This window comes from Rhodococcus sp. NPDC059968, assembly GCF_042738615.1.
Classification (GTDB): domain Bacteria; phylum Actinomycetota; class Actinomycetes; order Mycobacteriales; family Mycobacteriaceae; genus Rhodococcus_F.
This window is the reverse complement of record NZ_JBHWUE010000056.1, coordinates 1-57,671: the sequence shown is the minus strand read 5'-3', so window position 1 is coordinate 57,671 and position 57,671 is coordinate 1. Positions and strand designations below refer to the sequence as shown.

Sequence of the window (57,671 nt, the reverse complement as noted above, 5' to 3'; positions counted from 1 at the left end):
TAGCGGCTGGTCGCCGACCGACGCGAGATACCCCCGCCAGCTTCGGTCCCGATGCAGCGCCGGACGAATCGGCGTGGCGTGACTCGCTGAAGAGGTGGAGCCGGTGAAGGGTTGGGCCAGTGCTGGCACGGGTCAGAGCCTCGGTATCGCAACACCGTCGGGCGGGCTGAATCGCAGTGCTGTCCCGTCGAGCGTCGTACGTGTACTGGTAGTGATCGGCGCGAACGCCTCGCTCGTCATCAGTGGTGCTGATCGATGACTAGGTGCCACCCAGATGCTGGATCAGTTCGCGCGAGGTCCAGGCGAGTCGGTCGAAGTTCTGCGGCTGGGCCTTTACCCTGGCATCATGCCCGACGACCTGCTGATCGCGCGGAATCCGGAAGCGGATTCGACGCTTCCCTATCTGGTCCGGGTCCCGCTGGGACCGGGCGGCATCGTGGTCAAGGCCAAGCGGCCCTGGCCCCGCGAATCCAAGGTGTACTGCCACCGGGCCGAGGGGTGGCCGGCCGACGCCGAGATCCTCGAGCGGCTCGAGGTGCGTTCGTGCACCGGGCGAGGCCCCGCGATCGACCTGGTGCTCACTCGCGCCCGAGAGAACCGCTCCCAGCTGGTGGTGACCCGAGCGCGGGGGCGGGAGGTGATCTTCCGGCAGTCGCCGCGCACCGCTAAACAGGCGAGGCCCGCGGTGACGGTGCCGACGGCGCGGGCCCACGGCCGCGTGCTCGACATCGTCGTCGACACCGCCGAAAAGTATCCGTACAACTTCGCGAAGCAGCAAGCGAGCACGGTGCGGCGACGGCTGCCGGTGGGGGACTACGCGGTTGAGGTCGGTGACGAGATCGTGGCAGCGGTGGAACGCAAGACGCTCGAGGATCTTGCGGCGAGCCTGCTTTCCGGGCGGATGACATACGCGGCGGCGGAGTTGACTGCGTTGCCTCGGGCCGCCGTGGTGGTCGAGGACCGGTACGGCCGGCTGTTCAAGCTCGAACACGTCAGCGGCGCCAAGGTCGCGGAGGGTTTGGCCGAATTGCAGGCTCGGTTCCCGGCGCTGCCGGTGACCTTCTGCGAGAGCCGGCAATTGGCACAGGAGTGGACCTAACGCTGGCTGGGCGCATGTCTGCACGAGTGGGAATCGGCTCGGGCGACTGCTGATCTCGAAACCACGTTCGCGACCGCCGGTCCTGTCCTGACTGCGGAATTGGCCCTGCCGCGTCCCGGGGTCGTCCGCGCCTGGGCCCGGGCTCAGGGCATCGCGGTGTCGGAGAAGGGGCGGATCCCGGCGGTGGTGATGCGAGCGTTCGCGGCAGCTCACGCAGGATCCCCGTAATCGTCCACCGACGTACACGGGGGTGCAGCGGATAGCTCCCGTGCCCCTCGTTCTGGGGCAGTGCTCCGACACGGCCGAAGGATGCGGTCGCCGGCTTCAGCCCCCGTTGCGGCTCGAGCGCATCCCATCTGCTGATGTCGCAGTGGCTTCCCGCGGATGTTCGCCGCGGACAGCTCATCGAGTTGGCGCCGGCGATCGCTGCGCAGGTCTTCGTGAACTCCTTGGTGCCGGCAACGATTCTGCCGGGGCGATCGCGGCCCAGCAGTACCGCACCATGGGCACCGAAGCCATCGCATTCCTCGACCTGTGCACACACCGGGCCGGGATCATCTGGGGTACGCCCGTCGACAAGATCGCACGCTTCGCTCTGGCTGCGCTCGACGGACTGGTGTTGCGCTGGCTGGCCAGCCTCGGGGCCGCGGTCACCGTGACGTCCCCGGGCTGAGGGCGTGGATCACCGAACGGCCCAGTGCAGTGTTGGTGCGGGTGTAACCGCGGGAGGCAGAGCACGTCTTCAATTGAGGCGCTCAGGTCGACAGTCGATCCGCGGCTGCGTCCATATCAGGTCGTTGTGCTCGAGGTCGACGGCGGGAGCCCCGTGCCGAGGTGGCGGGTCAGATCGAAGGCGAGCACCCGGTCGAGGTGGACAAAGGTTTCGAATTTGGCGCCCGGGGCGATCGCGGCGTCGGACTCGACGTGGTGCATCAGGTCGAGAACCGCCGGCATGTCGAGGTTTCGGTCGAATGCACGATACGCGGCTTCGACGATGTCTGCGGGCATCGGAACGGAGGTGTGCGTGCTCCAGTCGGCGACGAGCTGCCGCCATCGATGCAACAGCCGCGCGGCGCCGGCGATCCGCTCTATTGTCAAGGGCGCTTGCTGCCGGTACGGCGTCGAGAGCAGCACACAACGCAGCGTCAACTGATCATGACCGGCGTGGATCAGATCGTCGAGCGGCTCGGACCCGGCCGCGGCACCGACTGTCAGAGCAGACTCTGCAGTTGCGTCTTCGGCCGCGGTGACCATGAGCCCGACCGAGGTGCCGACTCCGGCCGCCGCGGCATCGACGGAATCGAAGACTCCCGCCGGTGGGCGGATCATCCACACGTCGAGATCGCCTGGCGCCAAGGGTGAACCGGGTCGGGAGGCGAGAAAGGTGAGTGCGACCTGCGAGCGGTGCACATCCTCGAGTACCCGTCGGGTCAGGTCGGCCACCAGGAGTGTGCGGATCGCCCCGGCCGTCAAGGAACGGTCCGAGACGGGAACGCGTACACACAGGTGGACGACGCTGCCCGGTATACCGAGTGTGGCAGTGGGTGTGGCGTTGGCGTCCGAGAGGATCAGCATCTTCTCAGTCTGGTCTAGGCCGGCTCACCCGCGACAGCCCCGCTCGCATTTGGGGCGGGCCGCTGTTTGTGACCGTGGATCACAGGCTGCCCTGAGGTTCAGCGCTGGCCACCGGCATCCGCTCTGAACCGTGCGTGAAGAGGCGTATCGTCCAGTGTGAACTAGATCACACTGCGTCGTCTGGCGTCCGGCCCCACAACCCGGCCGAGGAGACCGATCAGCGGTTTGGCCGTCCGCCAGGGGTAGGGAGGTGGCCGATGATCCGCACGAGTTCACCCTTCGCCGCGGAGCGAGCACCCTGCGGGCGTGTGGTGGACGGTCGACGGCACCAGGAGAACGACGACGAAGGCCTGCGCATCGACGACCGGACCTACGCCTGCGGTTGCCGCATAATTCGCCACGAATTCCACGACGGCTCCGTCCGTATCAAGACCATCCGCCACGACGGCAAGGTCCTGAAGGACGAGCACAGCGGCAATCACGAGGCCTGAAAATGACCGCATTCCACGACGTCGTCATCGTCGGCGGCGGTGGCGCGGGCCTGCGTGCGGCCATCGCCATCGCGGAAGCCGACCCGAAGCTGAGCGTCGCGATCGTGTCGAAGGTCTATCCGATGCGCAGCCACACAGTCTCAGCAGAGGGTGGAGCCGCTGCCGTCATCGCCGATGACGACACCCTCGACGAACACGCCTACGACACCGTGTCCGGCAGCGACTGGTTGTCCGACCAGGATGCCGTCGAGGCATTCATCGAGGAAGCCCCGACCGAGCTGCTTCGCCTCGAACACTGGGGCTGTCCCTGGAGCAGACAGTCGAACGGGCACATTGCCGTGCGCGCTTTCGGCGGAATGCGAAAGAAGCGCACGTGGTTCGCCGCCGACAAGACCGGCTTTCATTTACTGCACACACTGTTCCAGACGGCACTGTCCTATTCGGACATCGTGCGTTACGACGAGTGGTTCGTCACGACAATTCTGGTCGACGAAGGCCGGGTGCGCGGCGTGGTGGCGATCGAGTTGGCCACCGGCCGGATCGAGACGATCTTGGCCGGCGCCGTCATCATGTGCACCGGAGGCTGCGGTCGGGTCTTCCCCTTCACTACCAACGCCAACATCAAGACCGGCGATGGCATGGCTCTGGCCTACCGGGCGGGCGCCGGCCTGAAAGACATGGAGTTCGTCCAGTACCACCCGACCGGCCTACCCTTCACCGGCATCCTGATCACCGAGGCCGCCCGTGCGGAAGGCGGATGGTTGCTGAACAAGGACGGCTACCGCTACCTGCAGGACTACGACCTCGGCACACCCACTCCCGAACCTCAGCTGCGGAGCATGGAGCTGGGGCCGCGCGACCGGCTCTCTCAGGCATTCGTGCACGAGCAGGAGAAAGGCCGGACCATCGATACCCCCAGCGGGCCGATCGTCCATCTAGACCTTCGCCACCTCGGCGCGAACGTCATCGACGCCAAACTGCCATTCGTGCGCGAACTGTGCGCCAGCTACCAGAACATCGACCCGGTCCACGAACTCATCCCGGTGCGCCCGGTCGTGCACTACATGATGGGTGGGATCCACACCGACATCCACGGCGCAACCGACTTGGCCGGCCTGTATGCCGCGGGCGAAGTCGCGTGCGTGAGCATCAACGGCGCCAACCGGCTGGGCTCGAACTCCCTACCGGAACTGCTGGTCTTCGGAGCCCGCGCAGGACAGGCCGCGGCGGACTACGTGGGGCAACTACGCACCAGGTCATCCAGCGCGGCGGTCGAAGCGCAGGGACGCGACGAGCAGCACCGGCTCGAAACCGAGCTTGCCCGGCACCAGGGCGAGGGCGGCTCGGGTCGTGAACGCATCGCCGACATTCGTACCGAGATGCAGGATGCGATGGAGGCCGGGGCCGGCATCTTTCGGGACGAGGAAACACTGAGCAAGGCGGTCGACACACTCAGGGCGCTGCGGGAGCGCTACGCCGGCGCGGCCATCGATGACCACAGCCGTACCTTCAATACCGAACTGGTCGCCACCCTCGAGCTGTCGTGCATGTTGGACGTCGCCGAGTGCATCGTGGGCAGCGCCCTGCGACGGGAGGAGTCTCGCGGCGCCCACCAGCGCACCGACTTCCCCGCGCGTGACGACGAGCGGTATCTGGCCCATTCACTGATTCATCGGGAGCCCGACGGGGAGTCCCGCTTCTCGTACCTCCCGGTCACGATCACCCGCTGGCCGCCGGGCGAGCGGGTATACGGGAGATGAGAGCCGTGGCGGACACAACCACTGCCGACACCATCACGATGGAGGTCTCGCGCTACCGCCCCGAGCAGGAGTCCGAGCCGGCATTGCAGAGCTACAAGGTTCCGCTGCGCAAGCAGTGGGCGATCCTCGACGGCCTCAACTACATCAAGGACCACCTCGACGGCACGCTGTCCTACCGCTGGTCGTGCCGGATGGGCATCTGCGGCAGCTGCGGCATGACCGTCAACGGCGAGCCCAAGCTGACCTGCTCGACATTCCTGACCGACTACGCGCCGGGGCCCGTCCGGGTCGAGCCGATGCGAAACTTCCCGGTGATCCGCGACCTGGTCGTCGATATCAGTGATTTCATGGAGAAGCTGCCCACGGTCAAGCCATGGCTGATCCGCTCGGACGACACCGAGCCCGCGGACGGCGAGTATTTGCAGACACCGGAGCAGATGGACGAATACAAGAAGTACAGCATGTGCATCAACTGCATGCTCTGCTACGCCGCCTGCCCGGTGTACGCCCTCGACCCCCTGTTCGTCGGCCCGGCGGCGATTGCGTTGGGGCAACGGTACAACCTGGACTCGCGGGACGAGGGCGCCGAGGACCGGCGTGATGTACTCGCCTCCGCGGAGGGCGCGTGGGCCTGCACCTACGTGGGCGAGTGCAGCGTCGCATGCCCCAAGGGCGTCGACCCCGCCGGCGCGATCCAACGCTACAAGCTGACCGCGGCGACGAAGTCGCTCAAGGAGTTCCTGTTGCCCCGAGGTGCGCGGTGACCGCCGGACCCGTCGGCGCTGGAGGCATGGACACCGCTCCCACCGGCGCCGGAGGCGCATACCCGGCTCGCCCGTACCGGCCACCGGTGTCGCGGTTGTGGTGGCTTCGGCGACGCTCGTACTTCCTGTTCATGATGCGCGAGCTGTCGAGTGTGTTCGTCGCGTGGTTTGTGGTGTTCCTGCTGATGCTGGTCGACGCGGTCAGCTCCGGTCCCGTGGCCTACCAGGAGTTCCTCGACTGGAGCGCCCGCCCGTGGGTGGTCGCGCTCGACGTGATCGCCTCGGCTTTCGTGCTGCTGCACGCCGTGACGTGGTTCAACCTGGCGCCCAAGGCGATGGTGGTCCGGCTGCGCGGGCGGCCAGTTCCGCCACGTGTGGTGCTCACAGCGCATTACGGCCTGTGGGCGACGTGTTCGGCGGTTGTGGCGTGGGTGATCTTGCGATGACGACAAAGAGGACACCGGCACGGAATCGGAGCACACCGAGATCGCTGGAACCTGCAGCGTGGCTGCTGTTCAGCGCTGGTGGCATGACCGCGGCCTTGCTGATTCCCGTACTGCTGGTTTTGTTCGGCGTCGCGATCCCGCTCGGCTGGTTGGCCGCGCCCGACCACTCCCACCTGCTGTCGGTGCTGCACCATCCGGTCACACTGCTGGTGCTCTTCGGGCTCTGTGTTCTGGCATTGTTCCACTGGGCGCATAGATTTCGCTTCGTCCTGTATCACGGCTTGCGTCTCGAGCGGGCCGGTGGGGTGATCGTGGTGCTGTGTTACGGCGGCGCGGTGGTGGGGTCCGTTGTGGCCGCGTATCTGCTCATCAGCGCATGGTGACGCCCGATGCAGTCATCGCGGGACCCGCACACGCCGCGCGGATACCGTTCGGGCAGTGAATGCGTGTGCCGCGACCTGAAAGGGCGTTGAATTGTCCTGCCGGCGTGGACATTGTGCCGGCGATGACCTGCGCGCAACCGTGGCCTCCGTGAGCGCCGGTACAGGGCGGGTGTGGGTCCAACACGCCGGAAAATCAGTTCGTAGCAGCGACTTCCGTCATCCACAGGGTCGGGTACCGGAATCGTCAGGGGGGCGCCGCTGGTCGCCGCCATGTGTCGCGGCTCTGCGGTGGGGATCATGCGTTTGAGCGCTTCGAGTGGGGCGGTGATCACGGTGGACATGTGCACGACGTTAACCCTGATCAGGGCATGAGTGCTGAGCATTCGAGGACCAAGTTGGTTCGCTCTTTTTGGGCGTCGAGGGAGTGGGCGTGATGCACCTCCGCAACGAACAACGCCGCAGTCAAATGCGCATCTGCCCCTCGGCCATGGACTCGACCGGAAAAAGAAGAGCCCGTTGGGTCGCGCAGTCCGGGTCGTCCAGTCCGCCGATCCGCTAGCGGCGCTACGACGCCGTAGCCCCTGGTCGGAAAGCCCTCGATATCCGGTGTTGCGAGGTTTTCCCGTAAGGACACCTGTTCGCCCGACCGGGGTCGGGCAGCTTTGGCGCGTGTGCGAACGTGAGGATGCTCGGTGTGATCGGTTAGCCGTCGGAGTCGAATACCCATCCGTGGATGGTCATGTGGGAGCAGCGCTTGTGGTCAGCCTTAGCCCGTACGGACACCTGCGCCGTTATCGCCGCCATCGCGAGGGTGCGTCATGGCGGGGGAGCCGTTGATCTCGACGAGGCGGAGAGCGTGTCTGCGATTTCACCGGGATCTGCCCCGTGATGATGTCGGTACGCGCAGGTGCGCCGTTGTACGTGCGCACCCGCTCACATACTCGGCGGGCAGTGTCGAGGACGTTGCCGCGGCGTCGGTGTTCGCGGTGTGTTCGCCCCTGCCTCCTGGTCGGCGTGTGTATGTCTTGCATCGTGCTCCGCGTCCCGGAGACGCGGCGCATCGCGTCCTCCCGGATCCATGAGCCGAACTCGCGAGGTTGGTGGATGCAGATCGGTGCTTGCGCGGTGGTCATATGCCGGTGCGTGCGCGCCGAGGAACGATCGCCGCCGAGCGGGGCCGGATGGTTGTCCTCTTGTCCGGATCGGCGCCGGCCGCGCAGACTGAAGGTGTTGCAGGCGGAGGCACCCGGTGCGTGCGTACCGATCGGGCACCCGATGACCCGCCCGGAACCCCGCCGGTCATCATCCAGTATCCAGGAGCTTCAAATGTCCAGTCCCAGCCCCGGCTATTCGATCACCGTCCGCGTCCATGCACCGGTCGGCGCCGGCACCACATCGACGTTGGCGGCCGCGATCGCATCGGTGAAGGGTGCCATGACGGCGCTCGATGTGGTCGAGAGCCATCCCGACCATATGGTCATCGACCTGACCTGCGACGCCTCGGACGTCGCGCACGCCGACCAGATCTCTACCGCGATCGCTGAGGTTCCGGGGGTGATCGTTGGCAAGGTCAGCGATCGCACCTTCCTGCTGCATCTGGGCGGCAAGCTCGAGGTGGTTCCCACGGTTCCGCTCAAACACCGCGACGACCTCTCCCGCGCCTACACCCCCGGCGTCGCCCGGGTGTGTACCGCGATCGCCGAACACCCCGAGGACGTGCGCCGCCTCACGATCAAACGCAACACCGTCGCCGTGGTCACCGACGGGTCCGCGGTGCTGGGCTTGGGCAACATCGGTGCGGCGGCGTCGATCCCGGTGATGGAGGGCAAGGCGGCACTGTTCAAACGGTTCGCCGGCGTCGACGCATGGCCCGTCTGCCTTGACACCCAGGACCCGGATGCCATCGTCGAGATCGTTCGTGCCCTGGCGCCGGTGTACGGCGGCATCAATCTCGAAGACATTTCCGCCCCAAGGTGTTTCGAGATCGAGGCCCGGCTGCGCGGTATCCTCGACATTCCGGTGTTCCACGACGACCAGCACGGCACCGCGATCGTGGTCTTGGCCGCTCTGACCAACGCGCTGCGTGTGGTCGGCAAGTCACTCGACCGGGCTCGGATCGTGGTCTCGGGTGTCGGCGCGGCGGGGCACGCCATCATCCGGTTGCTCGTCGCCCAGGGCGGCACGAACATCATCGGCTGCGGGCGGCGGGGGATCTTGTCCCCCGACGACACGGCCGACGAGTTTCGTACCTGGATCGCCGAGAATACCAATCCGGAGGCTCGGACGGGCTCGCTGCGGGACGCGCTGGTGGGGGCGGACGTGTTCATCGGTGTCTCGGCGCCGAACATTCTCACGGGCGATGACATCGCGGCGATGGCCGACGAGTCGATCGTGTTCGCGCTCGCCAATCCGGTCCCGGAGGTCGACCCGGTCGCCGCCGGAGAACATGCCACCGTGGTGGCCACCGGCCGGTCGGACTTTCCCAACCAGATCAACAACGTCCTCGCTTTCCCCGGGGTGTTTCGAGGTCTGCTCGACGCGCACGCGGTCGACATCACCGACGAGATGCTGATCGCCGCGGCCCGCGCGATCGCCGACAGGGTGTCGCCGTCCGAGCTCAATGCCACCTACATCGTGCCGAGCGTGTTCGACGCCGCCGTTGCACCGGCGGTTGCGGCGGCGGTCCGTGAGGTGGCCGAGCGGGGGCCACAGCCCGAGAAGTGAGCCACTCAATCTTCGTCGTGCGTGCGGCCGGGCGATCACCGCAGCGGGCGAGGTGTCCCGAGGCCCCTCCTCTGGACTTGCACCAGCCGTCGCTGGCCGTCGCCGTCGGGGTCGCCTGCTTGCGCTGCACGCCCGGGCGCCGGACTCCGACTGGCTGTCACTGAGGTTGCGTCGACGCGGGCAGCGTTGACCGCATCGGCTCAATCGACTTGTGGGCGAGCCGACCCCGGTCCCAGGGTGCCCGGAGGGTGCTGCCGCAGCAGCCCGGCGACGGTGCCGGCGGGGGCGGGTGGGGCGAGGTAGGAGCCCTGCGCCTGGTCGCAGCCGCGGGCACGGAGGGTGTCGAGTTGGGACTGGTTGTCCACGCCGTCGCCGATGACGGTGGCGCCGTAGGCGCGGGCGATGGTGAGGAGGGCGGTGACCACGGCCTCGGGCCGCGGGCCGGGGAGGGCGGCGATGTGCGCGCGGGCGATCTTGAAGCCGTCGAACATCGGGTACCGGGTCAGGTACCCGAGTGGGCCGTGTCCGGTGCCGAGGTGATCGAGCAGCAGCACCACCCCCATCTCGTGCAGCGCGGTCAGGGTGCGGACGGCGCGGACGGTGACCGCCGCGGACGCGGTTTCGCTGATCTCGAGGCCGAGTCGGCGCGCGGGCAGCCCGGTGTCGGCGAGGATGTCGGCGATCTGCTCGGCGAACCGGGGATCGCGCAGTTGCACGGTGCTGACATTGACGTGGACGTGGACGTCGATCCCAGTGGGCGCCTGCCAGGCGGCAGCCCGCCGGCAGGCGGTGCGCAGCGCCCAGGAGCCGAGGGCGCCGATCAGGCCGGTGCGTTCGGCGACGGCGACGAACTCGGTGGCGCTGATGTCCCCGAGGGCCGGGTGCGCCCACCGGGGCAGGGCCTCGGCGGCGACGACGGCGCCGCTCCTCAGGTCGAAGATCGGCTGGTAGAGCAGGGTGAGCTGGTCGCGGTCGAGTGCGGTGCGCAGGTCGGTGGACAACCGCAGCACCCGGTCGGCGTCGTAGCTGTCGCCGTCGCCCGGGTGGTAGAGCGCGTGGCTGCCGGACCCGGCGCTCTTGGCTCGGTACATCGCCAGGTCGGCCCGCCGGATCAGCTCGTCGGCGGTGGGGGTGGCGGTGTGGTCGGAGACGGCGATGCCGATGCTGGCGCGCAGCGGCATCGGGGGGCCCGCGGTCGGGTCCGGGGTGCGCAGCAAAGCGGTGATCCGGGCGGCCAGCGAGGTCGCCGCGTCCTCGGTTCCGATGTCCTCGCAGACGATGACGAATTCGTCGCCGCCGAGGCGGGCGACGGTGTCGGCCGGGCGGACCGCCCCGGCCAGCCGCCCCGCCAGCCGGATCAGGGCCGCGTCGCCGTGGGCGTGCCCGAGGCTGTCGTTGACGATCTTGAAGTCGTCGAGATCGACCAGCAGCAGCGCGAGGAGGGTGTGGTCCTGGTGGGCGGTGTCGAGGGCGGCGGTGATCCGCCGGTATGCAGCGGTGCGGTTCGGCAATCCGGTGAGCGGGTCGTGCAGGCTCTGCTGCCGCACCCGGGTTTCGGCGTCGATCCGGCCGATCGCGGCGGACAGCACGGCGGCGACCGCCCGCAGAAACGCGACATCGCGGTCGGTGTAGTCGCGGGGGCGGGCGCTGTGTACGGTGAGCACCCCCCAGAGGGTTCCGTCGCCGATCGGCACACTGATGCCGCTGCGCAGCCCGCGCCCGGCCATCGTGGTGGTGGCGAACCGGGTTTCCTGCTCCCGGTTCGGGCAGACGACCACCTCGCCGGTGGCCAGGGCGTACCCCGGCTGCGATGCCGCCCCGGCGGCGAAGGACCGCGGTTGGGGGGGTTGCCCGCGGTAGGCGAGGACTTCGAGCGCGTCGGTGTCGGTGATCCGGGAGATCGAGGCGCACTGCACCCCGATCAGGGTGGCGGCCGCCCCTACGGCGGCGGGCAGCAGGGTGTCGAGGTCGGCGTCGACGGCGAGCTGGCCGAGCTCGGCCAGGGCGTGTTGTTCGCGGGCCCGGTGCGCGGTCGACTCGAGTGCCTTCCGGAATCGGCGATCCTGTGTGCGGCGGCTGCGGCGGTCGCGCATAATCGCGGCGATCACAGCCGGGCGGGCCTCCCCGTGACGCACCGCGAATGCAGAGACGGATACCGGGATCGGCTCACCGGTGCCGAAGTGCCGCAGCTCGCTGATCCCCTGCCAGTGCCCCTGGTGGGTCAGGGCCGCCTCCACTGCGGGTGTCTGGGCCAGTCCGGCGTCGGTGAGGAATTCGGCGGTGGTCCGGGCCTGGGCGTCCGCGTCGTCGCGCAAGCCCACCAGCCGGATTCCCGCCGGGTTGAGATACAGGATGCGGCCGGTGACGAAATCGGATAGGAACACCAGGTCGGGGGCCTGGTTGAGCACCGACCGCCACAGGTCGGGGTCCGCCGCCTCGTACGTCACCGTGCACCCTCCCGCGCTCTGGTGCCTACCGGATCGTACTCCCGGCCCGATGGATACTCCCTCGACGACACCCCGGCATCGAGCGGGTCAGCGGGGCCTACAACCGATAATCACCGGGTACCGACAGCGCCGACGCGCGACCACGCCGAGCACCTCACCCCGTCCGGAGAGCGCCCGTTCCCCGGACGCTCGACGCCACCCGGGGACGAGGTCCGGGATCGGGGCCATACCGCTACCGTTGCGGACCTCGGTTTCACGCCGGTGGCGGCCGATACCGTCGTTCCCGGAACCGGGCCCGGTGCCGTTCCCACACCACCTCGGCGTCGGTTCGGGTGTGGCGGCGAGGGTCGGCGATCGTGTCCCGGACCGCCGGGGTTGCGGTAGTCGTCGACGCCCGCGTGGACGGCGATGTAATCATCGAGCGGGGATGCGGCAGCGTGGTCGCAGCCGGCCAGGAGCATCTGGTACCCGCGGCGCACCGGTGCTGCGTCGTCGAACACGACCGGCAGTCCCGGGATTGCCGGAGTGCGCGGTGTCAGCCCGTGGTGGCCCGGGACGGTGGCGGGTCGTCGGCGAACATGGCCGCGATCCGGGTCTTGATTCCTCGGTGCTGATCGACCCGGCGGGCGAGGTGGTGGCGTGTGTCGGTGTGGTGCGGGGTGCGTGGGTGACCACTGTGGCCGGTGTGCTCATGGGTGGATGTTCTTTCTTCGACGGATTGCCGGTGGAGCTGGGGCTAGATCATCACGCTCGCCGCGGCGACGGCGGCGAGGGTGGCCAGCGCGGTCAGGGCTGCGCCGGCGCGTCGTGTGGCAATGTCTGGGCGGGTTGTCCACGATGGGGCCGCAGTTGATCAAGGTCGCGGGGTTGGTGCGCACTGAATTGGGTCGGCGGTGGTTCATCCGGCCGCGGCGTTTCCCGGGTCCCAGGGGTGGGTCGTGCGGATGTCGGCATTGAAGTCCTCGATCCGGCGCCGCAGGTTCGATTCGGTGTGGCCGATGGCTTGGGCGGCGAAGGGTTCGAGGAGTCGGCCGAGAGCTTTTCCGGTCAGTCCGCTGGGGAGTTCGTAGCTGAAGTCCACGCTCAGTTGGGTCTCGCGGATGCCGGTCGCGGTGAAGCACCAGATCGATGTGTTCCTGAAGCCGTCGATCGAGTCGAGGGCGATCAGTCGGTTTCTTTCCCAGGCGGTGATCGTGAGGATTGAGTGGAGGGTTTTGAAGCCGACCTGCATGGCGGCGTCGAAGGTGGCGCCGAGGCCGTGGTCGAGGGTGCCCGTGGGATCGAATCGCGAGATGCCGAACACCCAGGTGGGGACGTTGCGGTAGTCGCCGATGAAGTCGAACGCGACGTCGATCGGCACGGTGGCGACCGCGCTGTGGTGAGTGTGCATCATTTGTTCGCCTTTCGGTGTTGTTGCACCGAAACCGGGATCGCGACACGACCCGCGGATCGACTGTTCGATCATTCGGCCATTTCCTGAAACGCCTCGTCCCGGCGCAGCACCATAGGGAGTGTGGCCAACCGGATCGGCACATCCAACGTCAGCGACAGTTCGCCACATAGTGTGGGCCCGCCCGCTTCCCCGTCGTTGGGGGCGCTCCGGGCGGCACCGTTCCCGTGTTCGCGCATCATCGGCCGACCCATGGTCCGAGCCGGCCCAACCCCGCTCCGCACCGTGAGGCAAACTTGTCAACATCAAACATACCCAAGGTATGTTATAGGCGCAATAAAGGACTCGCAGTTTTCTAATTCGTCAGAGTCACCCCGGTCGACGGGTGCAGCTCGCGGCGAACAAAATGGGAACCGGACCTGATGCTGCCGGCCGCCAACGTCCGCACAACCGGGTGTCGGGTGCGCTAATACCGACGCGTACTTCCGTCCTTCAGCAGCGCACTGTCGGCCCGGGCAGCGAGGATGGATCCGATCCACTTGCTGGGGAAGCGAATGCAGCGCTTTGTTCACCTCGGCATGAAAGTCGCGGTGCAGTGTGACCTGCCCCAAAGGTCGGCACGTCTTAGACCGGCGGGGCGGGAAGCAGCACCGGCGCCTCGCACTCGTCGAAGACCTCGAGCGGGCGGGCGGGGGTGCTGCCGTGGATCCGTCTCCCCGCCACCTGGCGGCACCATGATTCGCACGGCGTTGTGCTTCGGCCAGACCCACGCCTCATCGACGTCGGCACCACCCTGATCGGGCACCACTATCGCTCGGCGGCCCCACAGCTCCCGACCTTGGCGCGGCGTTCCGCGGCCGGTGCCGCTCTGATGACGCTTGCATGCGTCGTGAATCCGGCAGGAGAGACGCACTTTTCGGCGTGGCGCCGGTATGCGGGGAGGCGGACTGTGCTCTCGAGAGTGAGGTGCCCGCCTCCCCGATTCGATCAGTCGGCGATGACGGCGTCGGCCTCGATCTCGATGAGCAGGCCGGGGGCGATCAATGCGCTGACCTCGAGGATCGTGGTGGCGGGACGGATTTCACCGAAGACCTCGCCGTGCGCGATGCCGGCCTCTTCCCACCGGCTCATGTCGGTGAGGTACATGCGGGTGCGGATGACGTCGGTCGTGCTCGCGCCGGCCTCCGTGAGTGCCGCCTCGATTCGCCGCAGTGCCTCCCGGGTCTGTTCTCCGAGATTGTTTCCACCGACGGGGCCGTCGGGACCCGCCGCTGTGGTGCCCGACACGGACACGAGCTGACCGATGCGCACGGCCCGGGAATAGCCGATCTTGGCTTCCCACTCGGAACCGGACGAGACGTTGTTTCTGTTCGACATGAGCGACATTGTCGCAAGCCTCGATCGGGCGTTCACCAGCGCGGTAGTCCTCGACGGTCGCGTGTCCTCGCGGGTCGAAGTCTTGACACCGGTTAGAACAAATGTTCGCATGTACTCATGAGGTGGGATGGGCAAGCGGTCGACGCCGACGACGGTGCACTGCCGGGGCTGGAACGCGCCGGGCTCGTGCGCAGCGTGCAGACACCCGAGTTCGACGGCATCACCTTCCACGAGGTGCTCTGCAAGAGCGCGCTGAACAAGATGCCCGAGGAATCTCAACTGCCTTTCCGGTTCACCGTCAATGCTTTTCGCGGATGCTCGCACTCGTGTCGCTACTGTTTCGCACGGCCCACCCACGAATACCTCGACCTCGACGCGGGCCGCGATTTCGACAGTCAGATCGTCGTGAAGACCAATGTCGCGGCGGTGCTGCGCAGGGAGTTGGGGCGGAAGTCGTGGAAGCGTGAGCACGTGGCGCTCGGTACCAACACCGACCCGTATCAGCGGGCGGAGGGCCGGTACCGTCTCATGCCCGGAATCATCCGCGCGCTGGCCGAATCCGTCACCCCGTTCTCGATTCTGACCAAGGGGACGTTGCTGCGGCGCGACCTCCCACTGCTGACGCTCGCCGCCCAACAGGTGCCGGTGAGCATCGGAGTGTCGCTGGCGATCCACGATCCCGACCTGCAGAAGTCGATCGAGCCGGGCACACCCACGCCGAAGGCGCGCCTCGATCTGATCCGGGCGATCACCGACGCCGGCCTGCCCTGCAATGTGATGGTGGCCCCCGTCATCCCGTTCCTGACCGATTCGGTGCGGCATCTCGACGGCCTGCTCGAGGCGATCGCCGACGCCGGCGCCTCGGGTGTGACCGTCTTCCCGATGCACCTGCGCGGCAGCACCAAGGGCTGGTTCATGAACTGGCTGTCGACGGAGCATCCGGCGCTCGTCCGTCAGTACCGGCAGTTGTACGGGCGGGCGGCCTACGTTCCGCCCGAATACAAGTCGTGGCTGAAGCAGCGAGTCGACCCTCTCGTCGACCGGTACGGTCTGGGCGGCGGGGCGAACCATCGGGAGGCCGGGCACGCCGAGACCGTCGAGTCCGATCGCGGTGAACTGGTCGGAGTCGGTCGTCCCGGACCGGCGCTCACCCTGTTCTGACGTGAACGGTCCGCCTCGGCTCGTACCATTCGGCGCCGGCGGGTTCTCCCGCCATGTTCCAGCTCCATGAAATGGTCGGTGCGATGCGCACATAGAGGCCGGGGCCGACCATTCCGTCCCGTTCCACCGGCTGATCGGCCGTGCCGTAGATCCGGATGGATCGCGCGACGAACGGTTCGAACGACACCAGGTCGTCGACGACCAGCGATACCTTGTCGTTGCCGGCCCGGATGTTCCGGAACTTGCGGGTACCGGCGACGGACGGTCCGGAACCTCCCACCCAGAAGTCCGTTCCGTCGAACTCGAACGCGAGTGGAACCACGTCGGGTTGCCCATCTGCGCCCACGGTGGCGACGCGAGCGATCGGCTGTGACCGCAGGTAGGCGATCTCTTCGTCCGTGAACGACATGGAAATCTCCTCTTCGATGTCGAGCGAGAGCACTGCGTCGACTGTCCGTTCGCGTGCCGCTGCGGCACTCTTCGGTGCCCCGGCCGCGGCCGGGGCGGATACGGCGACGCTGACCCCCACCGACACGATCGGGCACGGTCTGAACCCCGGCGAGTCCGCGGCGTCCTGAGCGGCGGTTCGGCGGGTTCAGGAGAAGACGTTGTCCAGCCAGGACTTCCACGCGTCCTGCGACTTCTCCTGGTCGGCGCCGGCGGCGAACAGGTGGTGCGCCGCGTCGACCGTTCCGCCGAACGCGTTGCGGCCGTAAAACCGGTACAGCGCGTCGGCGGTCCGGATGCCGATGAAGTGCGGCGTCAGGTAGTCGACGACACCGTCGACGGTGCCGAAACCGGGGATGTCGACGGACACGGTGTCGCCGGCGGCGGAGGCGTCGGTCAGGCCGAGCGCGCCGCGGAGCGTGGCCATCGCGTCGGGACCGGCGGAGGCCTCCGGGCCGCCCGTCGTGATGTAGGTGGCCGCGCGGCCGGGGAAGTACTGGACGTACTGGCCGAGGCTGTGGAGGTAGAACGTGGTGTGCTTGTCGGCGCCGTCGTACTGCGCGTCCCAGTCGTCGGTGAAGATGCCGCTGTGGACGTAGCGCAGCGCCGCGGTGCCGCCGTCGCGGGCCTCGATGAGGTATTCGAGGGCGTTGAACCAGCCGTCGGGACCTTCCTGGCGCACGGCGAACTTCTGCGGCGGCTCCCACGCGACGACGGCGGGGTCGTCCGGTCCCTCGCTGCCGACGCCGGGATCGAGTTCGGAGGGGAACATCCACCCGCCGGTGCCGCTGGTGACGGCGGCGAACACGTCTTCCGGGGTGGCGTTCAGGACGACCTCGCGGCGAATCTCGAAGTTCTTGGACATGCTAGCTCTCCTCGTGACGGTTGTCGGGTGACTTCGCTTGCTCGGACGGTGTTTTCAGGCTGGGGTGCAGTGCGACGACGAGGCGGTGCCTGCGCCCGTTCGGGGCGTTCTCGTCGTGGTATCGGGCCACCAGGTTCTTCACGGACTCGCCGAGTTCGTCGGCGAACGCGGACCGGTCGGCCGCTGACGCGAACCGGATCTCGCTGTCGATCGCGTAGGTGGCCAGCGGCTGACGCGCTGTGGTGGCGCCGGCGATCAGTTCGCCGACCTCACGCACCAGTCGCGCGGCGAGTGCCACCAGCCAGCGGGCCGACAGTTGGTCCGGTGACCGGTCGGGATCGGGTGCGAGGGAGGCGAACGCGGCGGGGGAGATGACGTACGACGCCGCGGTGGCCTGGAAGACCCGCTCGGTGACGTTGCCCTTCCTGCGTTCCTCGACGAGCTCGACGAGGCCATGCTCCTCGAGTGCCCGCAGGTGGTAGTTGGCCTTCTGTCGCGTCAATCCGACCGTCGCGGCGATCGAACTCGCCGAGCCGGGTTCGGCCAGCGCCGCCAGCAACCGCGCCCGGATGGGGTCCAGGGAGATCTCGGCGGCGGCCGCTTGATCGATCACTGCTACGTCCAACATGCGTCAACCCTCGCACCGACAGAAACTTCTGTCAAGACAAAAAATATTGTCGGTGGGTCGAGTGGTCAGCGCAGCGCGGGCGGGTTGTTCAGATCGCGCGCCGAATAGGTGTCGCAGGCCCGGACCTGACCCGTCCGGTAACCGGTGGCGAACCACTTCTGGCGCTGCTCCGAAGAGCCGTGCGTCCAGCCCTCCGGATTCACCCGAGCGCCCGCGGACTGCTGGATCCGGTCGTCGCCGACCGACGAGGCAGCGGAGAGGGCGTCGTCGATATCGGTGTCGGTGAGGGTGTTCAGGAACGGCGGCCCGCCGTCGGGGCCTGGAAGGGTGTCGGCGTAGTGGGCCCACACGCCCGCGTAGCAGTCGGCCTGCAACTCGGTTCGCACGGCAGCCGAGTCGGCGCCCCGCGGGTCGGCCTGCGCCCGCCCGATGTCGCCGAGCTGGTTCTGGATGTGGTGGCCGAACTCGTGCGCCACGACGTACTCCTGTGCCAGCGGTCCGCCGCTGGACCCGAAGCGGTCGACGAGGAGCTGGAAGAAGCTGGTGTCGAAGTACGCCGTCGAATCCGCCGGACAGTAGAACGGTCCGACCTCGCTGGTGGCGTTTCCGCAACCGGTGTTGACGGAACCGGAGAACAGCACCACCTCCGGCGGCACGTACGCGGTGCCGGTCTGTTTCGCGAGCTCCTGTTCCCACACGGAGTCGAGACTGCCTGCGGTGAACACCACCCGGCAGTTCACGTCGCGGTTGGCATCCGCGCCGGTTTCGCATCCCGCGAGGCCGGCGCCGGAATTCTGGCCGGCGGAATCGGTGGTGCCGCTGAGGCCGCCGAGCAGCGAGCCGGGATCGCCGCCGAGGAGCAGTGCGAGAACCAGCACGATCAGACCGCCGGCGCCGCCGCCCATCGCGAACTTGCCGCCGAGACCACCGCCGCCCCCGCCCCCGACCGACACCCGGCCGGAGTCCATTCGGGCGCCCTCGTTGAAGGTCATGTGTCATCGCTTTCTCTTCACTTTTCCGGTGCGTGCCGATCGAGCCTCGCACGGGAAGCGGGTATGCGTTTCCGCTCACGCACGGTGTCTCCGTAGGATCTCAGCCAACGAAGTAGCTTGCCCCATGTTTCGAAAGGAATCCCGTGCTGCGCACACATCTCGCCGGTTCATTGCGAGCCGAGCAGGCCCAGCAGACCGTAGCCCTCACCGGTTGGGTTGCCAGGCGTCGTGATCACGGCGGGGTGATCTTCATCGATCTACGTGACGCGTCGGGTGTGTCCCAGGTGGTGTTCCGGGAGGGCGCCGCCGCCGAGCAGGCTCACCGTCTGCGCGCGGAGTACTGCGTCAAGGTGACCGGTGTGGTCGAGGTGCGTCCCGAGGGCAACCAGAACTTCGAGATCCCCACCGGGGCCATCGAGGTCAACGTCACCGACCTCGAGGTCCTCAACGAGAGCGCGCCGCTGCCGTTCCAGCTGGACGACCAGGCCGGTGAGGAAGCGCGCCTGAAGTACCGCTACCTGGACCTGCGCCGTGAGGGCCCCGGTCATGCCATCCGGCTGCGGTCCAAGGTCAACGCCGCGGCCCGCGCCGTGCTCGCGCACCACGAGTTCGTCGAGGTCGAGACGCCCACGTTGACGCGATCGACGCCGGAGGGCGCCCGCGACTTCCTGGTTCCCGCGCGACTACAGCCGGGCAGCTTCTACGCGTTGCCGCAGAGCCCGCAGCTGTTCAAGCAGCTGCTCATGGTCGGTGGTATCGAACGCTATTACCAGATCGCGCGCTGCTACCGCGACGAGGACTTCCGCGCGGACCGTCAGCCCGAGTTCACTCAGCTCGACATCGAGATGAGCTTCGTCAACCAGGACGACGTCATCCTCCTCGCCGAGGAGGTGCTGTCGTCGCTGTGGAAGCTGGTCGGGCACGAGATCAAGACGCCGATCGCGCGGATGACGTATGCGGAGGCGATGCGTCGCTACGGTTCCGACAAGCCGGACCTGCGTTTCGGTGTCGAACTGGTCGAGTGCGCCGAGTTCTTCAAGGACACCACGTTCCGGGTCTTCCAGCAGGAATACGTCGGCGCGGTGGTTATGCCCGGCGGTGCGAGCCAGCCGCGTAAGCAGCTCGACGCCTGGCAGGAATGGGCCAAGCAGCGCGGGGCGAAGGGCCTGGCGTACGTGCTCGTCGGCGAGGACGGCACGCTCGGCGGACCGGTGGCGAAGAATCTCACCGACGCCGAGCGTCAGGGCCTCGCCGCGCACGTTGGTGCGAAGCCTGGCGACTGCATCTTCTTCGCGGCAGGCACCACCAAGTCGTCCCGTGCGCTGCTCGGTGCCGCGCGTGGCGAGATTGCCCGCAAGCAGAACCTCATCGACCCGGACGCGTGGGCGTTCGTGTGGGTCGTCGACGCACCGCTGTTCGAGCCGACGGCGGACGCCACCGCGAGCGGCGACGTCGCGCTCGGCTACAGCGCCTGGACGGCGGTGCACCACGCGTTCACCTCGCCCAAGCCGGAGTCGATCGACACGTTCGACACCGATCCGGGTTCCGCGCTCGCGTACGCCTACGACATCGTCTGCAACGGCAACGAGATCGGTGGCGGCAGTATCCGCATCCACCGCAAGGACATTCAGGAGCGAGTGTTCAAGGTGATGGGCATCTCCCACGAGGAGGCCGAGGAGAAGTTCGGCTTTCTGCTCGACGCGTTCGCGTTCGGCGCCCCGCCGCACGGCGGCATCGCGTTCGGCTGGGACCGCATCACCGCCCTGCTGGCCGGTGTCGATTCGATCCGTGAGGTCATCGCGTTCCCGAAGTCGGGCGGCGGCGTCGATCCGCTGACGAGTGCTCCGGCTCCGATCACCGCGCAGCAGCGCAAGGAGTCCGGGGTGGACGCCAAGCCGGAGCCGAAGGGCGACGCCGCGGCGGCCGAGCCCGACGCACCCACAGGCAAGTAGGCGGGTCTCCCGGCGCGATCTGCCGGCGGGACTCGATGACCGGACGACGCGGAACAGCCGGGGGACACGATGTTGCACCTGCGAGTGATCTGTCCGGCCGAGCGCACCGAGGACGTCCTCGGTGTGCTCGCCGCGGAACCCGGCGCCACCCACGTGGTGGTGTTGCGCGACGCCGCGATCGACCCCGCCGGTGACGCGATCCAGACCGACGTGGCCCGTGAGTCCGCGAACGACGTGATCGACGCGCTCGAGGCCCTGGGAATCGATCGCACCGGCGCGATCACGGTGGAGCCCGTCGAAACGGTGCTGTCGAAGTCCGCGCACGAGGCGGAGAAGGCGGCTCCGGGTGATCCCGCCGACAGCGTCGTGTGGGAGGAACTGGTCAGCCGGACGCGTGAGGAGTCGACACTCAACGGCACCTTCCTCGCGTTCCTCACCATCGCCTGCCTGCTGGCCGCGGTGGGTGTGGTGACCGACTCGCCGATCACCGTCGTCGGGGCGATGGTGGTGGGGCCCGAGTTCGGTCCGCTCGCCGCGCTGGCCGTCGCGCTGATGCGGCGCAAGCTCGGTCTGGCCCGGCGGTCGCTGATCGCCCTGCTCTTCGGTTTCCCGTTCGCGATGGCGGCGACGCTCGTCGCGACGCTGCTGATGGAGCGGGTCGGCTGGATGGAGTTCGAGAGCATCGAGTCCCTCGACCAGGTCGATTTCATCTACCGGGTCGGACCGCTCTCACTGATCGTCGCGCTCCTCGCCGGTGCGGCCGGCATGCTCGCGCTCGTGTCCGCGAAGTCGGCGGCACTCGTCGGCGTCTTCATCTCGGTCACCACCGTTCCCGCGGCGGGATTCGCCGTCGTCGCGGTGACCGTGGGCGAATGGCGCGTCGCGGCGCTGGCGGCGCTGCAACTCGGTGTCAACATGGTGGGCATCGTCGTCGCAGGCGTTCTGGTTCTGGCACTGCGTTTGCGCAGCGGCGGTGATCCCCGCCGGCTGCTCGAACAGGCGCGGAAAGAGCGCTCCGTGGCACAGAGGCGGAGGGCCTGATGAGTGTCTCGCCGCGCGAAGGCGCTGGCTACGACGAACTCTTCGACGACGGCGGCGACATCCGGGAACCGTGGGCGGAGTTGGCCCAGGACTTCACCGGCAGCGGGCCGGACTCCGTCCGCCGCCTGCAGTCCCGCATCCGGCTTCTCGTCGACAATCACGGGATCACCTACAACCCCCTCGACGGATCGGACGCCCCGACCGCGCCGCCGCGGTGGGAGATCGACGCCGTCCCGCTGATCGTCGCGGCCGAGGAGTGGGAGCAACTTGCGGCGGGCTTCGTGCAGCGCTCCCGCCTCCTCGACGCAGTACTCGCCGATCTGTACGGACCGATGGCGCTCGTCCGGAGCGGCGCCGTGCCGGCCCGCACGGTGTTCGGGCACCCGGGTTACGTCCGTGCGGCGCACGGCATCACGGTGCCGGGCCGCCATCAACTGTTTCTGCACGGACTCGACGTCGGCCGCGGGGCGGACGGCACGTTCCACGCGCTGCGCGACCACACGCAGTCCCCGGCAGGCGCCGGCTACGCGATGGCGGACCGCCGCGTCGTCGCCCGGGCGATGCCCGGCATCTACGAGGCCGTGGGCCCGCGCCCGCTGTCCTCGTTCGCCCAGTCGATGCGGCTCGCGGCGATCGACGCTGCGCCCGCGGGCACCGAGGACCCCCTGGTCGTCGTCCTCAGCCCCCGTACGCGGTCCGAGGCGGCATTCGATCAGGCGTATCTCGCGACAGTCCTCGGCTTCCCACTCGTGGAAAGCGCCGACCTGGTGGTCCGCGACGGCCACGTGTGGATGCGCTCCCTCGGCAATCTGGAACGCGTCGACGTCATCGTCCGGCGGGTGGACGCCGGCCTCGCCGACCCCCTCGACCTGCGCCCCGACTCGCGGTCCGGCGTGGTCGGGCTCGTCGAGGTGCTGCGCCGGGGAGCGGTGACCGTCGTCAACCCCCTCGGCAGCGGAATCCTCGAGAACCCCGCCCTCACCAGGCTGCTCCCGGACCTGTGCCGTCGTCTCCTCGACGAGGAGCTTCTGCTGCCGTCGGTTCCGAGTTTCTGGGGTGGGGACCGGTCGGAGCTGTCACACATCCTCGCGAACGCCTCGTCGATGGTGCTGCGCGCGGTGCACGGGGGTTCGCCGATCGTGCCCGCCGAGCTCCGTGCCGCCGACCTGGACGCCCTGCTGGACCGAGTGCGGGCCGAACCCGAGCGGTGGGTCGGGCAGATCGTCCCGGACCCCTCGTATGCGCCCGCGGCCGACGGATCCGGGGAGGTCTTCCTCGCACCGGTCGGGGTGCGGCTGTTCGGTGTCGCGCAGCAGGTGGGATTCACGCCCATGGCCGGAGGTCTCGGCACGTCCCTCGTTCCCGGGGCCGAGCGCGGGGACCGGCGCCACGCCGGCGCGAAGGACGTCTGGATCCGGCTCGCCCAGCGAACCGCGTCCACCGATCCGGGGGACGCCGCCGACCGGGACGCCGAAGCCCTGCCCACATATGCGGCGACGACGTCCGACCTGATGACGTCGCCGCGCGCACTGACCGAACTGTTCTGGATGGGCCGGTTCTCCGAGCGCGCCGAGGGAGCGGCACGACTGATGATCGCCGTCGGCGAGAAATACCGCGACTACCGCCTGCGACCGTGGCTCGCGGGCGGCGGAAGCCTCCCGATCCTGCTCGACACGGTCCTGCGGGTCGCCGATGCCGGGAACCGTCCGGAGGGGCCCGATCGCGGTGCCGAGTCCGGCTCGGATCCGGTCGCCGACCAGCTGCGAGTGCGCTCGGAGTTCCGTTCGCTGACGGTGGACCCCGACCGGGACGGGTCCCTCGCGCACGCGGTCCGTGGCGTCGAGCAGGCCGCGCGGGCCGTGCGCGGACAACTGTCGAACGACATCTGGGCCGTCCTCAGTTCCGTCGAACGGGCGCTCGGACAGGTCGCCGCCGACACGGTCGACGACGGGTCCGTGCTGTTCGAGGCGCAGTCCGCGGTGCTCGGCGGGATGCTCGCCCTGTCGGGAGTCGCCGCGGAATCGCTGGTCCGGGACACCGGCTGGCACGTCATGGACATCGGGAAGCGAATCGAACGGGCATCCACCCTGATCGCGCTGGTGGAGTCCACGCTGAGACGGAAGACGGATCCGGCGACCGAGCGGGCTGTGATCGAATCGCTTCTCGTCGCCACCGAGAGTTCCGTCGTCTACCGCCGCCGCAATCGGAGCATCCGCCCGGCCGCCGTGGCCGAGTTGCTGTTGTTCGACGTAAAGAACCCGCGGTCGCTGGCGTTCCAGCTCGAGGCGCTCCGTGCGAATCTGGCCGCACTGCCGGACGCGTCGGGTGCGTCGCGTTCGGAGCGGCTCGTCGAGGACATGGTCAACACCGTGCGGCGCGTCGACCCCGCTCGACTCGAATCGGTCGATGCGAACGGGTCCCGGAAGGAGTTGGGTGAGCTGACGACCACGATGCGAGCACTGCTGAGCGAACTGTCCGACGTGATGCTGAAAGGTCAGCTGTCGCTGCCGGGCGGCACCCAGCCGCTGTGGGGCAGCGGGACCACGTGGAGCGCCTCGCAGGGCGGGGTTCCCGCATGACCGACGTGTCGCCCCGCGCGGACGAGGCAGCGGAACGGCCGGTGCTGCGCAGATACAAGATCACCCACCGCACGACGTACACGTACTCGGGGCCGGTGTCCTCGTCGTACGGCCGGGGCTACCTCCTGCCACGCGACACCGAGGAACAGCGGTGCGTGAGTTCCGTCGTCGACATCTCGCCGGTGCCCGCGGACCGCTCCACCGGGTCAGACGTGTACGGCAACCGGGACTTGTACTTCCAGGTGAGCACGCCGCACGAGGAACTGGTCGTGGCGGCCGAATCCGAGATCGAGGTCTACGGACCGGACAAGACCAGGCTCGCCGCCGCACCGGCGAACGCGCCGTGGGAGTTGTCGCGCCCCGTGGGAACCGAGGGTGCGATGGCGCAGGAGTTCGTCCTGGACCTCGAACCCCCCGAGATCAGCGACGCGGTCCGCGAGTACGCGGCGCCGAGTTTCCCGCCGGAACGGCCCCTCGTCGACGCGGTGGTCGATCTCACCACGCGCATCCACCGCGACTTCCAGTACAAGTCGGGGTCGACGTCGGTCTCCACGCGTGTCGCGGAGGTGCTGGAGAAGCGGTCGGGCGTGTGCCAGGACTTCGCTCGGCTCGCCATCGCCTGCCTGCGGTCGCGCGGACTCGCGGCCCGGTACGTGTCCGGCTATCTGGCGACGCAGCCACCGCCCGGCAAGGAACGGATGGTCGGCGTCGACGCGACGCACGCCTGGGCGGCCGTGTGGATGCCGGGGGACCGGTGGCTCGCCGTCGACCCCACCAACGACCAGCTCGTCGACGAGCGGTACACCGTGGTCGCGTGGGGCCGGGACTACGCGGACGTGCCGCCGCTGCGGGGTGTCATATACACAGAGGCACGAAACAGCACCATTGCGGTGTCGGTTGACGTGGCGCCGACCGAAGTGCTCGCGCCGGATCAGCCGAAATGCTGAAATTCATCGGGGCTTCCCGTGGAGGACTCGATGATCCGTGTCACTAGCAGGTAAGTTGGTCCGCGATGACTGCAATACTGGCAGACCCCGTTTCAGAGGTAGTTGCCGCAGCCGAGAAGCTGCTCACCCGTCGCACAGGGGCACCCGTGACACTGGTGGATCCCGTGGATCTCGGCGGCAGTGGCCGCACCATCGTGCTCCGTGTGCGCGTGGCGGAGAATCCGTTCTCCCTTCCGCGGACGTTGGTGATCAAGCAGGTCCGTGAGGAGTCCGGTGTGTCCGGCGCGCGGGCCGTCGATCCCGACGATCTCGCCGGCGACAGCCGCAGCGCCTTCCTCCGGGAGGCCGTCTCGTACCAGTTCGCCACGGCGCTGGCGACGGATAGCCGCCCCGGAGCCGAACTGCTCGCATCCGACCTCGACGCCCGGCTCCTCGTGCTCAGCGACCTCGGGGACGCCACCCCGATCAGCGCCCTGCTCGAGCACTCCGACTCCGACACCGTCACCAACACCCTGATGGCCATGGCCCAGGCGCTCGGCCGCATGCACGCGGCCACCGTGGGCCGCGAGGAGGACTTCGCCGCGCTGCTGCGCCGCGCCGAGGTGGCGCACTGCGACGACACCGTGGCCGAGCAGGTGGAGCGTGCGGTGCCCGCCGTGCCCGGCCTGCTGTCCGAGACCCTCCGCGTCGACGTCTCGCCGGACCTGACCGATCAGGTGGCTCGTGCCGCGAAGCTGTTCGAGAGCGGCCGGTTCCGGGCGTTCAGCCCCTCCGACCTGTGCCCGGACAACATCATCGTCAACGACGAGGGGGTGCGGTTCCTCGACTACGAGTGGGGCGGCTTCCGCGACGCCATGCTCGACATCGCGTACGCGCTGGTGTCGTTCCCCGGCTGCCTGTGCAGCATCGAACTGTCCGAGGACCGGACGCAGGCGATGATCGAAGCCTGGCGCGCGGAGGTCGTGGGGATGTGGCCCGCGCTCGCCGACGACAACGTGCTCGCCGCCCGCATGGTCGAGGCGCAACTGATCTGGGTGTGGCTCAGCACCTACCTGTTCCTGCCGGAGAACCACACGCGCATCGCAGCCGTCCGCGAGCATCACCTGTCCGTGCCGCGGTCCGAGGCGCTGACCCAGCGCTGGGACAAGCTGGCCCGTTCGGCGGATCACGCCGGGAACACGGTGGTCGCCCACCACGCCCGCGTCATCGCCGACAAGATCCGGGGACTGTCCGTCGGCTGACCCGCGGTCCGGCCGAACTGGGTCGGACGCTGCGGTTCCAGTAGCGTCGAACTTGTGAGCGATCTTTTCGGTTCGGATGTCGGCGAGGACGAGTCGGCGGGCCTGTTCGAGACGGCGCCGCCCGACGAGGCGGCGGCCCCGCGATCGGTTCCCGGTCCGGTGTCGGTCGACCACCACGCGCCGCTGGCCGTACGCATGCGTCCCCGCACGCTCGGCGAGGTGGTCGGGCAGCAGCATCTCCTGGGCCCCGGCGCGCCGCTGCGGCGCCTCGTGGAGGGGTCGGGGGCCGCGTCCGTCCTCCTGTACGGGCCGCCCGGTACCGGCAAGACAACGCTGGCGTCGCTGATCTCGGGGGCCACCGGCCGCCGCTTCGAGGCACTGTCCGCGCTGTCCGCCGGGGTGAAGGAAGTCCGCGGCGTCATCGAACTGGCACGCCGCCGCCTCCTCGCGGGCGAGCAGACGGTGCTGTTCATCGACGAGGTGCACCGCTTCTCCAAGACCCAGCAGGACGCCCTGCTGGCGGCGGTGGAGAACCGGATAGTGCTGCTCGTGGCCGCCACCACCGAGAACCCCTCGTTCTCCGTGGTGTCCCCGCTGCTGTCCCGCTCGCTCGTCCTGCAACTGCAGTCGCTGACGGCGGACGACATCGAGAACCTCCTGGAGCGGGCGCGCACCGACGAGCGGGGTCTCGGCGGGGAGATCGAGATCGCGGGTGACGCGATGGATCATCTGGTGCGCCTCGCGGCCGGCGACGCCCGGCGGGCGCTCACCGCGCTCGAGGCGGCGGCGGGCGCTGCACTCGATCAGGCCGGTGACGCAGATCGTCCGGTGCTGCTGGACCTCGCGACGGTGGAGGCGAGCGTCGACAAGGCGGCCGTCCGCTACGACCGCGACGGCGATCAGCACTACGACGTGATCAGCGCCTTCATCAAGTCGATCCGTGGTTCGGACGTCGACGCCGCCCTGCACTATCTGGCGCGGATGCTGACGGCGGGCGAGGACCCCCGCTTCATCGCGAGGCGGCTGGTGGTCCATGCCAGCGAGGACATCGGGATGGCCGACCCCACCGCATTGCAGACCGCGACCGCCGCCGCGCAGGCGGTGCAGCTGATCGGGATGCCCGAGGCCCGCCTGGCCCTCGCGCAGGCCACGATCCACCTCGCGACCGCTCCGAAGTCGGGCGCGGTCATCGCCGCGCTCGGAGCCGCGATGGCAGATGTCGCGGCCGGAAACGCCGGACTCGTCCCGCCGCATCTGCGCGACGGCCACTACGCGGGGGCGGCGAAGCTCGGCAACGCCGTCGGCTACCGCTATCCCCACGATCATCCCGACGGGGTACTGGCGCAGCAGTATCCGCCGGATGAGCTGGTCGGTGTCGACTACTACCAGCCCACCACTCACGGCGGTGAGCGGGACATCGCGGGGCGCGTGGACAAATTGCGCGCCATCGTCCGCGGCACGAACCGTCAGGGTGGCCGGTTAAGCTGAATGTTGCCGAACCGCCGGGGTGTGCCCGGCTGCCCGGCGACCGCACCCCAGCGGCTGGACCCCCGTTCGACCCCGTAGTTCGACCCATCGTTGCCCTCGAGACAGACAATAAGGATCACTGACGTGCAGACCCACGAGATTCGCCGGCGCTTCCTCGACCATTTCGTCAAGGCAGGCCACACCGAGGTACCCAGCGCCTCGCTGATTCTCGACGATCCGAACCTGCTGTTCGTCAATGCCGGGATGGTGCAGTTCGTGCCGTTCTTCCTCGGCCAGCAGACGCCGCCGTATCCGAGGGCGACCAGTGTCCAGAAGTGTGTGCGCACCCTCGACATCGAGAATGTGGGCATCACCACACGGCACAACACGTTCTTCCAGATGGCCGGCAACTTCTCGTTCGGCGACTACTTCAAGCGCGATGCGATCAAGCATGCGTGGTCGCTGCTGACCTCGAGCGTCGACGACGGGGGTTACGGCTTCGATCCCGAGCGCATCTGGGTGACGGTCTACCTCGACGACGACGAGGCCCGCGACATCTGGCGCGACGAGGTCGGCGTTCCGGAGACGCGGATCCAGCGCCGAGGCATGGCCGACAACTACTGGTCCATGGGCATCCCCGGCCCCTGCGGCCCGTGCTCGGAGATCTACTACGACCGCGGCCCCGAATACGGCAAGGAAGGCGGCCCGGAGGCCGACGAGGACCGCTACATCGAGATCTGGAATCTCGTGTTCATGCAGAACGAGCGTGGTCTCGGCATCAGCAAGGACAACTTCGAGATCCTCGGCCCGCTGCCGAAGCAGAACATCGACACCGGCATGGGCGTCGAACGCGTCGCGTTCCTGCTCCAGGGCGTCGACAACGTGTACGAGACCGACCTCGTGCGCCCGGTCATCGCGAAGGCCGAGGAACTGTCGGGCCGCAAGTACGGCGCCGTCCACGACGACGACGTGCGCTTCCGCGTGATCGCCGATCACGCGCGCACCGCCGCGATGCTCATCGCCGACGGCGTGAACCCCGGCAACGACGGGCGCGGCTACGTCCTGCGCCGTCTGCTGCGGCGCATCGTCCGGTCCGCGAAGCTGCTCGGCGCCGACAAGCCCAGCATGCGTGAGTTCATTACCGTCGTCCGCGACACGATGGCGCCTTCGTACCCCGTCCTCGACACCGACTTCGGCCGCATCGAGACGGTCGCGGTGGGGGAGGAGACCGCGTTCCTCAAGACCCTCACGTCCGGCTCGAAGCTGTTCGAAGGCGCCGCCGAGTCGGTGAAGGCGTCCGGCAAGTCGACGATCGGCGGCGACCAGGCGTTCGCGCTCCACGACACGTACGGCTTCCCGATCGACCTCACCCTGGAGATGGCGGCCGAGGCGGGCCTGACCGTCGACGAGGAGGGCTTCCGCACGCTGATGGCCGAACAGCGGCAGCGCGCGAAGGACGACGCCCAGGCCCGTAAGCACGCGCACGCCGACCTCACCGTTTACAAGGAGCTCCTCGACCGCGGACCCACCGAGTTCACCGGATTCCACGAATTGGTCTCCGAGGCACACGTTCTCGCGCTGATCTCGCAGGGGCAACGGGTCCCCGTCGCGACGGCGGGCCAGGACGTCGAGGTCATCCTCGACCGGAGCCCCCTGTACGCGGAGGCGGGTGGACAGATCGCCGACCTCGGTACCCTCACCGGCCCGGGTCTGCGGGTGAAGGTCAACGACGTCCAGAAGATCGCCAAGAAGCTGTGGGTTCACAAGGTGACCGTGCAGGAGGGCCAGATCACCGAGGGTGACGTCGTGCTCGCGCAGGTCGACGCCGCGTGGCGCAAGGGTGCCACCCAGGGGCACTCCGGCACGCACATGGTGCACGCCGCGCTGCGACAGGTGCTCGGCCCCAACGCGGTTCAGGCCGGCTCGCTGAACAAGCCGGGCTACCTGCGTTTCGACTTCTCCTGGCAGGGCGCGCTGACGGAAGCGCAGAAGCAGGACATCGAGGTCGTCGCGAACGAGGCGGTGGCCGCCGACTACTCGGTGAACACGTTCGTCACCGACCTCGACAAGGCGAAGTCGATGGGCGCGATGGCGCTGTTCGGCGAGAACTACGGCGACGAGGTGCGGGTCGTCGAGATCGGCGGACCGTTCTCGATGGAGCTGTGTGGTGGAACTCACGTGGGCAGCTCCTCTCAGATCGGCAACGTCACGCTGCTCGGTGAGCAGTCCGTCGGTTCCGGCGTGCGCCGCGTCGAGGCCTACGTCGGTCTCGATTCGTACCGCTACCTGGCCAAGGAACGCGCGCTCCTCGCGGGTCTGTCGTCGTCGCTGAAGGTGCCCTCGGAAGAAGTGCCTGCCCGCGTCGAGGCGCTGGTGGAGCGACTTCGGGTGGCGGAGAAGGAACTCGAGCAGACCCGCGCGCAGGCGGTTCTTGCCGCGGCGGGCACGTTCGTCGACAAGGCTCAGCGCGTCGGGCCGGTGCTGCTGGTCGCGGACTCCGCCCCGGCCGGTGTCGGCGGCAACGACCTGCGTGGGCTCGTCACGGACATCCGCGGCCGGTTCGGCACCCAGCCCGCCGTGGTCGTGCTGCTCGGCGACGTCGACGGCAAGGTTCCGTTCGTGGTGGCCGTGAACAAGGCGGCTCAGGAACTCGGCCTGGCGGCCGGCGACCTCGTGAAGGGATTCGGTCCGAAGATCGGCGGCCGCGGGGGTGGAAAGGCTGACATGGCACAGGGTTCCGGTTCGGACACCAGCGGAGTCGCGGCAGCCCTCGACGCTGTCCGGGGACAAGTGGCGGACAAGGTGGGGAGCCAGTAGCGGTGGATCACGCGGAACAGGGTCCGGATCGACCGGGAGCCGACGACCCTGGGCGTGGTCGGCGCATCGGCATCGATGTGGGCAGTGTCCGGATCGGCGTCGCGTCGAGCGACCCCGACGGGATCCTCGCCACCCCGGTGGAGACGGTGCCCCGGTCCAAGGAACGGGGACCCGACGCGCCGGATATCCGGCGCATTGCCGACATTGTCGAGGAATACGAGGCCGTGGAGGTTATCGTCGGTCTGCCGCAGACCTTGCGGGGTGAACGGGGGAAGGCCGCCTCGATCGCTACTGTGTTCGCGAAGCGATTGCGAAGGAAGGTCGACCCGATACCGGTGCGGATGGCGGACGAACGTCTGACGACCGTCACTGCCGCGCGGGCGCTTCGCGAGAGCGGTGTCAGTGCGAGGGGCCAGCGTCCTGTGATCGACCAGGCTGCGGCGGTGGCGATCTTGCAGGGATGGTTGGACGAGCGGAGCAGGTCGGTGAACGCAGGGGATTCAGGTGGGGACGTGCAGCTACCGGAGGGGGGCCAGTGAGCAATCATCGGCGACCCGCAGGTGAGCGACCCGAATTCCAGTACGTCCCCCGCCAACCCCGACGGCACCGCTACCTCGACGAGGACGACGACCAGGTCGACCACGCGCCGCCCCCCGAGGACGACGACGTCGTCACCACGGGCAGGCACGCGGTCGTGTACGACGACCGCGGCGTCGACGAACCCCACGCCGACTACGCAGAGCCGGTGTACGACGAGCCGGTGTACGAGCAGCCGGTGTACGACGAGCCGGTGTACGAGCAGCCGGTGTACGAGCAGCCGTTCGACCCCGAGCCTGTCTACGAGGACGGGTACGGTCCCCGCTCGTACGGCGACGCTCGCGCCTACCGCGAACCGGAAGTCGACGACCACGCGTACGTCGACGAGCCCGTATATGTCGACGAGCCGTACGAGTCCCACTCCTATCCCGACGACCGCCACGACGCACCGCGCCACGAGCCCGACGTCGCGTTCGCGGAGGCCGAGACGCAGATAATCTCGCCGATCCCCGAGGAGATCCCGCCGACGCGCGCCCACGCCCGCGCGCAGGCCCGCCGACGCAAACAGGCCACGGGACGGGCACGCCGAGGGAAGCTGTTCGGCGCCCTCGCGGCCGCGACGGTCCTGGTAGTGCTGGTCGGCATCGTGTTCGTCGGCGGCAAGATGTTCTTCGGCGGGTCCGACGCCCCTGCGGACTATGCGGGCCCGGGCGGTCCCGAAGTGGTCGTGCAGGTCCATCCGGGCGACACCGCGGAGGAGATCGCCTCCACCCTGGCGGGCCGGGACGTCGTCGCCAGCGGATCCGCCTTCTTCAACGCCGCAGTCCAGAGCAATGCGATGAACTCGGTGCAACCCGGTTTCTACAGCCTCTCGACCCAGATCCCGGCGGATGACGCCGTGCAGGAATTGGTCGACCCCACCTCCCGCGTCGGGCAGATGATCATCTCCGAGGGCAGGCAACTCCACGACACCACCGATGTGCAGACCGGGGCCAAGAAGAAGGGGATCTACACACTGATCTCCGAGGCCAGCTGCCTGGGTGACGCCGGCCAGGAGCAGTGCATCGGTTACGACGATCTCAACGCCGCCGGTGCGGGCGACCTGTCCACGCTCGGGGTGCCCGACTGGGCGAAGGACGCTGTCGCCGGCGTTCCGGACCGGGATCGTCAGCTCGAGGGGCTGATCGCCGCGGGCAGCTGGGATTTCGATCCGACCGCCGGTCCCGCCGCGATACTCCAGAAGCTGGTGACCGAGAGTTCCGCGAGCTACGAGAAGACCGGAATCCTCACCGCGGGCAACCAGGTCGGCCTCACGCCGTACAAGATGCTGATCGCGGCGTCCCTGGTGGAACGGGAGGCGATGCCGGACGACTTCTCGAAGGTCGCTCGCGTCATCCTGAACCGGCTCGCAGTCAACCAGGCGCTGCAGTTCGACTCGACGGTCAACTACGCGCTCGACACCACCGAACTCGCCACCACCGACGCCGACCGCGCACAGGTGACACCCTGGAACACGTACGCCAGCCCCGGTCTGCCTGCAACGCCGATCTCCTCGCCGAGTATCGGGGCGCTGCAGGCCGTCGAACAACCGGCGCCGGGCGACTGGATCTACTTCGTGACGGTTGATTCGAAGGGCACGACCCTGTTCACGAAGAGCTACGACGAACACCTGGCCAACATCGACCAGGCTCTGAACAACGGGATTCTCAACAGTGGACGATGAAGTGGTGACCGCACGCAAAGCTGCGGTGCTGGGCAGCCCGATCGCGCATTCGCGCTCGCCGCAACTGCACCTCGCGGCGTACCGGGCGCTCGGTCTCACCGAGTGGACGTACGACCGGATCGAGTGCGACGGGGACCGACTGCCCGGCCTGGTGTCCGGGCTCGGCCCGGAATGGGTCGGTCTGTCCGTCACGATGCCGGGCAAGATGGCCGCACTCGCGTTTGCGTCCGAGCGCACCGAACGGGCCGTCGCGATCGGCTCGGCGAACACCCTCGTCCGAATCGAGCGCGGCTGGCGTGCCGACTGCACCGATGTCGACGGGGTCAGCGGTGCGCTCACCGCAGGTGGTGTCGGAACCATCGCCGGCGCCGAGGCGGTCGTCGTCGGCGCGGGGGGAACGGCCAGACCCGCACTCGTGGCGCTCGCCGACATGGGCGTGAAATCCGTGACCGTGGTGGCACGCGACGCGGGTCGCGCGACAGGTGCACTGCGGTGCGCGGAATCGGTGGGGCTCGACGTCCGGTTGCTCGGCTTCGACAGCCCGGAACTCGGTGCCCGGTGCGCGGCGGCGTCCGCGCTCGTGAGCACCGTTCCGTCCGCCGCGATCACCGAGTACGCGAACATTCTCGGGCGGGCGCCGTTCGTGCTCGACGCGATCTACGACCCGTGGCCGACCCCGCTGGCCGCGGCCGTCGAGGCGGCCGGGGGCACCGTCGTCGGCGGTCTCTCGATGCTCCTGCACCAGGCGTTCGGGCAGGTCGAGCAGTTTACCGGTCGCCCGGCGCCGCGCGAGGCGATGGCGGCCGCGCTGGGCTAGTTGTCCACAGGCCGGACCGCCGTCCACAGGTCGATTTTCGTGCCAGGTCACGCTGATCGACGCAGTGATCCGGTCACGCATGCTGCTCGGTATGTGGTGGCTGATCGCGGCGAGTGTGGTGACAGGTGCGGGTGCGGGATGGACGGCCCGCCGGACGGCCGGCCTGTATGTGGGCACGGTGCGTCCGGGTTGGTGCGAGGCGGTGTGCGTCGTCGGCGTCGCCGCCACCGTCTGGGCGGGTTCCGCCGAATCCGCACCGTGGGTGCTGCCGTGTGCGCTCGCGTTCTGGTGGTGGTGTGTGAGTCTCGCCGCCACCGATCTTTGTGCGCGGAAGCTGCCGAACCTGCTGACACTGCCCGGATTCCTCGCGATCGTCGGGGTCGGTGCCGTGACCGGATCCGCGGCCGCAGCCGTGATCGGCGGGTTCCTGTTGGCGTCGGCGTATCTCGCCCTGTACCTCGGCGCACCCGGGGCGGTCGGTGCGGGTGATGTGAAACTCGCACTCGGAGTCGGCGCGGCCGCCGGCCTGGCCGGGGGAGAGGCCTGGGTGCTCGCAGCCGGGCTCGCGCCGGCGCTGACGGCGCTCGCGGGCTGCATCGTCCTCGCCGTCCGGCGCTCGCCGCCGCCGCTCCCGCACGGCCCCGCCATGTGTGCCGCGACACTGGTTGCGCTGTTCGCCGCGCACGTCACCTGAACGAGTCCGCGCCCGGCACACGGGTTGGGAGGACCACCGTCACTGCCGGGCGCGGCGACATGGAAGGATATTGGGCGTGCTGCGCTGGATAACTGCCGGAGAATCCCATGGTCCCGCCCTCGTCGCGATGCTCGAGGGGATGGTCGCGGGCGTCGAAGTGACGTCCGAGGACATCTCGACCCAACTCGCGCGACGCCGCCTCGGCTACGGCCGCGGTGCGCGGATGAAGTTCGAGGCCGACAAGGTCACCATCGTCGGTGGTGTGCGCCACGGGCGGACGCTCGGCGGACCGATCGCCGTCGAGGTGGGCAACACGGAGTGGCCCAAGTGGGAAACCATCATGTCCGCGGACCCGGTGGACGCCGAACTGCTCGCCGATCAGGCGCGGAATGCGCCGCTGACCCGCCCGCGCCCCGGTCACGCCGACTACTCGGGCATGCTCAAGTACGGATTCGACGACGCCCGCCCGGTTCTCGAACGCGCGAGTGCACGCGAGACCGCTGCCCGGGTCGCGGCCGCGACGTTCGCCCGGAGTTTCCTCCGCCAGGTGTTCGGCGTGGAGGTGCTGTCCCACGTGATCTCCATCGGCGCGTCAGACCCGTACGCCGGCCCCGAACCGACCGCTTCGGATCTGGCGTCGATCGACGCCAGCCCGGTACGCGCCTTCGACAAGGCCGCCGAGGAGTCGATGATCGCCGAGATCGAGGCAGCCAAGCGTGACGGCGACACCCTCGGCGGCGTCGTCGAGGTCGTCATCCACGGTCTCCCCGTGGGTCTCGGATCGTTCGTCAGCGGCGCGGACCGCCTCGACGCCCGTCTCGCGTCCGCCCTGATGGGCATCCAGGCCATCAAGGGTGTCGAGGTCGGCGACGGCTTCGAGACCGCGCGCCGTCGCGGCAGCCAGGCACACGACGAGATGCGTCCGGGCCCGGACGGAATCCTGCGTTCGACCAACCGCGCGGGCGGTCTCGAGGGCGGCATGACCAACGGGGAAGCGCTCCGCGTGCGGGCGGCGATGAAGCCGATCTCGACGGTCCCGCGCGCGCTGGCCACCGTCGACATGTCGACCGGTGAGGAAGCTGTGGCCATTCACCAGCGGTCCGACGTGTGCGCGGTGCCCGCCGCCGGTGTCGTGGCCGAGGCGATGGTGGCGTTGGTCGTCGCCCAGGCGGCGCTCGAGAAGTTCGGGGGCGACTCGGTTGCCGAGACGACCGCCAACTACGAGCGCTACGCGTCGGGCGTCGCAGCCCGGCTCGCGCGATGACCAGCCGGTCTGCCGTCGCATCGGGGCGGTGACGGATGATGGCACCGAAAGCCGTGCTCGTCGGCCCCCCGGGAGCGGGTAAGTCCACGATCGGGCGGCGCCTCGCGCAGGCCCTGGACCTTCCGTTGTTCGACACCGACGTGGCGGTCGAGGAAGAGGCGGGACGCACGATCGCCGAGATCTTCATCCAGGAAGGCGAACCCGCCTTCCGCGCCCTCGAGGAAGAGATCGTCCGGAAGGCCATCGAGAGCCACGAGGGGATCGTGTCGCTCGGCGGTGGATCCATCCTCTCCGAGCGCACCCGGGAATTGTTGAAGGGCCACACCGTGATCTATCTCGAGATCAGCGTGGCCGAGGGGCTCAAGCGCACAGGGACCAACACCGCGCGCCCCCTTCTCGCCGGTGGCGACCCCCGCCAGAAGTACACCGAGTTGATGCGCAAGCGCCGACCGCTGTATCGGCAGGTGGCGTCCATCCGGATACGCACGGACGGACGGAGTCCCGCCCGTGTGGTGCAGCAGCTGGTGGCGAAACTCGGCGAGTGATCGGCGACCCCGGCGGAACAGAGACGTCCGAGAATCTCGGACAAGACGGAGCGGAGCAGCAGACAGTGACCGAACCGGTACGCGTACAGGTGCAGACGGCGAACCCCTACCCGGTCATCATCGGGCGCGGATTGCTCGGCGAGCTGGTGGACGAACTCACCGGCACGAGGACGGTGGCGATCTTCCACCAGCCGCCGCTGGCCGAGACGGCGGAGGCGGTGCGCGCGGCGCTCGCCGAGAAGGGAATCGATGCGCACCGCATCGAGATTCCGGATGCGGAGGACGGCAAGGATCTGGCTGTGGCCGGCTTCTGCTGGGAGGTCCTCGGGCGGATCGGGCTGACCCGCAGCGACGCCGTGGTCAGTCTGGGCGGCGGCGCGGCCACCGACCTCGCCGGGTTCGTCGCGGCGACGTGGATGCGCGGTGTGCGCGTGATCCACGTGCCCACGACGTTGCTCGCGATGGTGGACGCGGCGGTCGGCGGCAAGACCGGCATCAACACCGAGGCCGGCAAGAACCTGGTGGGTTCGTTCCACGAGCCGTCGGCCGTGCTGATCGACCTGGCGACGCTCGAGACGGTGCCCCGCAACGAGATCGTCGCCGGGATGGCGGAGGTCGTGAAGACCGGCTTCATCGCCGACCCCGTGATCCTGGAGCTCATCGAGAAGGACCCCGAAGCCGCTCTGGACCCGACGGGAACCGTTCTGCCCGAACTGATCCGGCGATCCGTGGAGGTCAAGGCCAAGGTCGTGGCCGCCGATCTGCGCGAATCCGACCTGCGCGAGATCCTCAACTACGGGCACACGCTCGGGCACGCGATCGAGCGGCGTGAGCGCTACCGCTGGCGCCACGGTGCCGCGGTCGCCGTCGGCCTCGTGTTCGCGGCGGAGCTGGGGCGTCTCGCGGGACGCCTGGACGATGCGACGGCGGATCGGCACCGCACCATCCTGGAACTGGTGGGTCTGCCCACCACGTACGACGCGGACGCGTTCGGCCAGTTGGTCGAGGGGATGCAGGCCGACAAGAAGAACCGGGCGGGTGTCCTGCGGTTCGTCGTGCTCGACGGGCTCGCGAAGCCCGGACGGCTCGAGGGCCCGGACCCGTCTCTGCTCGTGGCCGCGTACTCCGCGGTGGCGCGCGAGGAGAAGCCGGGCACCGGCGGTGCCGTCCTGCTGTGACGTAGCGACACGGAGCAAGGACGCGGCGGTGTGAGCGAGTGCGCTCACACCGCCGCGTCGTCTGTCGGTGTGGTGAAGCCGAGGGCTGTTATTCGCCGCGGCGCTGGTCGTCGGTGGTGCGCTTCCCGAGGTCGACAGGATCCTGCCACGCGGTGTTCCCGCCCTGCGGCTGATCGAGGTCGGACGTGTCCTCGCGGTAGTTGTGCACCGGTTCGAACACCGCCGTGTCGGCGTCGGATCCGGCGTAGCCGGTGTCCGCGGTCTGCTCGTAGGCCTGGCCGGGGTAGTTCTGTCCGTAGCCCTCGTCGTCCGCGACGGCTGCGGCTGCGGTTCCCCCCGCTGCGGCTCCTGCGGCCGTTCCTCCGCCGTGCGCCGCCGGCTGACGCTCGCTGCGGTCCTTCTCCGTCTTCCTGGACTCGCGGCCGACGAAGAAGCGGCCGAGGAACACGGCGAGCATGGCAGGCACGAAGATCAGCAGGACCGTGAACGCGGCCCCGGACGTGATCTCGAAGAAGAACGAGTTCTGGGTGACGTTGAGGGACGGAATCAGGTTGGCCAGCCAGCTCCCCACACCCGCGACGATGCCGCCGAGCAGGGCCGCCTTCAGCCACAGCATCGTCAGGTCGGCGCCGTCCTCCGGCTCGGGGTTCCGGCGACGGTCCCGGATGCCGTCGATGCCGGCCCAGATCAGCGCCACGAACACGACGATCAGCAGTGCGAGCCATCTCAGAGCGGAACCCTGAAGGGGCCACTGTGTGATCGACACACCGAGGATCACACGAACGAAAACATGTATCAGGGCCATGCCGAGGCCGCGTACCACCCACGCATTCATGGGCACAGCGTAACGAGCGGGTTTTCACCCGTGTGGTCTAACCCACACGGACGCTCTCTGAAACCTGTTCTCGTCACCGCGGGTGCCGTCGATCCGCGCCCTCCGGGTGGTGATTTGCCGGTACGTTTGACGACATGCCTGCTGATCATGGTTCGCGGCGCGCGGCGCTGCGCGCGGCCCTCGCCGCCCGGGATCTCGACGCGCTTCTGGTGACGAATCTGGTGAACATCCGCTATCTCACCGGGTTCACCGGATCCAACGCCGCCCTGCTCGTGCACGCCGCGGACGCCGAGGGCGCCGAGGAGCGCACCGTCATCTGCACCGACGGCCGCTATCTCACGCAGGTCGGGGAACAGGTTCCCGATCTGCGGGCCGAGATCGCCCGCGCCAGCGCCGCACACCTCATCGAATCGGTCGGACGGCGGAGTCCGTCCTCGCTGGCGTTCGAGAGCCACGTCGTCACCGTGGACGAGTTCGCGTCCTGGTCGGTGCTCGCGCCGGACGCGCGGCTCGATCCCGTTCCGGGACTCGTCGAGGAACTGCGGATGGTGAAGGACGATGTCGAGGTCGGACTGCTGCGGGCGGCGTGCACGGCCGCCGACACCGCACTCGCCGAGCTGATCGAGCGTGGTGGCCTCCGCCCCGGGCGCACCGAGAAGGAGGTGGGCCGGGAACTCGAGGCGCTGATGCTCGCGCACGGCGCCGACGGCATCTCGTTCGAGACCATCGTCGCGGCGGGCGCCAACTCTGCGATCCCGCACCACCGCCCGACCGAGGCGGTGCTCGCCGGCGGCGACTTCGTGAAGCTGGACTTCGGTGCCGAGGTCGGCGGCTACCACTCGGACATGACCAGAACGTATGTCCTCGAGCGGGCCGCCGACTGGCAACGGGACGTATATGCGCTGGTCGCACGATCGCAGGAGGCCGGACGGAACGCGCTGCGCCCGGGCGCGGAGGTGTCCGCGGTGGACGGTGCCGCCCGCCGGGTCATCGAGGACGCGGGCTACGGGGAACTGTTCCTGCACGGCCTCGGACACGGCGTCGGCCTGGAGATCCACGAAGCTCCGGGAATCGGCAAGCTGGGCACCGGTACACTTCTGGACGGTGCGGCGGTGACCGTCGAGCCGGGCGTGTACTTCTCCGGGCGCGGAGGCGTGCGGATCGAGGACACGCTCGTGGTTCGTGAGCAGGGACCGGAACTGCTCACACTCACCACCAAAGACCTGACTGTCGTGTAGACGGTTCGACCTTATCGAGGAGACGCGAAGCAAGTGGCTTCCACTAGTGATTTCAAGAACGGCCTGGTCCTGCAGATCGAGGGCCAGCTGTGGACGATTACCGAGTTCCAGCACGTGAAGCCCGGCAAGGGTCCCGCGTTCGTGCGCACCAAGTTGAAGAACGTGCTCTCGGGCAAGGTCGTCGACAAGACGTTCAACGCCGGCGTCAAGGTGGACACGGCCACGGTCGACCGCCGCGACATGACGTACCTGTACCACGACGGCACCGACTACATCTTCATGGACGGCGACACCTACGACCAGATCTCGATCAGCGAGGCCACCGTCGGCGACGGCGCCCGCTTCATGCTCGAGAACATGGCCGTGCAGGTTGCGACGCACGAGGACGTTCCGCTGTTCGTGGAACTGCCCGTCACCGTCGAACTGGTGGTCCAGCACACCGATCCCGGTCTGCAGGGCGACCGCTCCACCGGTGGCACCAAGCCCGCCACCCTCGAGACCGGTGCCGAGATCAACGTTCCGCTGTTCATCAACACCGGCGACAAGCTGAAGGTCGATTCCCGCGACGGCAACTACCTCGGGCGTGTGAATTCCTGAGTGTCCGGTACGCATAAGAAACTCGGCGCACGGCACAAGGCCCGCAAGCGCGCCGTCGATTTCCTCTTCGAGGCCGAGGCGCGAGATCTCGATCCGGTCGATCTCGCGACCGAACGCACGGAACTGTCCGGCAAGGACGACTCCGTGGCACCGGTTGCTCCGTACACCGTCACCGTGGTGACCGGGGTCGCGGAGAACCTGGACCGCATCGACGAGGTGATCTCGTCCCACCTGCAGGACTGGACGCTCGAGCGGCTGCCCGCCGTCGACCGCGCCATCCTGCGCATCGCCGTGTGGGAGCTGTTCCACGCCACCGACGTGCCTCCGGTCGTGGCCGTGGACGAGGCGGTGGAGCTCGCGAAACAGCTGTCCACCGACGAGTCGCCGGGATTCGTCAACGGCATCCTCGGTCAGGTCGTGCTGGTGGCCCCGCAGGTGCGGTCGGCTGCGGCCGCGACGTCGCGGCGCGCCGAGACCGCCGGCGGCGAGCCGAACGACGCCGGCTCGTAAGTTCGTGTCCCGCTGCGGGCCCGTGACTGCGGGCCCGCAGGTCAGGGGTCCGGGCCTGGCGTAGTCGACGCGCTGATAAGCTGTCCGCGTCAGGCATCCTTTAACGATCCGTCCAGTGAGGCGGAGAAGGAGGTCGTTGTATGCGTGTGCCCGAAGGGTCTCGCCCTGCCGGGGAACCGGCAGATTCAACACCAGAGTCGTCCCCGTCCGTCGAACCCGCACGCGAGCTGCTGTCCGCAGCCGATGTGGGACGGACCATTGCGCGAATCGCGCACCAGATCATCGAGAAGACCGCGCTGGACGCCGCCGACGGTGAAGCGCCGCGTGTCGTCCTGATCGGCATCCCCACCCGGGGCACGACGCTCGCAGCGCGCCTCGCCGGGAAGATCGAAGAATTCTCCGGGGTGCGCCCGTCGGTCGGCTCCCTCGACATCACCCTGTACCGCGACGACCTGCGCACCAAACCGCACCGTCCCCTCGAACGCACGTCGGTGCCCGAGGGCGGTGTCGACAACACTCTGGTGGTGCTCGTCGACGACGTGCTGTTCTCCGGCCGCACCGTTCGCTCGGCACTCGACGCCCTCCGCGACCTCGGGCGGCCGCGGGCCGTTCAGCTGGCCGTCCTCGTCGACCGCGGCCATCGCGAACTGCCGCTGCGCGCCGACTACGTGGGCAAGAACGTGCCCACCGCCCGCACCGAGGACGTCAAGGTGCTCCTGAGCGAACACGACGGCCGTGACGCGGTCATGATCTCCGGGGGGAAGAGCTAAGTGAAGCACCTGTTGTCGATCGCGGACCTGACACGGGAATCGGCTGTCGAACTCCTCGACGAGGCCGAACGCTTCGAACAAGCCCTCCTCGGACGTGAGGTGCGGAAGCTCCCGACGCTGCGCGGCCGGACGGTCATGACCGTGTTCTTCGAGAACTCGACCCGGACCCGCGTGTCGTTCGAGGTCGCCGGGAAGTGGATGAGCGCGGACGTCATCAACGTCAGCGCCTCGAGTTCGTCGGTGTCCAAGGGCGAGTCCCTCCGGGACACGGCGATGACGCTGCGCGCCGCCGGCGCCGACGCCCTGATCGTGCGCCACCCAGCATCGGGTGCGGCCCACCAGATCGCGAACTGGACCAGCCATCAGGACGACGGCGGACCTGCGGTCATCAACGCTGGTGACGGTACCCATGAACATCCCACCCAGGCGCTGCTCGACGCGCTCACGCTGCGTCAGCGTCTCGGCGACATCGAGGGCAAGCGCATCGCCATCGTCGGCGACATCCTGCACAGCCGGGTCGCGCGGTCGAACGCACTGTTGCTGTCGATGCTCGGCGCCGAGGTGGTCCTCATCGCGCCGCCCACGTTGCTCCCCGTGGGTGTGTCGACCTGGCCGGTGTCGGTGGCGCATTCGCTGGACGCGGAGCTTCCCGGCCTCGACGCCGTCCTCATGCTGCGTGTGCAGGCGGAACGGATGAACGGCGGATTCTTCCCGTCCCAACGGGAGTACTCGATCAATTACGGCCTGTCGGAGAAGCGGCTCGCGCTGCTTCCCGACCACGCGGTGGTGCTGCACCCCGGTCCGATGCTGCGCGGCATGGAGATCGCGTCGGCGGTGGCCGACTCGACGAGAACCGCTGTGCTGCAGCAGGTGACCAACGGTGTGCACATGCGGATGGCGGTGCTGTTCCGGCTGCTGGTCGGAGCGGAGGAAGTTGCGGGATGAGTGACAGTGCAGTGACAGGAGAGACAGTGCTCATCAAGAACGTGTTGCTGTACGGCGAGGGTGAGCCCACCGACGTTCTGCTCGGTGACGGTGTCATCGTCGCGATCGGTGCGGGCGCGGGCAAGGACGGCGGGCCGGACGTTGAGGTGATCGACGCGGCGGGGCAGATCCTGCTCCCCGGATTCGTCGACCTGCACACCCACCTGCGTGAACCCGGCCGTGAGGACACCGAGACCATCGATTCCGGTTCGGCCGCTGCCGCGCTCGGCGGGTACACCGCGGTTTTCGCGATGGCCAACACCAGCCCGGTCGCCGATTCGGTGGTCGTCACCGACCACGTGTGGCGCCGCGGCCAGGAAGTCGGGCTCGTCGACGTACACCCCGTCGGCGCCGTCACCGTCGGGCTCGAGGGTAAGCAGCTCGCCGAGATGGCCACGATGGCGTCGGGGGTCGGCCGGGTGCGCATGTTCTCGGACGACGGCCACTGCGTCTACGACCCGCTGATCATGCGCCGGGCGCTCGAGTACTCGAGTTCGCTCGGGGTGCTCATCGCGCAGCACGCGGAGGAGCCGCGGCTGACCGTCGGCGCCGTCGCACACGAGGGCCCCACCGCCGCCCGGCTCGGGCTCGCGGGCTGGCCGCGCGCCGCCGAGGAGTCGATCGTCGCCCGCGACGCGCTGCTCGCCCGCGACGCCGGGGCGCGGGTGCACATCTGCCACGCCTCCACCGCGGGCACCGTCGAACTGATGAAGTGGGCACGCGGCCAAGGCATTTCGATCACCGCCGAGGTCACCCCGCACCACCTGCTGCTCGACGACTCCCGGCTCGAGACGTACGACGCCGTCAACAAGGTGAATCCGCCCCTGCGGGAGGCGAGCGACGTCGCCGCGCTCCGGGCCGGACTGGCCGAAGGGATCATCGACTGCGTCGCGACCGATCACGCACCGCACGCCGAGCAGGACAAGTGCTGCGAGTTCGCGGCCGCCCGACCCGGAATGCTGGGTCTGGAGACCGCACTGTCGATCGTCGCGCAGACGATGGTCCGCACCGGCCTGCTCGACTGGCGCGGCGTGGCCCGGGTAATGAGCGAGCGGCCCGCCGAGATCGTCGGACTCGACGACCAGGGTCGCCCGATCGAGGTCGGCGAGCCCGCCAACCTCGTGCTGATCGACCCGGACGCCGAATGGACGGTCCACGGCCCCGATCTCGCCAGCGTCGCCCACAACACGCCGTACGAGTCGATGACTCTGCCTGCGCGGGTGACCACGACGATCCTGCGTGGCCGGATCACGGCGAGCGACGGCCAGGCCCGCGTCCCGGTGCGGAACGGGAGGGGATGACGGTGGAGAGAATTCTGTGGATAGTCGGCCTCGTCGCGTTCTGGGCGCTGGCCATCGTCCTCATGTACATCGGGTGGCGCGGTCGTGCCCGCCGGCAGGCCGACCGGGTCGGGCAACTTCCCGCCGTGCCCGCGCACCTCGGCGAGCAGACGATCGCCCCGGCCACCGGACTGTACGTGGGCAGCACCCTGGCCCCGAGCTGGCAGGACCGGATCGCGGTCGGCGACCTCGGTTTCCGGGCGACGGGGGAGATCTCCCGCTACGCAGCCGGGATCCTGCTCGAACGTGACGGGGCGTCGGCGATCTGGATTCCGCAGGACGCGGTCCGTGCCGTGCGCACCGAGCGCGGTCTCGCAGGCAAGGTCATGAGCAAGGACGGCGTCCTCGTGATCCGGTGGGAACTGCCGACCGGCACCGAGATCGACACCGGATTCCGCAGCGACGACAAGTCCGTGTACCCCGCCTGGGTCAGCGCAGGGGAGCCGGACGTCAAGACAGACAGTGAAGATTCAGCGAATGCGGCGAGCTCTGGTGAGGTCGAGCAGAACGGAGAGAACGCATGAGCGGCTACGACACCGACTCTGCAGTACTGGTCCTCGAGGACGGACGGGTATTCCGGGGCACCACGTTCGGTGCCGTCGGCCAGACACTCGGTGAGGCCGTCTTCAGCACCGGCATGACCGGCTACCAGGAGACCCTCACCGACCCCAGCTACCACCGCCAGATCGTCGTGGCCACCGCGCCGCAGATCGGCAACACCGGATGGAACGACGAGGACGACGAGTCCGTCGGTCCCACCGGCAGCAGCGCCGAGGCGAAGATCTGGGTTGCCGGGTACGTCGTCCGCGACCCCGCCCGCCGCACCTCCAGCTGGCGCGCCACCGGCTCCCTGCAGGACGAGCTCGTGAAGCAGGGAGTCGTCGGGATCGCCGGCATCGACACCCGGGCACTGGTCCGCCACCTGCGCACCCGCGGCTCGATGCGCTCCGGGGTGTTCTCCGGCGACGCACTGGCCGAGACCGACGTGCTGCTCGACCGCGTGAAGAGCCAGCCGTCGATGCTCGGCGCGGACCTCGCCGGCGAGGTCAGCACCACCAGCGGTTACGTCGTCGAGCCGACCGGGGGAGAAGCGCGATTCACCGTCGCGGCGATCGACCTCGGCATCAAGACCAACACCCCGCGCATGTTCGCCGAGCGCGGCATCCGGGTGCACGTGCTCCCGTCCAATGCGACGCTCGAGCAGATCCTCGACCTGAAGGCCGACGGAGTCTTCCTCTCCAACGGTCCCGGCGACCCGGCGACCGCCGACGGCGCCGTGCACCTCACGAAGGAGGCCATCGGGCAGGGGCTGCCCCTGTTCGGCATCTGCTTCGGCAACCAGATCCTCGGGCGGGCTCTCGGTCTCGGTACCTACAAGATGAAGTTCGGTCACCGGGGGATCAACATCCCGGTCGTCGAACACGAGACGGGACGCATCGCGATCACCGCGCAGAACCACGGGTTCGCGCTCGAGGGCGAGGCCGGGCAGGAGTTCGACACCCCGTTCGGCAAGGCCGTGATCAGCCACACCTGCGCCAACGACGGTGCCGTCGAGGGGGTCCGCCTGCTCGACGGTTCCGCCTTCTCGGTGCAGTACCACCCCGAGGCCGCGGCGGGCCCGCACGACGCCGCGTACCTGTTCGACCGCTTCACCAGCCTGCTCGAGGGAGTCAAGAACTAATGCCACGCCGTACAGATCTCTCCCACATCCTGGTGATCGGCTCCGGCCCGATCGTCATCGGCCAGGCCTGCGAGTTCGACTACTCCGGAACCCAGGCCTGCCGGGTGCTGCGCGAAGAGGGCCTGCGGGTCAGCCTCGTCAACTCCAACCCGGCCACGATCATGACCGACCCCGAGTTCGCGGACGCCACCTACGTGGAGCCGATCACCGCCGAGTTCGTCGAGAAGGTCATCGCCCTCGAGGCCGAGAAGGGCCACCCGATCGACGCCGTCCTCGCGACGCTCGGCGGCCAGACGGCCCTGAACACCGCGGTGGCGCTGCACGAGCAGGGCATCCTCGAGAAGCACGACGTCGAGCTGATCGGCGCCGACTTCGACGCCATCCAGCGCGGCGAGGACCGGCAGAAGTTCAAGGACATCGTCGCCAAGGTCGGCGGCGAGTCCGCGCGCTCCCGCGTCTGCTACACGATGGACGAGGTCCGCGACACGGTCGCCGAACTGGGCTTCCCCGTCGTCGTGCGGCCGTCGTTCACGATGGGCGGACTCGGCTCCGGCATGGCCTACGACGACGAGGACCTGACGCGGATCGCCGGCGGCGGTCTCACCGCGTCGCCCACCGCCAACGTGCTGATCGAGGAGTCGATCCTCGGGTGGAAGGAATACGAGCTCGAGCTGATGCGCGACGGCCGCGACAACGTCGTGATCGTGTGTTCGATCGAGAACGTCGACCCGGTCGGCGTGCACACCGGTGACTCGATTACCGTCGCCCCCGCGATGACGCTCACGGACCGTGAGTACCAGGCGATGCGCGACCTCTCGATCGACATCCTCCGCGAGGTCGGCGTCGACACCGGCGGCTGCAACATCCAGTTCGCCATGGATCCCGCCGACGGGCGCCTCGTCGTCATCGAGATGAACCCGCGCGTGTCGCGGTCCAGTGCGCTCGCGTCCAAGGCGACCGGTTTCCCGATCGCGAAGATCGCCGCGAAGCTCGCCATCGGCTACACCCTGGACGAGATCGTCAACGACATCACCAAGGAAACCCCGGCGTGCTTCGAGCCAACCCTCGACTACGTCGTCGTCAAGGCGCCCAGGTTCGCGTTCGAGAAGTTCCCCGGCGCCGACGACACCCTCACCACCACGATGAAGTCGGTTGGTGAGGCCATGTCGATCGGCCGCAACTTCACCGAGGCGTTCGGCAAGGTGCTGCGCTCGCTCGAGACCAAGCGGGCCGGATACTGGACGGGCCCCGAGGTGGAGGCCACCGACCTGGACAGCCTCCTGGCGGAACTGAGCATCCCCCGCGACGGACGCGTCTACGGCCTCGAGAAGGCGTTCGCACTCGGCGCCACCGTCGAGCAGCTGTTCGACGCCACGAAGATCGACCCGTGGTTCCTCGACCAGATCCTGCAGATCCACGAGCTCGGCGACGCACTGCGCGAGGCGCCCGAGGTGACCGAGCGGGTACTGCGCCGCGCCAAGCACCACGGCCTGTCGGATCGGCAGATCGCGGCCCTGCGGCCCGAGATCGGCGGCGAGGACGCGGTCCGGGCGCTGCGTGAGCAGTGGAACGTCCACCCCGTGTACAAGACGGTCGACACCTGCGCCGCCGAGTTCGAGGCGAAGACGCCGTACCACTACTCCACGTACGAACTCGATCCGGCGGCCGAGTCCGAGGTGGCCCCGCAGACCGAGCGTCCGAAGGTCCTGATCCTCGGTTCCGGACCGAACCGCATCGGTCAGGGCATCGAGTTCGACTACTCCTGCGTCCACGCCGCACTGACGCTGTCGGAGGCCGGGTACGAGACGGTGATGGTCAACTGCAACCCGGAGACCGTCTCCACCGACTACGACACCGCCGACCGCCTGTACTTCGAGCCGCTCACGTTCGAGGACGTCCTCGAGGTGTACCGGGCGGAGTCGATGTCGGGCACCGTCGCCGGGGTGATCGTGCAGCTCGGCGGTCAGACCCCGCTGGGTCTGGCGAAGCGGCTGAAGGCCGCCGGCGTGCCGATCGTCGGCACCAGCCCGGAGGCGATCGACCTCGCGGAGGATCGCGGCGAGTTCGGGAGGGTGCTGGTCGAGGCCGGCCTGCCCGCTCCCAAGTTCGGCACCGCCACCACGTTCGCCGGCGCCCGCGAGATCGCGGCCGGCATCGGGTACCCGGTGCTGGTGCGGCCGTCGTACGTCCTCGGTGGCCGCGGCATGGAGATCGTCTACGACGAGGCGTCGCTGGAGAGCTACATCTCCCGCGCCACCGAGATCTCCGACGACCGGCCCGTCCTGGTCGACCGGTTTCTGGAAGACGCCATCGAGATCGACGTCGACGCGCTTTGCGACGGCACCGAGGTGTACCTCGGCGGCGTGATGGAGCACATCGAGGAGGCCGGTATCCACTCGGGCGACTCGGCCTGTGCGCTGCCGCCGATCACCCTCGGCCGCGCCGACCTCGAGAACGTCCGCCGTTCCACGGAGGCGCTCGCCAAGGGCATCGGTGTCAAGGGCCTGCTCAACGTCCAGTACGCCCTGAAGGACGACATCCTGTACGTCCTCGAGGCGAACCCCCGCGCCAGCCGCACCGTGCCGTTCGTGTCGAAGGCCACCGCGGTGCAGCTCGCCAAGGCGTGCGCCCGCGTCATGCTGGGCGAGTCCATCGCCGATCTGCGCGCGAGCGGTGTGCTCCCGGCCACCGGCGACGGCGGCTCGACCCCGGCGAACGCGCCCGTCGCCGTCAAGGAGGCCGTGCTGCCGTTCAACCGGTTCCGGCGCGCCGACGGCACCGGCGTCGACACCCTCCTGAGCCCGGAGATGAAGTCGACCGGCGAAGTCATGGGCATCGACGCCGACTTCGGCACCGCGTTCGCGAAGAGCCAGACGGCCGCATATGGCTCGCTGCCCACCTCGGGCTCGGTGTTCGTCTCCGTCGCCAACAAGGACAAGCGGTCGCTGATCTTCCCGGTCAAGCGGCTCGCGGACCTGGGCTTCCGGATCCTGGCCACCGAGGGCACCGCGGCGGTTCTCCGCCGGAACGGGATCACCTGCCAGGACGTGCACAAGCACTCCGGCGAAACGCTGGAGGCGGGTGAGCGGACCATCGTCGAGACGATCCGCGACGGCGAGGTCGACATGGTGATCAACACGCCGTACGGCAACTCCGGACCGCGCGTCGACGGCTACGAGATCCGCAGCGCGGCCGTCGCCATGAACATCCCGTGCGTCACCACCGTGCAGGGCGCGTCCGCCGCGGTGCAGGGCATCGAGGCCGCGATCCGCGGTGACATCGGTGTCCAATCGCTCCAGGCGCTGCACGCGCGGCTGCGGTCGCCCGCCGTGGTCGTGGCTCCCGCGACCGGGTCCGTCTCGTCGTGAGCGGACACCATCACCACCACTCCTGGGTGCATCGGCTGACGTCGGCGGTCGAGCACCGGGGGCGGTTGTGCGTCGGGATCGATCCGCATCCGGGACTGCTCGAGGCGTGGGGGCTGCCCGTCTCCGCCGAGGGGCTGGAGACGTTCGCAGAGATCTGCGTGGAGGCCTTCGTCGGTGAGGTGGCCGTCGTGAAGCCTCAGGTGGCGTTCTTCGAAGCGTACGGCTCCGCCGGGTACGCGGTACTCGAACGCACCATTTCGGTCCTCAGAGAGGCAGGGACGCTCGTCGTCGCCGATGCCAAGCGCGGGGACATCGGGTCGACGATGGCGGCGTACGCGCAGTCCTGGCTGGGTGCGGAGTCGGCTCTGTCGTCCGATGCCGTGACCGTGTCGCCGTATCTGGGGTTCGGTGCGCTCGACCCGGCGCTGTCGCTGGCGGCGGAGCAGGGCCGTGGGCTCTTCGTGCTGGCCCGGACGTCCAACCCGGAGGGCGGCGAACTGCAGGCGGCGCAGACCGCCGGGGGAGCGTCCGTGGCCCAGTCCCTGGTGGACGCGGCGGTCCGGCACAACGACGCGCAACCCGGTCTCGTGGGTCTCGTGGTGGGTGCGACACGCGGACACGGTCTGGATTTGTCGAATTTTTCCGGACCGATTCTCGCGCCCGGTCTCGGCGCCCAGGGCGCGACTCCTGGTGATCTCGCCGACATTTTTCCCGATTCTCGAAAACTGTTGTTGCCGAACAGTTCTCGTGGTGTTCTTCGTGCCGGACCGTCGGTGACGGCACTGCGTGAGGCGGCCGTGAAGGTCCGTGACGAGATCGAGTCCGCACTCTCATAGCCCACCCGAATCCGGCTCTGACCTCAGGGGGTGGGTTCGCAATCGGCGCCGGGCGTGAGTACGGTCGCTATCGCTGCTGGTTATCCAGTGGTTTGGACTATTTGCCAACGACGAGACGGAGGAACCGTGGCCCTTCCCCAGTTGACTGATGAGCAGCGCGCTGCTGCTTTGGAGAAGGCAGCTGCTGCCCGCAAGGCCAGGGCTGAGCTCAAGGAGCGCCTGAAGCGTGGTGGCACCGACCTCAAGCAGGTTCTCAAGGACGCCGAGGACGACGAGATCCTGGGCAAGATGAAGGTGTCGGCACTGCTCGAGGCGCTGCCCAAGGTGGGCAAGGTCAAGGCGCAGGAGATCATGACCGAGCTGGAGATCGCTCCGACCCGTCGCCTCCGTGGCCTCGGCGATCGGCAGCGGAAGGCCCTGCTCGCCAGGTTCGACTTCGAGGCCTGAGCACGACAGTGGTAGCTGACGCACAAGTGTCAGAGAGCAAGACCGCAGTGCGGAGGGGTCGGCTGGTTGTACTGGCCGGCCCCTCGGCCGTCGGTAAGTCCAGCGTGGTGCGACTCCTGCGTGACCGGATGCCGGAGCTCGTCTTCAGCGTGTCCGCGACGACGCGCGACCCACGCCCGGGCGAGGTGGACGGCAAGGACTACCGGTTCACCTCCCGCGACGAGTTCCAGCGGATGATCGAATCCGGTGAGCTGCTCGAATGGGCCGAGATCCACGGCGGGCTGCAGCTGTCGGGAACCCCGGCCGCACCCGTCCGCCGGGCGATCGAGCAGGGCAAACCGGTGCTGGTCGAGGTCGATCTCGCCGGTGCGCGGGCCGTCCGCGCCGCGATGCCGGAGGCTCTGCTCGTCTTCATGGCGCCCCCGAGCTGGGACGTGCTGGTCGAGAGGTTGACCGGCCGGGGCACCGAATCCGCCGAGGTCGTGGAGCGGCGTCTCGCGACCGCGAGAGTCGAGCTGGAGGCGCAGCACGAGTTCGACGAGGTCATCGTGAACGAGGATGTCAGCCGATCGTGCGACGAGTTGGTATCCTTGTTGGTTGGACGACCGGAACAGTCCGAGTCGACCCACTAGATCTCACATCAACTAGCCAGAACTATTTCAGGAGATACCGAGTGAGCAGCACCCCCGCAGTAGCGTCCGCAACTCCCAGCCACGGCGCCCTGCCGGCCTACGACACCCCGCTCGGCATCACCAATCCTCCGATCGACGAGCTTCTCGCCCGCACGTCGTCGAAGTACGCGCTGGTGATCTACGCGGCCAAGCGTGCGCGTCAGATCAACGATTACTACAACCAGCTCGGTGACGGCATCCTCGAGTACGTCGGCCCCCTCGTGGAGCCGGGCCTGCAGGAGAAGCCGCTGTCGATCGCGCTGCGTGAGATCCACTCCGATCTTCTCGAGCACACCGAAGGCGAGTGAGCGGAGGATCTGCCGTGCCTGAACAGGCAGCGGGCCCGGGCTCCGGGCAAGTGACGGATTCACCGGAACCGGTTCCCTCGGGGGCGGGCCGCAAGCGGATCGTCGTCGGTGTCGGCGGCGGCATCGCAGCGTACAAGAGCTGTGCCGTCATCCGGGCCTTCACGGAGGCCGGGCATCACGTGCGGGTCATCCCGACGGAGTCCGCGCTCGAGTTCGTCGGCAAGGCGACGTTCGAGGCGCTGTCGGGCAACCCCGTGCACACGGGTGTGTTCACCGACGTTCCGCAGGTTCCGCATGTTCGTCTCGGACAGGAAGCGGATCTCGTCGTCATCGCGCCCGCCACCGCCGACCTCATGGCGCGGGCCGTGGCGGGACGTGCGGACGACCTCCTCACCGCGACGCTGCTCACCGCGCGATGTCCCGTGGTGTTCGCTCCCGCGATGCACACGGAGATGTGGGAGCACCCGGCCACCGTCGCGAACGTCGCCACGCTGCGCGCACGCGGCGTGACCGTCATCGAACCCGCATCCGGCCGCCTGACCGGCAAGGACACCGGCGCCGGCCGGCTGCCGGAACCCGACGAGATCGTCGGATTGGCGTCGTTGCTGGTCGAGCGTCCCGATGCGCTGCCGCGTGATCTCGAGGGCCGGCGGGTCCTCGTGTCCGCGGGCGGCACCCGTGAACCGCTCGATCCGGTGCGGTTCCTCGGTAATCGTAGTTCGGGCAAGCAGGGATATGCCATCGCGAGGCTCGCCGTGCAGCGCGGGGCCGAGGTCACCCTCGTCTCCGGCTACACCGCCGGCCTCGCCGACCCGGCCGCCGTCGACGTGGTGCACGTCCGCACGGCGGAAGACATGCGGGTCGCGGTCGCCAAGCACGCGCCCGGATTCGACGCCGTGATCATGGCCGCGGCGGTGGCCGACTTCCGGCCGTCGACGACGGTGGCGAGCAAGATCAAGAAGGGCGCGGGCGAGCCCGACTCGATCGCACTCACCAAGAACGAGGACATCCTCGCCGGCCTGGTCCAGTCCCGGCGGGACGGCGAGATCCCGTCGAAGACCGTGATCGTCGGATTCGCGGCCGAGACGGGCGACGCCGACGGCGACGTCCTCACGTACGCGCGGGCCAAGCTCGCGCGTAAGGGGTGCGACCTCCTCGTCGTCAACGCGGTCGGCGAGGGCAAGGCGTTCGAGGTCGACCACAACGACGGGTGGCTGCTCGGAGCCGACGGTTCCGAGTCCGCGCTCGAGCACGGATCGAAGGCGTTGATGGCGAGCCGGGTGCTCGACGCCGTCGACCAGCTGCTGCCGGACACTCTGACGGAACATCCGGCAGAATTTCGGTGATTCGAAGGGTGTCACCCCCGCCGGGGTGGCGCTAGGGTCGTTCGCGGTATTACGCAGCTAAGCTGTTTTCAAGTGCTGTTCAGGACAACTGTCGAGAGGGAATTCTGTGAGCCAGTCCGGTAGTCGGCTATTCACCAGTGAGTCTGTGACCGAGGGGCACCCGGACAAGATTTGTGATGCGATCAGCGACTCCATCCTCGACGCGCTCCTCACCGACGACCCGCGCGCCCGCGTCGCCGTCGAGACACTGGTGACCACCGGACAGGTCCACGTCGCCGGTGAGGTCACGACCACCGCCTACGCCGACATCCCCAAGATCGTGCGCGACACCGTGCTCGAGATCGGGTACGACTCCTCGGCCAAGGGCTTCGACGGCAACTCCTGCGGCGTGAACGTCGCGATCGGCGCACAGTCCCCGGAGATCGCCCAGGGCGTCGACCACTCGCACGAGGTCCGCACCGGCGAACTGAGCGACGACGAGATCGACCGCCAGGGCGCAGGCGACCAGGGACTGATGTTCGGGTTCGCCACCACCGACACCCCGGAACTGATGCCCCTGCCGATCGCGCTGGCGCACCGCCTGTCGCGTCGTCTCACCGAGGTCCGCAAGTCCGGTGTCCTGCCGTACCTGCGCCCGGACGGCAAGACTCAGGTCACCATCGAATACGACGGCGACAAGGCGGTTCGCCTCGACACCGTGGTCATCTCGACGCAGCACGCCGCCGACATCGACCTCGACAACCTGCTCACCCCGGATCTGCGGGAGAAGGTTCTCGGTTCGGTTCTCGCCGAAATCGACATGCCCGAACTCGACGTCTCGGACATCCGCCTGCTCGTCAACCCGACCGGCAAGTTCGTGCTCGGCGGCCCGATGGGTGACGCCGGCCTGACGGGTCGCAAGATCATCGTCGACACCTACGGCGGCATGGCCCGCCACGGCGGCGGCGCGTTCTCCGGCAAGGACCCCTCGAAGGTCGACCGGTCGGCGGCCTACGCCATGCGCTGGGTGGCCAAGAATGCGGTCGCGGCAGGCCTCGCGGACCGGATCGAGGTCCAGGTGGCGTACGCGATCGGCAAGGCGGCGCCGGTGGGTCTGTTCGTCGAGACGTTCGGTACCGAGAAGACGGATCCGGCGCGGATCCAGCAGGCCATCACCGAGACGTTCGACCTGCGGCCCGGCGCCATCATCCGCGACCTCGACCTGTTGCGTCCGATCTACGCGCAGACCGCGGCCTACGGTCACTTCGGTCGCACCGACATCGACCTCCCGTGGGAGAGCATCGACCGGGCGGAGAAGCTGCGGGCAGCCGCAGGCCTCTGATCGGTAGTCACGGCGCGGCGGGCGCCGCTGCGGTAGGAGTCCCCGCGTGAGCGCGGAAAAGGTTGCGGCAGAAGTTGATCCGGTTGCCCGGGTGCTGCCGCTGCTTCCGCTTGCCCACCTCGACCGCGAATTCGACTATCTCGTTCCGAAGGATCTCGACGCGCAGGCACGGCCCGGGGTCCGGGTGCGCATCCGGTTCGCCGGACGTCTCGTCGACGGGTTCGTCGTCTCCCGGAACGCGACGAGCGACCATCAGGGCCGTTTCGGCTGGCTCGAACGGGTGATCTCGCCCGAGCGGGTCCTGACCGAGGAGATCACCCGGGTGGTCGACCTCGTTGCCGGCCGATACGCCGGAACCCGCGCGGACGTCCTGCGGCTCGCGATCCCGCCGAGACACGCGCGGGCGGAGTCCGAGGCCGCGTCCGAACCCCCCGCGGTGCCGGACCCCGCGATCGAGACCGACGCGTGGGACCGGTACGTCCACGGCGGCGCATTCCTGACCGCATTGTCGGGGGAGCGGGCCCCGCGCGCGGTCTGGCAGGCGCTCCCCGGTGAGGACTGGCCGGCGCGTCTCGCGGAACTGTCGGGACTCGTCGCCGCCACCGGGGCGAGCACCGTCGTCGTCGTGCCCGATCAGCGTGATCTCGACCGCGTGGTCGCGGCAGTGGAGAAGCTGCTAGGCAAGGATGCCGTCGTCGGACTCGCCGCCGGCCTCGGTCCGGCGCTGCGTTACCGGCGTTGGCTGGCTGCGCTGCGCGGGACGGCAAAGGTCGTCGTCGGGACCCGTAGTTCGGTGTTCGCGCCGACGCCGCGCACCGGGCTGATCGTGGTCTGGGACGACGGGGACGACAACCATTCCGAGCCGCGCGCACCGTATCCGCACGCCCGCGAGGTGGCGCTGCTCCGCGCGTACGCCAGTGGCTGCGCGGTGGTGCTGGCCGGACACGCGCGCACCGCGGAGGCCCAGGCCCTGGTCGACTCGGGGTGGGCGCACGACCTTGTGGCCTCCCGGGACTCGGTGCGGGCGGCCGCCCCGAAGATCACCGCGCTCGCGGACAGTGACCACGCCCTGGCCCGCGATCCCGGCGCGCGCGCCGCCCGGTTGCCCGCGATCGCGTTCGCGGCTGCCCGGGAAGCGCTCGGCGCCGGCCGGGGAGTGCTGGTCCAGGTGCCCCGGCGTGGCTACGTGCCCAGCCTCGCGTGCGGCAAGTGCCGGGCGCCCGCGCGATGCCGACGATGCAACGGACCTCTCGCGCTGCCGTCCGCGGCCGGCCCGGACGGGGCGGGGACCCCGGCCTGCCGGTGGTGCGGCGTCGCCGACGCCGCACACCGCTGCCACGCGTGCGGAGCGAAGGCGCTGCGGGCCGTCGTGGTCGGTGCCGGACGGACCGCCGAGGAACTGGGCCGCGCGTTTCCCGGCGTCGCCGTCCGGATGTCGGGCGGCACGGACGTCGTCGACGAGGTGAAGCAGGGTCCCACCCTCGTGGTGTCGACGGTCGGGGCCGAACCGGTGATGGCGGGCGGGTACGGCGCGGCGTTGCTGCTGGACGGGTGGGCGCTGCTAGGCCGTCCCGACCTGCGCGCCGCCGAGGAGACGCTGCGGCGGTGGATGACGGCGTCGTCGCTCGTGCGGCCGTTCGCCGAGGGCGGTCAGGTGGTCGTGGTCGCCGATTCGGGGATTCCGACCGTGCAGGCGCTGGTCCGCTGGGATCCGGTCGGTCACGCCCGTGCACAGTACGAGGAGCGCGCGGAGGTCGGATTTCCGCCCGCGATCCATCTCGCGGCACTCGACGGCAGCGCGAAGGCGATTGCGGACCTTCTCGACCTCGCCGAATTGCCGGCGAACGCGGAGTTGCTCGGCCCGGTCGAGTTGCCGGCGGGGGAGCGGCTGCCGTTCTCCGGCGACGCGCCGGAGCCGGCGGACGTGGAGCGCATGCTGATCCGGGTGCCCCGTGGCGAGGGAAAACCGCTGGCCAAGGCGCTGGGAGAGGCGCAGTCGGTGCGCAGCGCGCGTAAGGACTCGCAACCTGCCCGGATCCAGATCGACCCCATACGCATCGGGTAATCGACCACCGTCACGAAATACGACCTTGCCGGCTCGCGATTGACGATATATCGTTGATGCATCAGCGATACAGAAGGAGGCTGATGATGGAAGACTTCCATTTCGAACACAGAGGTTCCCGACGGGACCGATTCACACGCGAACGGACGGGACGGCCCGAGGGGCCCCACCGTCACGGACACCGGCGAGGCCGCTTCGGCCCCGAGGGTGATCCCGGCTTCGGTCCGGGAATGCACTTCGGCCGCGGACGCGGACGGGGTGGCAGGGGCCGGCGCGGCGATGTCCGCTCCGCGATCCTGCTGCTGCTCACCGAGGAGCCGATGCACGGCTACGAGCTGATTCAACAGATCGTCGAACGCAGCGACGGGGTGTGGAAGCCCAGCCCCGGTTCGATCTACCCCGCGCTGTCACAGCTCGAGGACGAGGGTCTGGTGCTCATCGAAAAGGTGGCGGGCCGCAAGACCGCGCGCCTGACGGACGAGGGCAAGGCCTTCGTCGAAGCGAACAAGACCGACCTCGGCACGCCGTGGGACGACGTGCGGGAGAGCGTCGGCCGGCCCGCCGAGGACCTGCGGGGTCTGATCGGGCTGTTGATGGGTGCCGCGGGGCAGGTTGCCGCGGTCGGTGACGACGAACAGGTCCGGCGTGCCGGCGAGATCCTCGCCGAGGCGCGGCGCGCGATGTATCGCCTTCTCGCGGAAGACGATCAGAGCGAAGCCGGCAAGGATGACACCGACTCGTAGGGCGCCAGGGCTCACCGCGGGCCCGCCGTCTCGACGCGACAGCGCGTGCACATTCTGGGAAAGTTCTCAGAAATGTCACGGCGAAGTCGGGAGAGATCATGAGATTTCGGGGTGCCGGTGCGGTCGTCGCGGGTGTCGTCCTGCTGATGTCCGGCGCAGTGTCCACCGCTCACGCGGACGACGCCTCACCGCCCCAACCCGTCGTGCCCGCCACGGCCGGGCTTCCCCAGACCGGCCGTAGTGCCGCCGCCGCGTATGCGCACGAGCACCCGGACAGCGCACCCGCGGGGTCGAACGACTTCTCCTGCACACCCGCCCCGGACCACCCCGAGCCGGTGGTGCTCGCGCACGGCACCGACGCCAGCGCCTACGCGGACTGGGCCACCCTGTCGCCGATGCTCGCCGCGGACGGTTACTGCGTGTTCGCGCTCAACTACGGCGGAGCGCCGGGTGCCGATTCGTACGGCACCGAGGACATCGTCGCGAGCGCGGAGGAGTTCGGCCGGTTCGTCGACCGGGTCCGCGACGCGACCGGCGCCGCCAAGGTCGACACGGTCGGATACTCGCAGGGTGCGAACGTCACGCGGTACTACGTCAACAAGCTCGGCGGCGCCCCGTTCGTCGACCACTGGGTCGGACTGGCGTCGCCCAGCTACGGGGGAGTGATGTACGGCCTCGTTCCGATCGTGCAGGCACTTCCCGGCGGACCGGACTTCGCCCGCACGGTGACGTCGGTCGCCGTCAGCCAGCAGATGCAGGGCTCGCCGTTCATGAACGCCCTCAACGTGGGCGGTGACACCGCACCCGGCGTCTCGTACACGACGATCGGGTCTCGGTACGACGAGATGATCCAGCCGTACACGAACATGGCGCTCCACGGCGCCGGGGCGGTCAACATCCTGATCCAGGATCGATGCCCCCAGGACGGCACCGGACATTTCCAGGCGCCCTACGATCCGTTCGCGCTCGACCTCGTCCGTGCGGCGCTCGACCCCGACGCGACTCCGCTGGCTCGCTGCGAGTTCGTCCCGGTCGGCGCGGGTATTCCCCAGGTGATCCTCGACAGCAATAGATAGTCCCACGCAACGAAGCGGGGGGGCGGGGAGGGCCCGCGCCCCCCCGGAGGGGGTGTTTGGGTAGGCCCCCCATTTGGGACGGCCGGCGGCCCCACGCACCAGTGGGGTTTAAAAAAAAAAAAACCCCCCACAAAAAATCCATACCCCAAACCCCCAATAACAAATGTACCACCAAAGCCCCCCA

51 protein-coding genes and 2 pseudogenes (1 of these 53 running past the window's edge) are annotated in these 57,671 nt (G+C 68.7%); 44 read left to right on the top strand and 9 right to left on the bottom strand.

Annotated elements, in window-relative coordinates; genetic code table 11:
* The 3 genes and pseudogenes from ACFWAY_RS34410 to ACFWAY_RS34400 form a co-directional block, all read left to right on the top strand.
* Positions 1 to 3 carry the 3' end of a hypothetical protein gene (locus ACFWAY_RS34410; protein ID WP_378513683.1) on the top strand. Its footprint begins 591 nt before the window's first position, so only the last 3 of its 594 coding nucleotides appear in the window; the start codon falls outside the window, past its left edge; its stop codon occupies positions 1 to 3.
* A 343-nt stretch (positions 4 to 346) separates the two neighbouring features.
* Positions 347 to 1,327, top strand: a pseudogene (locus tag ACFWAY_RS34405) (ERCC4 domain-containing protein).
* A 223-nt stretch (positions 1,328 to 1,550) separates the two neighbouring features.
* A pseudogene (locus ACFWAY_RS34400) lies at positions 1,551 to 1,772 on the top strand (TetR/AcrR family transcriptional regulator); the annotation flags it as partial.
* Between the two features lie 116 nt (positions 1,773 to 1,888).
* Here ACFWAY_RS34400 and ACFWAY_RS34395 read toward each other — a convergent pair.
* A complete protein-coding gene (locus ACFWAY_RS34395) occupies positions 1,889 to 2,674 on the bottom strand; it encodes a hypothetical protein (protein WP_378513682.1) in 786 nt (261 codons plus the stop codon).
* A 257-nt stretch (positions 2,675 to 2,931) separates the two neighbouring features.
* Between ACFWAY_RS34395 and ACFWAY_RS34390 the strand changes: the two genes are divergently transcribed.
* The 6 genes from ACFWAY_RS34390 (at position 2,932) to ACFWAY_RS34365 (ending at position 9,242) form a co-directional block, all read left to right on the top strand.
* Positions 2,932 to 3,165 (top strand): hypothetical protein, encoded by a 234-nt coding sequence (locus ACFWAY_RS34390; RefSeq protein WP_378452618.1) that lies wholly within the window; start codon positions 2,932 to 2,934, stop codon positions 3,163 to 3,165.
* Between the two features lie 2 nt (positions 3,166 to 3,167).
* Positions 3,168 to 4,925, top strand: coding sequence for a fumarate reductase (quinol) flavoprotein subunit (frdA, locus tag ACFWAY_RS34385; protein ID WP_378452619.1), 1,758 nt, complete (start codon positions 3,168 to 3,170; stop codon positions 4,923 to 4,925).
* Complete coding sequence (locus ACFWAY_RS34380) at positions 4,922 to 5,689, top strand: succinate dehydrogenase/fumarate reductase iron-sulfur subunit (RefSeq protein WP_378452620.1); 768 nt, start codon at positions 4,922 to 4,924, stop codon at positions 5,687 to 5,689. Before frdA ends, ACFWAY_RS34380 begins: the two co-directional genes overlap by 4 nt.
* A gap of 26 nt (positions 5,690 to 5,715) precedes the next feature.
* The gene (locus tag ACFWAY_RS34375) at positions 5,716 to 6,135 is read left to right on the top strand and encodes a fumarate reductase subunit C (RefSeq protein ID WP_378513694.1); all 420 of its coding nucleotides are present in this window, start codon (positions 5,716 to 5,718) and stop codon (positions 6,133 to 6,135) included.
* Complete coding sequence (gene frdD / locus ACFWAY_RS34370; protein WP_378452621.1) at positions 6,132 to 6,518, top strand: fumarate reductase subunit FrdD; 387 nt, start codon at positions 6,132 to 6,134, stop codon at positions 6,516 to 6,518. The genes ACFWAY_RS34375 and frdD overlap by 4 nt, the downstream gene beginning before the upstream one ends.
* A gap of 1,326 nt (positions 6,519 to 7,844) precedes the next feature.
* The gene (locus tag ACFWAY_RS34365; RefSeq protein ID WP_378452623.1) at positions 7,845 to 9,242 is read left to right on the top strand and encodes an NAD-dependent malic enzyme; all 1,398 of its coding nucleotides are present in this window, start codon (positions 7,845 to 7,847) and stop codon (positions 9,240 to 9,242) included.
* Positions 9,243 to 9,442: 200 nt separating this feature from the next.
* On the opposite strand, the gene ACFWAY_RS34360 is transcribed toward ACFWAY_RS34365, so the two are convergent.
* On the bottom strand, positions 9,443 to 11,689 hold the full coding sequence (locus ACFWAY_RS34360) for an EAL domain-containing protein (RefSeq protein WP_378513681.1): 2,247 nt from the start codon (positions 11,687 to 11,689) through the stop codon (positions 9,443 to 9,445).
* Positions 11,690 to 12,045: 356 nt separating this feature from the next.
* Here ACFWAY_RS34360 and ACFWAY_RS34355 point away from each other — a divergent pair, with 356 nt between their 5' ends.
* Entirely contained in the window at positions 12,046 to 12,303 is a 258-nt protein-coding gene (locus ACFWAY_RS34355; RefSeq protein ID WP_378513680.1) for a hypothetical protein, read from the top strand.
* A 284-nt stretch (positions 12,304 to 12,587) separates the two neighbouring features.
* Here the strand turns inward: ACFWAY_RS34355 and ACFWAY_RS34350 are convergent, their stop codons facing one another.
* Positions 12,588 to 13,082, bottom strand: a complete 495-nt coding sequence (locus ACFWAY_RS34350; RefSeq protein ID WP_378513679.1) for an SRPBCC family protein — start codon at positions 13,080 to 13,082, stop codon at positions 12,588 to 12,590.
* Positions 13,083 to 14,066: 984 nt separating this feature from the next.
* Entirely contained in the window at positions 14,067 to 14,465 is a 399-nt protein-coding gene (locus ACFWAY_RS34345) for a RidA family protein (RefSeq protein ID WP_378452627.1), read from the bottom strand.
* A 108-nt stretch (positions 14,466 to 14,573) separates the two neighbouring features.
* Here ACFWAY_RS34345 and ACFWAY_RS34340 point away from each other — a divergent pair, with 108 nt between their 5' ends.
* Positions 14,574 to 15,617, top strand: a complete 1,044-nt coding sequence (locus tag ACFWAY_RS34340) for an Rv2578c family radical SAM protein (protein ID WP_378452628.1) — start codon at positions 14,574 to 14,576, stop codon at positions 15,615 to 15,617.
* Here ACFWAY_RS34340 and ACFWAY_RS34335 read toward each other — a convergent pair.
* A complete protein-coding gene (locus ACFWAY_RS34335; protein WP_378452629.1) occupies positions 15,604 to 16,026 on the bottom strand; it encodes a PPOX class F420-dependent oxidoreductase in 423 nt (140 codons plus the stop codon). The two genes, ACFWAY_RS34340 and ACFWAY_RS34335, sit on opposite strands and share 14 nt — an antisense overlap.
* On the opposite strand from ACFWAY_RS34335, the gene ACFWAY_RS34330 reads away from it, so the two are divergent.
* Positions 16,025 to 16,195, top strand: a complete 171-nt coding sequence (locus ACFWAY_RS34330; protein ID WP_378452630.1) for a hypothetical protein — start codon at positions 16,025 to 16,027, stop codon at positions 16,193 to 16,195. The two genes, ACFWAY_RS34335 and ACFWAY_RS34330, sit on opposite strands and share 2 nt — an antisense overlap.
* A gap of 17 nt (positions 16,196 to 16,212) precedes the next feature.
* Here ACFWAY_RS34330 and ACFWAY_RS34325 read toward each other — a convergent pair whose 3' ends face one another.
* The 3 genes from ACFWAY_RS34325 to ACFWAY_RS34315 form a co-directional block, all read right to left on the bottom strand.
* Entirely contained in the window at positions 16,213 to 16,929 is a 717-nt protein-coding gene (locus ACFWAY_RS34325) for an SRPBCC domain-containing protein (protein ID WP_378513678.1), read from the bottom strand.
* Position 16,930: 1 nt separating this feature from the next.
* Positions 16,931 to 17,557 (bottom strand): ArsR/SmtB family transcription factor, encoded by a 627-nt coding sequence (locus ACFWAY_RS34320; RefSeq protein WP_378513677.1) that lies wholly within the window; start codon positions 17,555 to 17,557, stop codon positions 16,931 to 16,933.
* A gap of 65 nt (positions 17,558 to 17,622) precedes the next feature.
* Positions 17,623 to 18,549, bottom strand: coding sequence for a neutral zinc metallopeptidase (locus ACFWAY_RS34315; RefSeq protein ID WP_378452633.1), 927 nt, complete (start codon positions 18,547 to 18,549; stop codon positions 17,623 to 17,625).
* 143 nt (positions 18,550 to 18,692) lie between these two features.
* On the opposite strand from ACFWAY_RS34315, the gene aspS reads away from it, so the two are divergent.
* The 14 genes from aspS (at position 18,693) to aroB (ending at position 37,351) form a co-directional block, all read left to right on the top strand.
* A complete protein-coding gene (gene aspS / locus ACFWAY_RS34310) occupies positions 18,693 to 20,501 on the top strand; it encodes an aspartate--tRNA ligase (protein ID WP_378513676.1) in 1,809 nt (602 codons plus the stop codon).
* A 69-nt stretch (positions 20,502 to 20,570) separates the two neighbouring features.
* On the top strand, positions 20,571 to 21,542 hold the full coding sequence (locus ACFWAY_RS34305; RefSeq protein WP_378452635.1) for a DUF389 domain-containing protein: 972 nt from the start codon (positions 20,571 to 20,573) through the stop codon (positions 21,540 to 21,542).
* The gene (locus tag ACFWAY_RS34300; RefSeq protein WP_378513675.1) at positions 21,542 to 24,121 is read left to right on the top strand and encodes a circularly permuted type 2 ATP-grasp protein; all 2,580 of its coding nucleotides are present in this window, start codon (positions 21,542 to 21,544) and stop codon (positions 24,119 to 24,121) included. Before ACFWAY_RS34305 ends, ACFWAY_RS34300 begins: the two co-directional genes overlap by 1 nt.
* A complete protein-coding gene (locus ACFWAY_RS34295; RefSeq protein WP_378513674.1) occupies positions 24,118 to 25,068 on the top strand; it encodes a transglutaminase N-terminal domain-containing protein in 951 nt (316 codons plus the stop codon). Before ACFWAY_RS34300 ends, ACFWAY_RS34295 begins: the two co-directional genes overlap by 4 nt.
* Before the next feature lie 65 nt (positions 25,069 to 25,133).
* Positions 25,134 to 26,309 (top strand): phosphotransferase family protein, encoded by a 1,176-nt coding sequence (locus ACFWAY_RS34290; RefSeq protein WP_378513673.1) that lies wholly within the window; start codon positions 25,134 to 25,136, stop codon positions 26,307 to 26,309.
* Between the two features lie 54 nt (positions 26,310 to 26,363).
* Complete coding sequence (locus tag ACFWAY_RS34285; protein WP_378452639.1) at positions 26,364 to 27,797, top strand: replication-associated recombination protein A; 1,434 nt, start codon at positions 26,364 to 26,366, stop codon at positions 27,795 to 27,797.
* Between the two features lie 123 nt (positions 27,798 to 27,920).
* Positions 27,921 to 30,593: an alanine--tRNA ligase gene (alaS, locus tag ACFWAY_RS34280; protein WP_378513672.1), complete on the top strand. Its 2,673-nt coding sequence runs from the start codon at positions 27,921 to 27,923 to the stop codon at positions 30,591 to 30,593.
* A 2-nt stretch (positions 30,594 to 30,595) separates the two neighbouring features.
* Positions 30,596 to 31,132 carry a Holliday junction resolvase RuvX gene (gene ruvX, locus ACFWAY_RS34275; protein ID WP_378452641.1) on the top strand — a complete coding sequence of 179 codons (537 nt, stop codon included), beginning with the start codon at positions 30,596 to 30,598 and terminating at the stop codon, positions 31,130 to 31,132.
* Positions 31,129 to 32,853: an endolytic transglycosylase MltG gene (locus ACFWAY_RS34270; RefSeq protein ID WP_378513671.1), complete on the top strand. Its 1,725-nt coding sequence runs from the start codon at positions 31,129 to 31,131 to the stop codon at positions 32,851 to 32,853. Before ruvX ends, ACFWAY_RS34270 begins: the two co-directional genes overlap by 4 nt.
* Complete coding sequence (locus ACFWAY_RS34265; RefSeq protein ID WP_378452643.1) at positions 32,843 to 33,670, top strand: shikimate dehydrogenase; 828 nt, start codon at positions 32,843 to 32,845, stop codon at positions 33,668 to 33,670. Before ACFWAY_RS34270 ends, ACFWAY_RS34265 begins: the two co-directional genes overlap by 11 nt.
* A 79-nt stretch (positions 33,671 to 33,749) precedes the next feature.
* A complete protein-coding gene (locus ACFWAY_RS34260) occupies positions 33,750 to 34,364 on the top strand; it encodes a prepilin peptidase (RefSeq protein ID WP_378513670.1) in 615 nt (204 codons plus the stop codon).
* A gap of 76 nt (positions 34,365 to 34,440) precedes the next feature.
* Positions 34,441 to 35,628: a chorismate synthase gene (aroC, locus tag ACFWAY_RS34255; RefSeq protein WP_378452645.1), complete on the top strand. Its 1,188-nt coding sequence runs from the start codon at positions 34,441 to 34,443 to the stop codon at positions 35,626 to 35,628.
* Between the two features lie 38 nt (positions 35,629 to 35,666).
* Positions 35,667 to 36,173 carry a shikimate kinase gene (locus tag ACFWAY_RS34250; RefSeq protein ID WP_378513693.1) on the top strand — a complete coding sequence of 169 codons (507 nt, stop codon included), beginning with the start codon at positions 35,667 to 35,669 and terminating at the stop codon, positions 36,171 to 36,173.
* A gap of 65 nt (positions 36,174 to 36,238) precedes the next feature.
* Entirely contained in the window at positions 36,239 to 37,351 is a 1,113-nt protein-coding gene (aroB, locus tag ACFWAY_RS34245) for a 3-dehydroquinate synthase (protein ID WP_378513692.1), read from the top strand.
* An 88-nt stretch (positions 37,352 to 37,439) separates the two neighbouring features.
* On the opposite strand, the gene ACFWAY_RS34240 is transcribed toward aroB, so the two are convergent.
* Positions 37,440 to 38,186 carry a B-4DMT family transporter gene (locus ACFWAY_RS34240; protein ID WP_378513669.1) on the bottom strand — a complete coding sequence of 249 codons (747 nt, stop codon included), beginning with the start codon at positions 38,184 to 38,186 and terminating at the stop codon, positions 37,440 to 37,442.
* A gap of 134 nt (positions 38,187 to 38,320) precedes the next feature.
* Here ACFWAY_RS34240 and ACFWAY_RS34235 point away from each other — a divergent pair, with 134 nt between their 5' ends.
* The 18 genes from ACFWAY_RS34235 to ACFWAY_RS34150 all read left to right on the top strand — a co-directional run bounded on the left by ACFWAY_RS34235 (position 38,321) and on the right by ACFWAY_RS34150 (position 57,487).
* Positions 38,321 to 39,424: an aminopeptidase P family protein gene (locus tag ACFWAY_RS34235; RefSeq protein ID WP_378513668.1), complete on the top strand. Its 1,104-nt coding sequence runs from the start codon at positions 38,321 to 38,323 to the stop codon at positions 39,422 to 39,424.
* Positions 39,425 to 39,457: 33 nt separating this feature from the next.
* Complete coding sequence (efp, locus tag ACFWAY_RS34230) at positions 39,458 to 40,021, top strand: elongation factor P (protein WP_005241702.1); 564 nt, start codon at positions 39,458 to 39,460, stop codon at positions 40,019 to 40,021.
* Entirely contained in the window at positions 40,022 to 40,531 is a 510-nt protein-coding gene (nusB, locus tag ACFWAY_RS34225) for a transcription antitermination factor NusB (RefSeq protein WP_378513667.1), read from the top strand.
* Positions 40,532 to 40,671: 140 nt separating this feature from the next.
* Positions 40,672 to 41,301, top strand: a complete 630-nt coding sequence (gene pyrR / locus ACFWAY_RS34220; protein WP_378513666.1) for a bifunctional pyr operon transcriptional regulator/uracil phosphoribosyltransferase PyrR — start codon at positions 40,672 to 40,674, stop codon at positions 41,299 to 41,301.
* Positions 41,302 to 42,246, top strand: a complete 945-nt coding sequence (locus ACFWAY_RS34215; RefSeq protein ID WP_378513665.1) for an aspartate carbamoyltransferase catalytic subunit — start codon at positions 41,302 to 41,304, stop codon at positions 42,244 to 42,246.
* Positions 42,243 to 43,586: a dihydroorotase gene (locus tag ACFWAY_RS34210; protein ID WP_378452651.1), complete on the top strand. Its 1,344-nt coding sequence runs from the start codon at positions 42,243 to 42,245 to the stop codon at positions 43,584 to 43,586. Before ACFWAY_RS34215 ends, ACFWAY_RS34210 begins: the two co-directional genes overlap by 4 nt.
* On the top strand, positions 43,583 to 44,149 hold the full coding sequence (locus ACFWAY_RS34205) for a transporter (protein WP_378513664.1): 567 nt from the start codon (positions 43,583 to 43,585) through the stop codon (positions 44,147 to 44,149). Before ACFWAY_RS34210 ends, ACFWAY_RS34205 begins: the two co-directional genes overlap by 4 nt.
* Positions 44,146 to 45,306, top strand: a complete 1,161-nt coding sequence (gene carA, locus ACFWAY_RS34200) for a glutamine-hydrolyzing carbamoyl-phosphate synthase small subunit (RefSeq protein ID WP_378513663.1) — start codon at positions 44,146 to 44,148, stop codon at positions 45,304 to 45,306. Before ACFWAY_RS34205 ends, carA begins: the two co-directional genes overlap by 4 nt.
* Complete coding sequence (gene carB / locus ACFWAY_RS34195) at positions 45,306 to 48,674, top strand: carbamoyl-phosphate synthase large subunit (RefSeq protein WP_378513662.1); 3,369 nt, start codon at positions 45,306 to 45,308, stop codon at positions 48,672 to 48,674. Before carA ends, carB begins: the two co-directional genes overlap by 1 nt.
* The gene (pyrF, locus tag ACFWAY_RS34190; RefSeq protein WP_378452655.1) at positions 48,671 to 49,510 is read left to right on the top strand and encodes an orotidine-5'-phosphate decarboxylase; all 840 of its coding nucleotides are present in this window, start codon (positions 48,671 to 48,673) and stop codon (positions 49,508 to 49,510) included. The genes carB and pyrF overlap by 4 nt, the downstream gene beginning before the upstream one ends.
* A 126-nt stretch (positions 49,511 to 49,636) precedes the next feature.
* Positions 49,637 to 49,957 (top strand): integration host factor, actinobacterial type, encoded by a 321-nt coding sequence (mihF, locus tag ACFWAY_RS34185; protein ID WP_005262298.1) that lies wholly within the window; start codon positions 49,637 to 49,639, stop codon positions 49,955 to 49,957.
* An 8-nt stretch (positions 49,958 to 49,965) separates the two neighbouring features.
* Positions 49,966 to 50,589 carry a guanylate kinase gene (gene gmk, locus ACFWAY_RS34180; protein WP_378452656.1) on the top strand — a complete coding sequence of 208 codons (624 nt, stop codon included), beginning with the start codon at positions 49,966 to 49,968 and terminating at the stop codon, positions 50,587 to 50,589.
* Between the two features lie 41 nt (positions 50,590 to 50,630).
* Positions 50,631 to 50,936 (top strand): DNA-directed RNA polymerase subunit omega, encoded by a 306-nt coding sequence (gene rpoZ, locus ACFWAY_RS34175; RefSeq protein ID WP_005241734.1) that lies wholly within the window; start codon positions 50,631 to 50,633, stop codon positions 50,934 to 50,936.
* Between the two features lie 14 nt (positions 50,937 to 50,950).
* Complete coding sequence (gene coaBC / locus ACFWAY_RS34170) at positions 50,951 to 52,282, top strand: bifunctional phosphopantothenoylcysteine decarboxylase/phosphopantothenate--cysteine ligase CoaBC (RefSeq protein ID WP_378513661.1); 1,332 nt, start codon at positions 50,951 to 50,953, stop codon at positions 52,280 to 52,282.
* A 106-nt stretch (positions 52,283 to 52,388) separates the two neighbouring features.
* Complete coding sequence (gene metK, locus ACFWAY_RS34165) at positions 52,389 to 53,603, top strand: methionine adenosyltransferase (protein WP_005241739.1); 1,215 nt, start codon at positions 52,389 to 52,391, stop codon at positions 53,601 to 53,603.
* A 46-nt stretch (positions 53,604 to 53,649) separates the two neighbouring features.
* The gene (locus ACFWAY_RS34160; protein ID WP_378513660.1) at positions 53,650 to 55,668 is read left to right on the top strand and encodes a primosomal protein N'; all 2,019 of its coding nucleotides are present in this window, start codon (positions 53,650 to 53,652) and stop codon (positions 55,666 to 55,668) included.
* 86 nt (positions 55,669 to 55,754) lie between these two features.
* Positions 55,755 to 56,411 (top strand): PadR family transcriptional regulator, encoded by a 657-nt coding sequence (locus ACFWAY_RS34155; protein WP_378452758.1) that lies wholly within the window; start codon positions 55,755 to 55,757, stop codon positions 56,409 to 56,411.
* A 98-nt stretch (positions 56,412 to 56,509) separates the two neighbouring features.
* Positions 56,510 to 57,487, top strand: a complete 978-nt coding sequence (locus tag ACFWAY_RS34150; RefSeq protein ID WP_378452659.1) for an esterase/lipase family protein — start codon at positions 56,510 to 56,512, stop codon at positions 57,485 to 57,487.
* The last annotated feature ends 184 nt before the right edge of the window (positions 57,488 to 57,671 follow it).

Excerpts from the sequence above, each read along its gene's own strand:
- ACFWAY_RS34290 (WP_378513673.1), top strand. The coding sequence starts at position 25,134 with ATGACTGCAATACTGGCAGACCCCGTTTCAGAGGTAGTTGCCGCAGCC.
- ACFWAY_RS34345 (WP_378452627.1), bottom strand. The coding sequence starts at position 14,465 with ATGTCGCTCATGTCGAACAGAAACAACGTCTCGTCCGGTTCCGAGTGG.
- carA (WP_378513663.1), top strand. The coding sequence starts at position 44,146 with ATGAGCGGCTACGACACCGACTCTGCAGTACTGGTCCTCGAGGACGGA.
- ACFWAY_RS34235 (WP_378513668.1), top strand. The coding sequence starts at position 38,321 with ATGCCTGCTGATCATGGTTCGCGGCGCGCGGCGCTGCGCGCGGCCCTC.
- ACFWAY_RS34365 (WP_378452623.1), top strand. The coding sequence starts at position 7,845 with ATGTCCAGTCCCAGCCCCGGCTATTCGATCACCGTCCGCGTCCATGCA.
- ACFWAY_RS34340 (WP_378452628.1), top strand. The coding sequence starts at position 14,574 with ATGAGGTGGGATGGGCAAGCGGTCGACGCCGACGACGGTGCACTGCCG.
- ACFWAY_RS34390 (WP_378452618.1), top strand. The coding sequence starts at position 2,932 with ATGATCCGCACGAGTTCACCCTTCGCCGCGGAGCGAGCACCCTGCGGG.
- ACFWAY_RS34150 (WP_378452659.1), top strand. The coding sequence starts at position 56,510 with ATGAGATTTCGGGGTGCCGGTGCGGTCGTCGCGGGTGTCGTCCTGCTG.
- ACFWAY_RS34305 (WP_378452635.1), top strand. The coding sequence starts at position 20,571 with ATGTTGCACCTGCGAGTGATCTGTCCGGCCGAGCGCACCGAGGACGTC.
- ACFWAY_RS34205 (WP_378513664.1), top strand. The coding sequence starts at position 43,583 with ATGACGGTGGAGAGAATTCTGTGGATAGTCGGCCTCGTCGCGTTCTGG.
- ACFWAY_RS34260 (WP_378513670.1), top strand. The coding sequence starts at position 33,750 with ATGCTGCTCGGTATGTGGTGGCTGATCGCGGCGAGTGTGGTGACAGGT.
- pyrR (WP_378513666.1), top strand. The coding sequence starts at position 40,672 with ATGCGTGTGCCCGAAGGGTCTCGCCCTGCCGGGGAACCGGCAGATTCA.
- ACFWAY_RS34375 (WP_378513694.1), top strand. The coding sequence starts at position 5,716 with ATGGACACCGCTCCCACCGGCGCCGGAGGCGCATACCCGGCTCGCCCG.
- ACFWAY_RS34325 (WP_378513678.1), bottom strand. The coding sequence starts at position 16,929 with ATGTCCAAGAACTTCGAGATTCGCCGCGAGGTCGTCCTGAACGCCACC.
- ACFWAY_RS34380 (WP_378452620.1), top strand. The coding sequence starts at position 4,922 with ATGAGAGCCGTGGCGGACACAACCACTGCCGACACCATCACGATGGAG.
- ACFWAY_RS34350 (WP_378513679.1), bottom strand. The coding sequence starts at position 13,082 with ATGATGCACACTCACCACAGCGCGGTCGCCACCGTGCCGATCGACGTC.
- ACFWAY_RS34330 (WP_378452630.1), top strand. The coding sequence starts at position 16,025 with ATGGAAATCTCCTCTTCGATGTCGAGCGAGAGCACTGCGTCGACTGTC.
- ACFWAY_RS34250 (WP_378513693.1), top strand. The coding sequence starts at position 35,667 with ATGGCACCGAAAGCCGTGCTCGTCGGCCCCCCGGGAGCGGGTAAGTCC.
- ACFWAY_RS34335 (WP_378452629.1), bottom strand. The coding sequence starts at position 16,026 with ATGTCGTTCACGGACGAAGAGATCGCCTACCTGCGGTCACAGCCGATC.
- ACFWAY_RS34315 (WP_378452633.1), bottom strand. The coding sequence starts at position 18,549 with ATGACCTTCAACGAGGGCGCCCGAATGGACTCCGGCCGGGTGTCGGTC.
- ACFWAY_RS34155 (WP_378452758.1), top strand. The coding sequence starts at position 55,755 with ATGGAAGACTTCCATTTCGAACACAGAGGTTCCCGACGGGACCGATTC.
- frdD (WP_378452621.1), top strand. The coding sequence starts at position 6,132 with ATGACGACAAAGAGGACACCGGCACGGAATCGGAGCACACCGAGATCG.
- ACFWAY_RS34240 (WP_378513669.1), bottom strand. The coding sequence starts at position 38,186 with ATGAATGCGTGGGTGGTACGCGGCCTCGGCATGGCCCTGATACATGTT.
- frdA (WP_378452619.1), top strand. The coding sequence starts at position 3,168 with ATGACCGCATTCCACGACGTCGTCATCGTCGGCGGCGGTGGCGCGGGC.
- ACFWAY_RS34295 (WP_378513674.1), top strand. The coding sequence starts at position 24,118 with ATGACCGACGTGTCGCCCCGCGCGGACGAGGCAGCGGAACGGCCGGTG.
- ACFWAY_RS34210 (WP_378452651.1), top strand. The coding sequence starts at position 42,243 with ATGAGTGACAGTGCAGTGACAGGAGAGACAGTGCTCATCAAGAACGTG.
- ACFWAY_RS34320 (WP_378513677.1), bottom strand. The coding sequence starts at position 17,557 with ATGTTGGACGTAGCAGTGATCGATCAAGCGGCCGCCGCCGAGATCTCC.
- carB (WP_378513662.1), top strand. The coding sequence starts at position 45,306 with ATGCCACGCCGTACAGATCTCTCCCACATCCTGGTGATCGGCTCCGGC.
- ACFWAY_RS34395 (WP_378513682.1), bottom strand. The coding sequence starts at position 2,674 with ATGCTGATCCTCTCGGACGCCAACGCCACACCCACTGCCACACTCGGT.
- ACFWAY_RS34300 (WP_378513675.1), top strand. The coding sequence starts at position 21,542 with ATGAGTGTCTCGCCGCGCGAAGGCGCTGGCTACGACGAACTCTTCGAC.